This window comes from Bacteroidales bacterium MB20-C3-3, assembly GCA_035609245.1.
Taxonomy (GTDB): Bacteria; Bacteroidota; Bacteroidia; order Bacteroidales; family UBA932; genus Bact-08.
On record CP141202.1, the window covers coordinates 1,730,146 to 1,787,816 of the forward strand.

Annotated in this window: 53 protein-coding genes and 1 tRNA gene (2 of these 54 only partly in view); 42 read left to right on the plus strand and 12 right to left on the minus strand. The window is 37.4% G+C overall.

The annotated features are described in order from the left end of the window. From U5907_07865 to U5907_07880, 4 genes are all read right to left on the minus strand, one after another. Window positions 1-208, minus strand: partial view of an outer membrane protein transport protein gene (locus U5907_07865; protein WRQ32490.1) — the beginning only. Its footprint begins 1,133 nt before the window's first position; only the first 208 of its 1,341 coding nucleotides appear in the window; it begins with the start codon at window positions 206-208; its stop codon lies off the left edge, out of view. 189 nt (window positions 209-397) lie between these two features. Beyond that, complete coding sequence (locus U5907_07870) at window positions 398-2,836, minus strand: DPP IV N-terminal domain-containing protein (protein WRQ32491.1); 2,439 nt, start codon at window positions 2,834-2,836, stop codon at window positions 398-400. 50 nt (window positions 2,837-2,886) lie between these two features. Beyond that, window positions 2,887-3,402, minus strand: a complete 516-nt coding sequence (locus U5907_07875; GenBank protein WRQ32492.1) for a metallophosphoesterase family protein — start codon at window positions 3,400-3,402, stop codon at window positions 2,887-2,889. Further along, window positions 3,402-4,589: a heparan-alpha-glucosaminide N-acetyltransferase domain-containing protein gene (locus tag U5907_07880; GenBank protein WRQ32493.1), complete on the minus strand. Its 1,188-nt coding sequence runs from the start codon at window positions 4,587-4,589 to the stop codon at window positions 3,402-3,404. Before U5907_07880 ends, U5907_07875 begins: the two co-directional genes overlap by 1 nt. 39 nt (window positions 4,590-4,628) lie before the next feature. On the opposite strand from U5907_07880, the gene U5907_07885 reads away from it, so the two are divergent. Next, window positions 4,629-5,366 (plus strand): RsmE family RNA methyltransferase, encoded by a 738-nt coding sequence (locus U5907_07885; GenBank protein WRQ32494.1) that lies wholly within the window; start codon window positions 4,629-4,631, stop codon window positions 5,364-5,366. On the opposite strand, the gene U5907_07890 is transcribed toward U5907_07885, so the two are convergent. From U5907_07890 to U5907_07915, 6 genes are read right to left on the minus strand one after another with little or no spacing between them, the layout of a single operon-like run. Next, window positions 5,349-6,317, minus strand: a complete 969-nt coding sequence (locus U5907_07890; GenBank protein ID WRQ32495.1) for a calcium/sodium antiporter — start codon at window positions 6,315-6,317, stop codon at window positions 5,349-5,351. The two genes, U5907_07885 and U5907_07890, sit on opposite strands and share 18 nt — an antisense overlap. 9 nt (window positions 6,318-6,326) lie before the next feature. Beyond that, window positions 6,327-6,911, minus strand: a complete 585-nt coding sequence (locus U5907_07895) for an L-threonylcarbamoyladenylate synthase (GenBank protein WRQ32496.1) — start codon at window positions 6,909-6,911, stop codon at window positions 6,327-6,329. 3 nt (window positions 6,912-6,914) lie between these two features. Next, window positions 6,915-8,018 carry an endonuclease/exonuclease/phosphatase family protein gene (locus tag U5907_07900; GenBank protein WRQ32497.1) on the minus strand — a complete coding sequence of 368 codons (1,104 nt, stop codon included), beginning with the start codon at window positions 8,016-8,018 and terminating at the stop codon, window positions 6,915-6,917. After that, entirely contained in the window at window positions 8,018-8,698 is a 681-nt protein-coding gene (locus U5907_07905) for a rhomboid family intramembrane serine protease (GenBank protein ID WRQ32498.1), read from the minus strand. Before U5907_07905 ends, U5907_07900 begins: the two co-directional genes overlap by 1 nt. 23 nt (window positions 8,699-8,721) lie before the next feature. Continuing rightward, window positions 8,722-10,476: a DNA mismatch repair endonuclease MutL gene (mutL, locus tag U5907_07910; protein ID WRQ32499.1), complete on the minus strand. Its 1,755-nt coding sequence runs from the start codon at window positions 10,474-10,476 to the stop codon at window positions 8,722-8,724. Window positions 10,477-10,499: 23 nt separating this feature from the next. Further along, window positions 10,500-10,793: a hypothetical protein gene (locus U5907_07915; protein ID WRQ32500.1), complete on the minus strand. Its 294-nt coding sequence runs from the start codon at window positions 10,791-10,793 to the stop codon at window positions 10,500-10,502. Window positions 10,794-10,876: 83 nt separating this feature from the next. Here U5907_07915 and ispF point away from each other — a divergent pair, with 83 nt between their 5' ends. The 38 genes from ispF (at window position 10,877) to U5907_08105 (ending at window position 55,124) form a co-directional block, all read left to right on the plus strand. After that, a complete protein-coding gene (gene ispF, locus U5907_07920; protein ID WRQ34093.1) occupies window positions 10,877-11,365 on the plus strand; it encodes a 2-C-methyl-D-erythritol 2,4-cyclodiphosphate synthase in 489 nt (162 codons plus the stop codon). 1,016 nt (window positions 11,366-12,381) lie between these two features. Further along, window positions 12,382-12,455, plus strand: a tRNA-Met gene (locus tag U5907_07925). 316 nt (window positions 12,456-12,771) lie between these two features. After that, window positions 12,772-13,623 carry a tyrosine-type recombinase/integrase gene (locus U5907_07930; GenBank protein ID WRQ32501.1) on the plus strand — a complete coding sequence of 284 codons (852 nt, stop codon included), beginning with the start codon at window positions 12,772-12,774 and terminating at the stop codon, window positions 13,621-13,623. Between the two features lie 272 nt (window positions 13,624-13,895). Then, on the plus strand, window positions 13,896-15,482 hold the full coding sequence (locus U5907_07935; protein ID WRQ32502.1) for an ABC-F family ATP-binding cassette domain-containing protein: 1,587 nt from the start codon (window positions 13,896-13,898) through the stop codon (window positions 15,480-15,482). Between the two features lie 286 nt (window positions 15,483-15,768). After that, window positions 15,769-16,539, plus strand: a complete 771-nt coding sequence (locus U5907_07940) for an aminoglycoside 6-adenylyltransferase (protein ID WRQ32503.1) — start codon at window positions 15,769-15,771, stop codon at window positions 16,537-16,539. A gap of 181 nt (window positions 16,540-16,720) precedes the next feature. Continuing rightward, the gene (locus U5907_07945; GenBank protein WRQ32504.1) at window positions 16,721-18,763 is read left to right on the plus strand and encodes a DUF262 domain-containing protein; all 2,043 of its coding nucleotides are present in this window, start codon (window positions 16,721-16,723) and stop codon (window positions 18,761-18,763) included. Window positions 18,764-19,063: 300 nt separating this feature from the next. After that, window positions 19,064-19,627, plus strand: coding sequence for a hypothetical protein (locus U5907_07950; GenBank protein WRQ32505.1), 564 nt, complete (start codon window positions 19,064-19,066; stop codon window positions 19,625-19,627). A gap of 172 nt (window positions 19,628-19,799) precedes the next feature. Next, window positions 19,800-20,477 (plus strand): hypothetical protein, encoded by a 678-nt coding sequence (locus tag U5907_07955; protein ID WRQ32506.1) that lies wholly within the window; start codon window positions 19,800-19,802, stop codon window positions 20,475-20,477. Between the two features lie 279 nt (window positions 20,478-20,756). Further along, window positions 20,757-21,854 (plus strand): TlpA disulfide reductase family protein, encoded by a 1,098-nt coding sequence (locus tag U5907_07960; protein ID WRQ32507.1) that lies wholly within the window; start codon window positions 20,757-20,759, stop codon window positions 21,852-21,854. Between the two features lie 331 nt (window positions 21,855-22,185). Continuing rightward, a complete protein-coding gene (locus tag U5907_07965) occupies window positions 22,186-22,401 on the plus strand; it encodes a helix-turn-helix transcriptional regulator (protein WRQ32508.1) in 216 nt (71 codons plus the stop codon). A gap of 1 nt (window position 22,402) precedes the next feature. Next, window positions 22,403-23,635 carry a DNA (cytosine-5-)-methyltransferase gene (gene dcm, locus U5907_07970; protein ID WRQ32509.1) on the plus strand — a complete coding sequence of 411 codons (1,233 nt, stop codon included), beginning with the start codon at window positions 22,403-22,405 and terminating at the stop codon, window positions 23,633-23,635. Continuing rightward, complete coding sequence (locus U5907_07975) at window positions 23,620-25,779, plus strand: ATP-binding protein (protein ID WRQ32510.1); 2,160 nt, start codon at window positions 23,620-23,622, stop codon at window positions 25,777-25,779. Before dcm ends, U5907_07975 begins: the two co-directional genes overlap by 16 nt. Before the next feature lie 3 nt (window positions 25,780-25,782). Next, window positions 25,783-27,153: a hypothetical protein gene (locus U5907_07980; protein WRQ32511.1), complete on the plus strand. Its 1,371-nt coding sequence runs from the start codon at window positions 25,783-25,785 to the stop codon at window positions 27,151-27,153. Window positions 27,154-27,562: 409 nt separating this feature from the next. Further along, the gene (locus U5907_07985) at window positions 27,563-27,865 is read left to right on the plus strand and encodes a helix-turn-helix transcriptional regulator (protein WRQ32512.1); all 303 of its coding nucleotides are present in this window, start codon (window positions 27,563-27,565) and stop codon (window positions 27,863-27,865) included. Continuing rightward, a complete protein-coding gene (locus U5907_07990; protein ID WRQ32513.1) occupies window positions 27,855-29,084 on the plus strand; it encodes a DNA cytosine methyltransferase in 1,230 nt (409 codons plus the stop codon). The genes U5907_07985 and U5907_07990 overlap by 11 nt, the downstream gene beginning before the upstream one ends. Then, window positions 29,084-30,316, plus strand: coding sequence for a hypothetical protein (locus tag U5907_07995; protein ID WRQ32514.1), 1,233 nt, complete (start codon window positions 29,084-29,086; stop codon window positions 30,314-30,316). The genes U5907_07990 and U5907_07995 overlap by 1 nt, the downstream gene beginning before the upstream one ends. A 2-nt stretch (window positions 30,317-30,318) precedes the next feature. After that, the gene (locus tag U5907_08000) at window positions 30,319-30,774 is read left to right on the plus strand and encodes a hypothetical protein (GenBank protein ID WRQ32515.1); all 456 of its coding nucleotides are present in this window, start codon (window positions 30,319-30,321) and stop codon (window positions 30,772-30,774) included. Between the two features lie 524 nt (window positions 30,775-31,298). Then, on the plus strand, window positions 31,299-32,414 hold the full coding sequence (locus U5907_08005; protein ID WRQ32516.1) for a Fic/DOC family N-terminal domain-containing protein: 1,116 nt from the start codon (window positions 31,299-31,301) through the stop codon (window positions 32,412-32,414). A gap of 414 nt (window positions 32,415-32,828) precedes the next feature. Next, window positions 32,829-33,131 (plus strand): hypothetical protein, encoded by a 303-nt coding sequence (locus U5907_08010; GenBank protein ID WRQ32517.1) that lies wholly within the window; start codon window positions 32,829-32,831, stop codon window positions 33,129-33,131. Beyond that, on the plus strand, window positions 33,103-33,342 hold the full coding sequence (locus U5907_08015; protein ID WRQ32518.1) for an integrase core domain-containing protein: 240 nt from the start codon (window positions 33,103-33,105) through the stop codon (window positions 33,340-33,342). The genes U5907_08010 and U5907_08015 overlap by 29 nt, the downstream gene beginning before the upstream one ends. Before the next feature lie 116 nt (window positions 33,343-33,458). Further along, complete coding sequence (locus U5907_08020; GenBank protein ID WRQ32519.1) at window positions 33,459-34,244, plus strand: class III extradiol ring-cleavage dioxygenase; 786 nt, start codon at window positions 33,459-33,461, stop codon at window positions 34,242-34,244. A 3-nt stretch (window positions 34,245-34,247) separates the two neighbouring features. Continuing rightward, window positions 34,248-35,021, plus strand: a complete 774-nt coding sequence (locus U5907_08025; GenBank protein WRQ32520.1) for a class I SAM-dependent methyltransferase — start codon at window positions 34,248-34,250, stop codon at window positions 35,019-35,021. A 2-nt stretch (window positions 35,022-35,023) separates the two neighbouring features. Beyond that, window positions 35,024-36,064 carry a hypothetical protein gene (locus tag U5907_08030; protein ID WRQ32521.1) on the plus strand — a complete coding sequence of 347 codons (1,041 nt, stop codon included), beginning with the start codon at window positions 35,024-35,026 and terminating at the stop codon, window positions 36,062-36,064. A 25-nt stretch (window positions 36,065-36,089) separates the two neighbouring features. Then, window positions 36,090-36,560 carry a CYTH domain-containing protein gene (locus U5907_08035; GenBank protein WRQ32522.1) on the plus strand — a complete coding sequence of 157 codons (471 nt, stop codon included), beginning with the start codon at window positions 36,090-36,092 and terminating at the stop codon, window positions 36,558-36,560. A 318-nt stretch (window positions 36,561-36,878) separates the two neighbouring features. After that, window positions 36,879-37,601: a nitroreductase family protein gene (locus U5907_08040; protein ID WRQ32523.1), complete on the plus strand. Its 723-nt coding sequence runs from the start codon at window positions 36,879-36,881 to the stop codon at window positions 37,599-37,601. Window positions 37,602-37,610: 9 nt separating this feature from the next. After that, window positions 37,611-38,255 carry an acetyltransferase gene (locus tag U5907_08045; protein WRQ32524.1) on the plus strand — a complete coding sequence of 215 codons (645 nt, stop codon included), beginning with the start codon at window positions 37,611-37,613 and terminating at the stop codon, window positions 38,253-38,255. Window positions 38,256-38,281: 26 nt separating this feature from the next. After that, on the plus strand, window positions 38,282-39,367 hold the full coding sequence (locus tag U5907_08050; GenBank protein WRQ32525.1) for a WbqC family protein: 1,086 nt from the start codon (window positions 38,282-38,284) through the stop codon (window positions 39,365-39,367). Between the two features lie 11 nt (window positions 39,368-39,378). Then, window positions 39,379-40,452, plus strand: coding sequence for a class I SAM-dependent methyltransferase (locus U5907_08055; protein WRQ32526.1), 1,074 nt, complete (start codon window positions 39,379-39,381; stop codon window positions 40,450-40,452). A gap of 53 nt (window positions 40,453-40,505) precedes the next feature. Further along, on the plus strand, window positions 40,506-40,922 hold the full coding sequence (locus U5907_08060; GenBank protein WRQ32527.1) for a MarR family transcriptional regulator: 417 nt from the start codon (window positions 40,506-40,508) through the stop codon (window positions 40,920-40,922). Between the two features lie 41 nt (window positions 40,923-40,963). Then, entirely contained in the window at window positions 40,964-43,519 is a 2,556-nt protein-coding gene (locus U5907_08065) for a cation-translocating P-type ATPase (protein WRQ32528.1), read from the plus strand. Between the two features lie 49 nt (window positions 43,520-43,568). Beyond that, the gene (locus U5907_08070; GenBank protein ID WRQ32529.1) at window positions 43,569-47,909 is read left to right on the plus strand and encodes a CusA/CzcA family heavy metal efflux RND transporter; all 4,341 of its coding nucleotides are present in this window, start codon (window positions 43,569-43,571) and stop codon (window positions 47,907-47,909) included. 1 nt (window position 47,910) lies between these two features. Next, on the plus strand, window positions 47,911-49,014 hold the full coding sequence (locus tag U5907_08075; GenBank protein ID WRQ32530.1) for an efflux RND transporter periplasmic adaptor subunit: 1,104 nt from the start codon (window positions 47,911-47,913) through the stop codon (window positions 49,012-49,014). 1 nt (window position 49,015) lies between these two features. After that, on the plus strand, window positions 49,016-50,200 hold the full coding sequence (locus U5907_08080) for a PAS domain-containing sensor histidine kinase (GenBank protein ID WRQ32531.1): 1,185 nt from the start codon (window positions 49,016-49,018) through the stop codon (window positions 50,198-50,200). Between the two features lie 2 nt (window positions 50,201-50,202). After that, entirely contained in the window at window positions 50,203-51,078 is an 876-nt protein-coding gene (locus U5907_08085) for an endonuclease/exonuclease/phosphatase family protein (protein ID WRQ32532.1), read from the plus strand. Between the two features lie 3 nt (window positions 51,079-51,081). Continuing rightward, window positions 51,082-51,420, plus strand: a complete 339-nt coding sequence (locus U5907_08090; GenBank protein WRQ32533.1) for a TfoX/Sxy family protein — start codon at window positions 51,082-51,084, stop codon at window positions 51,418-51,420. Further along, window positions 51,417-53,546 carry a glycoside hydrolase family 97 protein gene (locus U5907_08095; protein WRQ32534.1) on the plus strand — a complete coding sequence of 710 codons (2,130 nt, stop codon included), beginning with the start codon at window positions 51,417-51,419 and terminating at the stop codon, window positions 53,544-53,546. Before U5907_08090 ends, U5907_08095 begins: the two co-directional genes overlap by 4 nt. A 52-nt stretch (window positions 53,547-53,598) precedes the next feature. After that, window positions 53,599-54,045, plus strand: a complete 447-nt coding sequence (locus U5907_08100; protein ID WRQ32535.1) for a GNAT family N-acetyltransferase — start codon at window positions 53,599-53,601, stop codon at window positions 54,043-54,045. Next, a complete protein-coding gene (locus tag U5907_08105; GenBank protein ID WRQ32536.1) occupies window positions 54,045-55,124 on the plus strand; it encodes an alanine racemase in 1,080 nt (359 codons plus the stop codon). The genes U5907_08100 and U5907_08105 overlap by 1 nt, the downstream gene beginning before the upstream one ends. Here U5907_08105 and U5907_08110 read toward each other — a convergent pair. After that, on the minus strand, window positions 55,117-56,067 hold the full coding sequence (locus U5907_08110; GenBank protein ID WRQ32537.1) for a polysaccharide biosynthesis protein: 951 nt from the start codon (window positions 56,065-56,067) through the stop codon (window positions 55,117-55,119). The genes U5907_08105 and U5907_08110 overlap by 8 nt on opposite strands. A gap of 32 nt (window positions 56,068-56,099) precedes the next feature. Here U5907_08110 and U5907_08115 point away from each other — a divergent pair, with 32 nt between their 5' ends. Together U5907_08115 and U5907_08120 are read left to right on the plus strand one after the other, a co-directional pair. Continuing rightward, a complete protein-coding gene (locus tag U5907_08115; GenBank protein ID WRQ32538.1) occupies window positions 56,100-56,330 on the plus strand; it encodes a hypothetical protein in 231 nt (76 codons plus the stop codon). A 19-nt stretch (window positions 56,331-56,349) separates the two neighbouring features. Beyond that, complete coding sequence (locus U5907_08120; protein WRQ32539.1) at window positions 56,350-56,637, plus strand: DUF4491 family protein; 288 nt, start codon at window positions 56,350-56,352, stop codon at window positions 56,635-56,637. Here the strand turns inward: U5907_08120 and U5907_08125 are convergent. Next, window positions 56,634-56,816, minus strand: a complete 183-nt coding sequence (locus U5907_08125) for a hypothetical protein (GenBank protein ID WRQ32540.1) — start codon at window positions 56,814-56,816, stop codon at window positions 56,634-56,636. The two genes, U5907_08120 and U5907_08125, sit on opposite strands and share 4 nt — an antisense overlap. Before the next feature lie 81 nt (window positions 56,817-56,897). On the opposite strand from U5907_08125, the gene U5907_08130 reads away from it, so the two are divergent. Further along, window positions 56,898-57,671, plus strand: partial view of an anaerobic nitric oxide reductase flavorubredoxin gene (locus U5907_08130; protein WRQ32541.1) — the 5' portion only. 420 nt of this gene lie beyond the right edge of the window; the window shows 774 of its 1,194 coding nt (coding positions 1-774); the start codon lies at window positions 56,898-56,900; its stop codon lies beyond the right edge, outside the window.

Genomic DNA, 57,671 nt, shown 5'->3' on the forward strand with positions numbered 1-57,671 from the left:
CTCCTAAAGACAAATCTACCTTACCCTCCATATATGATAACCCTGCAGGGTTAAACAGCATACTCTCTCCACCCAGCTTTAAAGCTGTTCCCAGATGCCCCATTCCAAGCTGGCGTGCACTCTGAGTGTTTAGCTGGTAGCCTTCAGCCATCAGCGACAGGCCAATCAGATTGGCCATAATAAACATTGAAATTTTCTTCAGTTTCATTTTATTAATATTTTGAACGGTTGCAAAACTAGAATAAAAATTACTTTGCTATACTCGCTTTTGAGCAAAAGCCTGTAAAGAATTGATTATGAGAAATAAGAAAAGTATACTATTTTTGACATTAGGTGTATAAAAAAGGCTAACCAAATATTTTTTGGTCAGCCTCAGTAAATTTTAGTCGTATATGATCTAATTATTATTCATTTCAGGGATCTCAACTTCATTTTTATAATCACCAATCAGATACCTTGAGAAGTAGTCACCCATTCTCCAGAAGAAGTACTCTGTCATATCACCAAATCCGTGGCGCTGGCCGGGAAGCATCATCATATCAAATCTTTTGTTTGCGCGGATGAGTGCGTTAACCATTCTGAGAGTGTTACCGGGGTGTACATTATTGTCAATATCTCCGGTAAAGAGAAGCAGTCTGCCCTTTAGATTTTTTGCAATCTCGGAGTTTTTATCAATACTGTATTTAAATGTGGTATCGCCCTTTTCAGTAATGCTTTCAAGTACTCCATGGTGCTGCTCGCTCCACCAGCGATTGTAAATATTGTTTTCGTGATTACCTGCAGATGAGACAGCAACTTTAAAGAAATCCGGGTAAACCAGCATAGCTGCCGTTGACATGAATCCTCCGCCAGAGTGTCCGTGAATACCTACCTTTGATCCGTCAATAAACGGATGTTTTGCAGCTAATCTCTCTACAACTACCTTTTTGTCCTCAAGTCCATAATCTCTGAGATTTCCGTAACCAAAGTTATGATACCACTTAGAACGGGAAGGGTGACCACCTCTGTTACCAACAGTAATTACCACAAAACCAAACTGGGCAAGCCTGTCAACTCTGTCCATTGATTTTGTCCAGGAAGCATTTACAGCCTCTGTCTGAGGGCCAGGATAAACATACTCGATAATTGGATATTTTTTAGTTGAATCAAAATCAAATGGTTTATACATTACTCCGTAAAGATCTGTAACACCATCACCGGCTTTAACTTTAAAGAGTTCAGGAAACTTGTACCCTGCAGCAAACAGAGGTGAGAGGTCCGTCTCTTCCAAATCCAGAATTTTTTTGCCTGTATTGTCATAAAGAGCACTCTTTGGAGCGGTGTTAACCCTTGAGTAGTTGCTGATAAAGTACTTGCCATTATCAGATGTATTTGACTCAAAATTGTAATCCCCGGAATTAAGAATCTTCAATCCTGAGCCATCAAAATTAACCCTGTACTGATGTGTATAATATGGATTTTCTCCCTTTTCTCTTGCATTTGCAGTAAAGTATATTACTCTTTGAACAGGGTCAACTGCAGTCACCTCCTCAACATGAAAATCTCCGGATGTAACAGGATTCTTCAATTTCCCATTTTCATCAAAGAGATAAAGATGAGCCCATCCTGACCTTTCGCTCCACCAGATAAACTCTTTGCCATTATTCACCAGGTTAAGCTGACGAGTCTCAACATATGTATTTAATCTCTCTTCAACCAAAGTTGTCAGAGTATCAGATGTAACAAATGCAGCACACAGATCTACCCTTTTTAAATCACGGCTTGTTCGGGTAACATAAAATTTATCAGTAGTACCCATCCATACACTGTGCATAATGGAGTCTCCATAATTCTTCTGCAGTACAGGCTGATTAAGGATTCTAATCTCTTGATCTTTAAAAGCGGCGCTCTTAATCTCTCTATATGATTTATTCTCCATGTCAAATAGATAGAGATGACGAACCGGAGCTTCACTCTCTCCCGGCATATGATATTTGTATGTTTCCAGCTTTGGTCTTGGGTTGGCAAGGACATCAATAACCCACAGATCTTTAACTTTTGAAGTATTGCTTCTTACGAAAGCAAAGCTTTTTGAATCAGGAGACCATAAAATATAGGCTCCGCTTCTCTTCTTTTTATCTTTGTCTGTAGCGTAGGGATCACTGTTGCCACCTCCAAATCCAAAATCTTTAGTGCCCTCAGTTGTTAACTGGTGCTCAACAATAGTTGAGTCCTCCTCATCTTTCCGGGCCTTCTCAAAATTTTCCATATCCATCCAGTAAAGGTTGAAATCTCTTGAGAAAACAACGTACTTTTTATCCGGAGAGATACTACCCCATCTGGGATACGGTTTTGGAGTTTTATAATCTTTTATTTCAGTAAGTTTGCCTGATGCAATATCGTAATCAAACCCGTGGACTTTTTTAACCTTCTTTGATTTTCCTGTCTTCTCGTCCTTTTCATCAACATCTGCAGTACTCTTAATCTCAAATCTGAATTTAACATCATCAATTAGACGGATGTTTTGAATTGGGATATTTTGAGCGTCAAAAGGATCTTTTACAATTTCTGTAAGTTGAGCGGCAAGTTTAACATTGTCAAATACCTGTTTCTTAGATCCTGTTACGGGATCTGCAATGTAATAGAAAGTGCCTTCTGTAGTTTGCCAGTTATACCAGAACTTATCAGAGTTCTTAAACCACCTAGGATTTACAGCGGTTGAAAATACCATCTTTCCAACCTTTTTTGGAGAGAATCTGGCTGCCAGTTCATAATTTGCTTTTGTCACAGGGGTATTCTGGGCAAACACAAACGAAACTGAAAAAATAACAGCCAGCAGGATGAGTGTTTTTTTCATAAGTTTATAGTTAGATTATTTATAATTTGACTTTTAAAAATGTACTTAGTTTAAATCTCAGGACTCAGATTTGTGCTTTTCTTCCATTCTCCAACCTCCATGTCAGAAATGGTCCCGTTTTCAATTCGAAATCTCAATGCAGTTCTAACATTATGAAACCCCTGTATTCCGGCAGCTCCCGGGTTGATTGTGAGCATATTGTACTTTTTATCATTTATGACTTTTAATATGTGAGAATGTCCGCAGATAAAAATATCCGGCCTGTGTGCTTCAATTAGTTGAAGAGCTTTGTAATCATATCTCCCGGGATAACCACCAATATGTATCATAAGAACTTTCATCCCCTCAACACTCATTAACTGAATAAATGGATGAACTACTCTCACGGATGTGCCATCACAATTTCCGTAAACACCTTTAAGTGGTTTAAATGACGATATTCTGTCTGATACATCCAGATTGCCAAAGTCTCCGGCATGCCAGATTTCGTCAACATCTTTGAAGAACTCCTGAAGTTTTTCGTCAAAAAATGAATGGGTGTCTGAAAGGAGACCGATATATGCCATCAGAGTTTAATTATGATATTCTTTCTGTAAAGCCAGATAGCCATCAGGAGAAATAGTGCCACATACATAAGGGCATACATAAGAGACCCAAATTCGTTATGGCCCAGAAGTTCAACGCAGCAGTTTCTGTATATCCATGATGAGGCTGATATTGTGCTCTCTTTTATGGTTAAGTCATCGGTTACAATCACCTCTGTCCATTTTATTACCCTGCCAAGTGTCTTTGCAAGAACGCCGGCCATAACAAATGCAAACAGAGGATTAAGGCCCATTGCTCTGAAAGGGAAGAAGATTTTGTCCTTTCCCTTTATGTCAATAAAGTATATAAACAAAGCAAGCATCACGATTGACCATCCGCCTGCGTAAAATACATATGAGGGTGTCCACAAAGGCTTGTTTATTGGAATAAATATACTCATTACTACGCCTGCACCAAGTGAGAGGAGTCCCAATGTATAAAGTTTTGCGACTGCATCACTTTTATTTGAACTTTTTCTGATTATACCCCCTATTGTATAACCTAACAAAACTGTAGCAGCTCCCGAAAGGACCCCAAGCAGACCTTCCGGATCAAAGGCTTTGCCGAATCCATGGTATACATGACTCTCACCCAGTACAGCAACATCAATTGCGCCGGATATGTTTCCCTCAAGAGAGAAGGGCTCTACTCCTCCGTAAATAACAAGAATTGAAGTGTGAAGTATCATCAGAACTCCCATTCCTAAAGCAATTTTTCCCGGCTTTTTGAGCCAGAGAGCAAGAGCACCTCCTACCAGGTAGCAAAGAGCAATTCTTTGCAATACCCCCATTATTCTGATGTTTCCCAAATAGTTCATATAATTCTCAGCAAATGAGAGAGCTGTATCCGGAGATGTGGGGTAAAATGGATATGCATTTAACAGGAGGCCGGTTAAAAAGATCAGAGCAGACCGTTTTATTAGTTTAATAAATGATTTTGCATCAAGTCCGTCTCCATATTTTGCAAAAGAGAACGAAAGGGCCGCACCAACAATAAAAAGGAAGAAGGGAAAAACCAGATCAGTTGGGGTACAACCATGCCAGGAAGCGTGACGCAGAGGTGCAAAAATTTTTGACCAGCTGCCGGGATTATTGACAAGAATCATTCCTGCCACAGTCATCCCTCTAAGCACATCAAGTGCTGCATATCTTTGTGAAGGGGTATTCATAAGGCAAAAATAACCTTTTTTCCTATATTTGCCCCCGGAATGGAACTCTTTTTCACCAATACAATTACAGGCTCAACTGCTATGCTTGACGAGCAGGAGAGCACACATTGTCTTAAAGTCCTAAGACATAAGAGAGGGGACAAAATCACATTTACTGACGGTGCAGGAAAGCTTTATTCTGCAGAGATATCAAATGTCCAGGGCAAAATATGTCATCTTAATATACTCTCCTCGCTGGATAGCGGAGAGGTGAGACCATACTATCTTCATATTGCTGTTGCACCCACAAAAAGCCTTGACAGATATGAGTGGTTCCTTGAGAAGGCTGTTGAATTTGGTGTAGACAGGATAACTCCAGTAGTTGGAGATCATTCTGAAAGAAGAATATTCAAGAAAGAGAGGGGGGAGAGGGTGATTTTATCTGCTCTTAAACAATCGCTTAAGACTACATTGCCCATGCTTGATGAAACTATTGATTTGAGTGATTTCATCAAATCTGAAGCAGTGGAAAGGTTCACCGGAGCAAAACTTATTGGTCATTGCAATACCGGAGAGAGAACAGAACTTACAACAATAATCGATTCACTCACCCCGACAGATGGGAAGAGGAGAGCCCTGATTTTAATCGGCCCGGAAGGAGACTTCTCTCTTAGTGAGGTTAATCTTGCTATAAGTAAGGGGTTTAGGGATTTTACAATGGGTGAATCCCGGTTCAGGGTAGAGACAGCAGCTGTGGCTGCCATTTCAGCAATGTACTTTCTAAGCAGGAGAGGCTGACAACAACCAGACTACATAACCAACATAAAGAGTAAAGAGCAGAGCCCCCTCTTTTTTGTCTATTCTTATGCCTTTTCCGCGGAATGCAAGAACGAGCACTAGTATTGTTGCCATTGCAGAGATAACAAGGTCTGCCATATTATTCCTGGCAAAAGGGAGCGGTGTGATAGATGCAGAAACTCCAAGTATCAGAAATATGTTGAATATGTTACTTCCAACGACATTTCCAATAGCTATTTCACTATTACCCCGATAGGCTGCCATAACGCTTGTGGCCAGCTCCGGTAGAGATGTTCCGGCGGCAACAATAGTAAGGCCGATAACAGTTTCGCTCATCCCCCATCCACGGGCCAGCTCTGTGGCATTATCAACTATCAGGTCCCCTCCGAATATCAAAGCAGCAAGCCCTCCGGCCACAAAAAAAAGAGATAGCATAACAGGGTATACCTTCTCCTCTTTAGGTGTGTCTTCCTCTTTGATCTGTCCGTTTTTTGCAGACAGGAATATATAATAAATAAAAATAGCAAAGAAGAGGAGCAGAGTGATTCCGTCTGACCTTGATATCATCCCTGACCCCTCTCCCATAAACTGGTCACCCGCAACAGCTATCAATACAAAAGCAGCAAGAATTGCATAAGGAATCTCAATTTTTACAAGGGACCTCTGAAGTCCAATCGGCCGTATCATGGCTGCAATACCAACAATAACAAGGAGATTAAAGATATTGCTTCCTACCACATTTCCAATGGCCATACCGGGAGAACCGCCGGTTGAGGCCATAATGTTTACGGCAAGTTCAGGAGCAGAAGTTCCAAAGGATACTACAGTCAAACCAATTATAAGATCTGATATCTTTAATTTTTTTGCAATTGATGAAGCACCCTTGACAAGATAGTCTGCTCCAAAAATCAGCACAACAAAACCTAATATGAGTAATAAATAGGGTAACATATTATTTTTTTATTCTTTTATAATTTTAACCTCTCCGGAGAGTCCCAGCATCATAATAGATGAGGGTTTTCCTGTGGATCCTGACTCAAATGAATTATCGGCAACCCAATCAGCAGCTTCAATAATGTCAATTGAGACAGATTCAAAGAAGTCTGGGGCATTGGATCCTGAAATATTCGCAGATGTTGAGGCCAAAGGTTTGCCGAAACGCCTTATAAGAGACCGGCAAAATTGATGATCCGGGATTCTGAACGCAGCATATTTATCCTCGGAGATTGCATTGGTTGCCAGCCTCTCTGCTCCGGGATAAATTATTGTCAGAGGTTTGTCATTAATTTCCAGGATTTGCCATGCTATCTCCGGCACCTCTCTTATGTAACGGGAAAGCATATCTGGACCATCAACAAGCATTACCAGGCTATTGCGGTCTTCTCGTCTCTTTATTGCATAAATTTTTTCAACCGCTTTTGGATTGGTAGCATCGCAGCCAAGTCCCCATACAGTATCTGTTGGGTAGAGGATAACTCCACCCTCTCTTAGAATCTTTAAGGCTTCATCAACAGCTTTTTTTAACTCTTTCTCCTTTGATATCATAACTTATGGTATTATCAGTTCTGTAATTACAGGATAGTGGTCTGACCATGGCTCTTTAGGAGTCCTGTGACTCATTGCCCACCACCCGGATGGGTAAAGAACATAGTCTATCCTCAAAAGAGGCCACAAACTTCCATATGTCGCACTCATTCCCTTTCCGGACTCTCTGAAGCTGTCTTCTTTTCCTCTTGAGAGAATATGGTAAGTGTAGGACATAGGAGTGTCATTAAAATCCCCGCAAATGATTGCAGGTATCTCAGAGGCAGAGGAGTGTGCAGCGATTGTGTCTACTTGTCTTGATCTTTTTTTAAATGTATTTGCCATTTTATCGTGAACATCAAGAAGCTCTTCACTCATCTTTTCGCTATTTGATATCCTTTTTACAAGAGATGTGAATGAGATGCTGTGTGATTCCAAATGGGTGTTGTAAATTCTTATAGCTCTACCATAGTGGTCAATATCGCTGTAGATACAAAGATTTGTACTCTTTTTAAAAGTAATCTCTCCCGATTCTTTTATTGGAAAGCGGCTCAAAGTCAAATTCCCGAATCTGCTTCCGCTTTTTAGTTTATAAAAGTGGCTGCTTCTGAATGGATACTCTTTGAAAAGTGTTTTTATCATCCCTGTATCCCTTATGTAAAACTCCTGAAAGCATATTATATCCGGGTTATTTTCCCCGCAGAATCTGGCAATACTTCCAAGTGCAGATTCCCGCCCCACATCTCTCTTATGGGCAAACATCCCCACATTGTAAGTCATGACTTTTAAAGAGATGCCCTCCTCTCCCCTGTTGGGCTCTCCCCAGTTAACAAACATATCGGCAAAAAGCAGAGAGGGGAGTATAGTAAAAAAGGTAATCCATGTAGCACCGCTTCTGCGTAGCATCCCTGCAATCAGTAAAGCGATGTTTACAAGTAGTATAGGAATAAAATAGAGACCAAAAAAGAGAGGGAATGATACAAATGACGGATTTATGAATACTGACAGATATGATAGTACCAGGGCCACCCCTGCAACAATAATCATCAGCCTGAAGAGCAATGCAAAAGGCCAGGGAGATCTCCCATGTTTTACCTTTTTGTTTTTTGATCTTCTTCTTCCGGCCATCAGAAGTACATTTTATTATTCTTTTTCCAGTATCTTATAAGGAAGAAACCAAACAGCATACCGCCCAGGTGGGCAAAGTGAGCAATGTTACCTCCTGTATTAGAAACACCCAGTAATAGTTCAATACCGCCAAATATTAGCACAAACCATTTTGCCTTAAGAGCAACAGGAGGGAAAATTAACTGCAGTACATTATTAGGGAAGAGCATTCCGTATGCAAGCAGAACTCCGTATACTGCTCCTGAAGCACCTACAGTAGGGGTCATAAGCAAGTTCTGAATATTTTGAAGAGCATATTGATTCCCTGCTTCAAAAGCAGCTACTTGTGAAGTGTAGTCAAAATAAAGAACAAGAGAGTGGAGAGCGGCTGCACCCAGCCCGGTCACCATATAGTAAAGAAAGAATTTCTGGCTTCCCCACACATGTTCAAGTACTACACCAAAGATAATCAGTGAGTACATATTGAAAAAGAGGTGAATGAAATTCCCGTGCATAAACATATGTGTGACAAACTGATATGGGCGGAAAAACTCAGATTCAAAATAGAACAGTGAAAACTTCTCGTACATGAAATTCCCCGTGAAAAAGGTGATCAGTAACATAAGTGCGTTGATGATCACAAGGTTTTTAATAACCGGCGGTAGTGATGTAAAAAATCCGCCTCCTCTGTATGGTATCATATTGTAAAATTTTATCAATTAAATTATACGGACATTCGTCCCTCTATCTCTTCAACGGATAGAAGCGAGAAAACCGGGTACCCGGATGGTGAGTTTGCTGGTTCTGTACATGCAAAGAGTGCATCAACAAGTCCCCTCGCCTCAAGATGGCTTAGAGTTCCGCTCTTCTGTCTTGCTCCTGCCGAGGCAAGAGTTGAGGCGATTCTTTCGCGTACCTCACCCCCAATATCCCCTCTGCCTTCCGGCAGAATGTTAATTAGAGTATCTGCAAGTTTGTCTACTCTCTCTATCTCTCCTGAAAAGCTGTCCGGAATACCTGTCAGCAAATACTCTCCATTCTCACTCCTCTTTATGTCAAAACCAAACTGCAAAATGCGTGCACTCTTTTCTTCAACAACAGATTTCTGTGCTTCACTAAGATTTAACTGAGCGGGGAAGAGTACCTTCTGGATATCTGCAGATTCCATTGTAAGAGATTTTATATATCGCTCAAATAGAATTCTTTCCCAGGCACGGATTATATCAATAATAATAAGTCCGGATTTAATAGTAGTGGCTATATATCTGCTCCCAACCTGAAGTACAGGTTTTTGAACAATATGCTCCTCCTGGAAAATAGCTCCGCTATCTTTAACAGGCTCCCAGCTTCTATCTGCCTCTCGATTAAATTTTCCCTCTTCAAAAAATGGGTTAAATAGTGGATCATAATCTATTTTAGGAGGCGGTACCCAGTACCCACTTTTAACTTTGGGAATCTCCGGGGCTCCCTCCTGGTCAAAATCAATACTCGGCATAAAAGAGTTTCTTCCAAGAGATTCTCTTACGGCACTATGCAGAATATCAAAAATTGCGTAATCATCTTCAAACTTGACTTCCGTTTTTGCAGGATGAATATTTACATCAATTCTGGACTGTTCAGCTTCAAAAAAAACAAAGAAGGATGGTAGATGACCCTCCTGGATAAGATTTTCGTATGCTTTAAGGAGTGCCTTCTGAAAATAGGGGCTTCTGAAGAACCTTCCGTTTGCAAAGAAGTACTGGTTGCCCGGAGTTTTTCTGGCATCCTCAGGCTTGCCGATGTATCCCTTTATTTTGACAATAGTTGTATCAACCGAAATCTCTACAAGCTCTTTCCCCAACTCCCGCCCGAGTATAGACTGAATTCTGAGACGGAGATTGGCCGGAGGCAGGTTGTAAACCTCAACTCCGTTATTGGTGAAATGGAAATGGAGATCCGGGCGGGTAATGGCAATCCTTGTAAATTCAGCAAGAATTTGTCTGTACTCGGCAGCATCGGATTTAAGAAATTTTCTTCTGGCCGGGATATTGTAGAATATGTTTCTAACAGAGAAGATTGAACCTTGTGGTGTTGCAATTTGATTTACGGAGTTAACTTTTGACTCGGATATTTTAACTTCTGTTCCGGTCTCATCTTCAGCTCTTCTTGTCCGGAGAGTAACCTCAGAAACAGAGGCTATTGATGCCAGAGCCTCTCCGCGGAATCCAAATGTGCCCAGCTGCTCCAGATCCTCAATTTCATTGATTTTTGATGTGGCATGTCTCTCAAATGCAAGCACGGCGTCTTCACGGGACATCCCACATCCGTTATCGGAAACCTGAATAAGAGTTCTGCCGGAATCCTTTATGGAAACGCTAATTTCCGCAGCTCCCGCATCAACAGCATTTTCCATTAGCTCCTTGACCACAGAGGCCGGTCTTTGAACCACCTCCCCCGCAGCGATCAGATTTGAAACATGTCCCGGAAGTATCTTGAGCATAAGTATTGGTAATCTAACGCAGACTATTTAAAAAAGTTGCCAAGTGCGTCAGCAAAAAAGTAAACCACTGCCATCATAGCAAGGATGGAGACAAGAATAATAATTCTTGATATCATAGGAGACATGGAGCTCTTTCTCCCCTCATAAACCGCCTTTTGAATTTTACCGCGGATATGGCTCCCAATGATATGGACATCATTGTGACTCTCGGCTGCCTTTATCCTCCCCTCCAGCTCCTCTCTCTTAGGATCATAGTAGCGTGGCTGATAGTTAAAGGAGCGATGCTTGGGTACATTAAAGAAATTAAATAAAGCCATTTGCCTCTCTTTTGTTTATATTTACACAAAGATAACAATATTTAATTTTTTATTTTTGTCCTGACATGAAAACTGCAGAAACAATATACCCGCCATTTAGAATCGGCAATGGTTATGATGTTCACCGTCTCGCTCCCAGACTCCCTTTCTGGGTTTGTGGTATTCAGGTTCCTCATGAAAAGGGGTGTATTGCCCATTCAGACGGCGACACTCCTGTTCATGCTCTCAGTGATGCAATCCTAGGTGCACTCGCCCTTGGGGATATTGGAAAACATTTTCCCGACTCTTCAGCCGAATACAGTGGAATAGACAGTAAAATTCTTTTAAAAAGGGTGATTCAGTTAGCTGCCGAGCAGGGATGGAGAATTGGGAACTGCGACATTACAATTGCGCTTCAGCGCCCCAAGATAGGCCCCTATATTCCGCAAATGAGACAAACACTTGCAGAGATACTTGAGTGCGACCTAAGCTGTGTATCTGTCAAAGCCACAACAACTGAGAAACTAGGTTTTGTAGGCAGGGAAGAGGGTATTGAGTGCTGGGCGAGTGTGCTTATGGTTCGTAAAGATTAGAGACTCTCTCCTGATATATGCCCCCGCAGAGGCGGTATCGGCCACCATATGCCCCGGACCAAACTTGTCCTGAAAGAAGTTCTTATACAAATCAATAAGCCTTGACTGCGGATACAACTCCAACTGCCTTTTGACCACACTCTCAACCTCTTGTCTCTGCTGCCCTAACATCATCCCTCCGCCTCCGGTCACCAGTCCGTAAATCAGCACGTAGCGCACGGCTAATCTCATAAACTTTACTCTTGCCTTACTCTTTTTCATACTGCTTATATCTGTTTGCTAATATAGTATAAAGATCCCACTTCTATATTTTGATCTGAATTGTTTAATAAAATCTGACAAATGATACATCTCCTCAAAAGGCTATTTATAGATAAACAGAGAGATACAGAGGTGCAGGTATGGCAAATATCCGGCCGGAAAGCGGTGAGTTGGATGCTTGAGCTAAAGTTTCCCACGTCAAAGACCAGAAGTAAACTATAGTATGCCCTACCCGCACCGCTGTAACACGCTGATTAGCTAAACATAAGCAATCCACCTGTCAGGTCACCTGACAGGTGGATTGTCTATAAATTGATAATCTGAGACTTAGAGCCGCACGGGTTTCGCAAAAATCATCTGCCGAATGGCCAACTCAGGCCGGGCGGGTATCCTCCAAGCCTCACGCCCGGCACCATATAAATGCATCTGCGGGTTGACAGGGATATTTGTATATATGCATAAAAAATAAATAGTTGCAAATTGTTTTTTTGAAAAGTTTTCAAATAAGTAATTTTTAAGTATCTAACTACCTGCTAGATAAGCGAATATCCCTGTCAAACCCTCGCCCGCCTTCTGGCAATTCACCGCCGCCCGGCTTTAGTTACCCTTTTTGCAGAAAATTCCGACATACATCTGCATGGGTATATAGTGTACATAAGGCTGGAGTATATTATTCACAACAAAAATTAATAATTAACCCGGGAAATTTGTCACATCATAAAAAAGTATTACTTTTGCCCTCCCAAACCAAACGCGGCGCGATAGCTCAGCTGGTTAGAGCGCATGATTCATAATCATGAGGTCCCCAGTTCAATCCTGGGTCGCGCTACAAGAGAGCCCCACTTTTGCAAAAGCAAAAGTGGGGCTTTGTTTTTTCCACCCGGCCAAGAGCTAGCTCTTGCCGGAGCGAAAAAACAAAGCAACCTGTATGGCATTGCCATACAGGGGCTCTCCACTCTTGGGCTGTATTGCCGACCGTTGCAGGATCACCGACCGCAGGGAGGTACTCCTGGCTTTGGGCTGTTTTGCCGACTATTCCAGGATCACGGAGCAAAGCGACGTAATCCGGCAAACAAAACTGCAGATAACTCAAAATCATCACATTTTTTTGTAATTTTATACAAACAAAATTGGAGGATAGAGATATGGAGAGAGAGAACCGAAAAGACGTAGCCTTTTTCGAGGCGTGGCTCAAGAGTAGCAGATACAGTACCCGGACAATCGAGGTCTATTTGAATGCCATCAATGTATTTCTTAATTACTTCGCAGATAAAGATCCCGGGGATATTACAAATTCAGATTTAGTGCTTTTCAACAGGAACTACATCCTTAAGCGCGGATATTCAGCCTCATACCAAAATCAAGTGATAAATGCCATCAAACTCTACTATCAGAAGATTGAGAAAAGGCAACTCTCAATTGAAGAGATAGAGAGACCCAGAAAATACCGCCCGCTCCCGAAGGTCATCTCAAAGCAAGTCGTAGAGCAAATGCTTGTGTCAATTCCCAACTTCAAACACAAAACGACACTCACTCTTGTTTATGCCTGCGGTTTGCGCAGAAGTGAAATCCTGAATCTAAAACTCATGGATTTGGATTCCAAGCGTAAGACATTGACTGTCATAAATGGAAAAGGGCAGAAGGATAGGGTGCTGCCATTAAGTGATAAACTTATGGATATGATTATCAGATATTACAAAATGTACAGACCGAAAAAATATCTGATAGAGGGACAATCACCCGGAGAGCAATACAGCGAAACAAGCATAGAGAATATCTTTCACAAATATTTGGGAAAAATTATTAAAAATCATAGCTTTACACTACATTGTCTGCGACACAGTTATGCCACACATCTATTAGAGGCGGGAGTAAGTTTGAGATACATTCAGGAGTTGTTAGGACATAAAAGCAGCAAGACAACTGAGATATACACATGGGTAAGTATGACCGGCCTCCAGAAGATCAAAAACCCTACAGATGACTTTGACTTATGAGTAAAACATTAACTGCATCCAATTGCTTAATTTATATTATTCAATAAACCTGTTTCAAGCCCCATTACTTCAACTCCTTGATTCAACTTTATTGTATACATAAACAAGTTAGCGGCTATATTACAACCGACCGTGCTAAACAGAAAGTTCATATATTTGCAGACACAAAAAATTAAGTAAAGACAGAATGTAAAAAATAATTTCTTTCAGACATATCAGAACAACAACCGCAAAGCGGTTGCTGTATTGTTTCATCTTTAACGAAAGAAATTATGTTGATTTTACAAAACATTTCATATACACACCCAAGCAAAGATTTACTGTTTAGCGACATCAATCTGACAGTAAACAATCACGAAAAGACAGCTTTAATAGGCAACAACGGAGTAGGGAAATCTACCTTGCTCAAAATTATTGCAAGCGAACTTCAACCTTCAAGCGGACAAATAAACATTGACGCAGAGCCGTATTATGTTCCGCAAATTTTCGGACAATTCAATCATTTGACAATAGCACAAGCGTTGCGAATTGAAGGCAAATTGAACGCTTTGAAAGACATCTTGAACGGAAACACAAGCGAGGAAAATTTCAATTTGCTGAATGACGATTGGACAATAGAAGACCGTTGCAAAGAGGCACTGAACTTTTGGCAATTGGACGGCTTAGACTTATCGCAAAAAATGGAAACGTTAAGCGGAGGACAAAAAACAAAAGTTTTTTTGGCGGGAATTTCCATTCATCAACCCGAATTGGTTTTGTTGGACGAGCCAAGCAATCATTTAGACGTTTCGGGCAGACAACTTTTGTATAGCTTCATTAAGTCCACAAAAAGCACATTGATTGTTGTAAGCCACGACAGAAAATTACTAAACTTGTTGGACACAATTTGCGAATTAAGTAAACACGGAGTTAAAGTTTATGGCGGTAATTACGACTTTTACAAAGAGCAAAAACAAATTGAAAACAACGCTTTAAGTCAAGACATTCAAAGCAAAGAAAAAGAACTGCGAAAAGCCAAAGAAAAAGAACGGGAAACATTGGAACGACAGCAAAAATTAGACAGTCGTGGAAGAGGCAAACAAGAAAAAGCGGGCGTTGCCCGAATAATGTTGAACACTTTGCGAAACAATGCAGAAAACAGCACATCAAAAATGAAAAGTGTTCACGCAGAAAAAATCGGGGGCATTTCGCAAGACTTACAAGAACTTCGTTCTTCGTTGCCTGACATTGACAAAATGAAGTTTGGTTTTGACAATTCAGCATTACACAAAGGAAAAGTTTTGTTTACGGCAACAAATATCAATTATGCTTACCACAAACAACCGCTTTGGAAAGACAATCTGAACTTTCAAATTACAAGTGGCGAACGAATCGCATTGAAAGGTACAAATGGTTCGGGAAAAACTACTTTGATAAAACTCATCTTGGGCGACATTAAACCGCAAGCAGGAACAATTTACCGAGCAGACAACAAAGCGGTTTACATTGACCAAGACTATTCTTTGCTTGACAACAAACTAAAAGTTTACGAACAAGCCGAACAATTCAATGTTTCTGCATTACAAGAACACGAAATCAAAATCCGGCTCAACCGCTTTTTGTTTACAAAAAATGATTGGGACAAATCTTGTAGTGCTTTGAGTGGTGGCGAAAGAATGCGTTTGTTACTTTGTTGCTTGACGATTAACAGTAAGTCACCAGATATTATTATTTTTGACGAGCCAACAAATAATTTAGACATACAGAATGTTGAAATACTGACAGCAGCAATAAATGAATACCAAGGGACAATCATTGTTGTGTCGCACGATGAAACATTTTTAGAACAAATAAACATAGAACGGACAATTGAACTTTGATAAAAATACAGCCGCTAACAAGGTATTGCCGCAATGGGGGGTAAAGTGCTTCTATGAAACTTTTGTGCTTAAACAAACGGTAGTACATCTATTGAACTTTGGTGCTGAAAATCCCCCACTGCGGCAATACCCGAACCGTTAGCGGTAATTTTACGAAAACGACATAAATACTAAAAAACAATCCGATGAAGCTATAAGTAACTGTTTAAAAATAAAAACAGAAATAAATCATTACTCTCAAAAGTTATGATGATTTGTATTTATCAACAATTTAAAATTTACAACAATGACACAGTTACAAATGATTAACAAAACCAAATCAATAGCTCAACAAGACGAAAATGTTTCCGCAGTTTTTATGTACGGTTCATTTACTAAAAATGAAGGTGACAAATATTCTGACATCGAATTTTACATCTTTCTAAAAACCAAAGAAAACTTTTCGGCTGAAGAATGGGTAAACCAAGTTTATCCTGTCGCTTTATATTTCATTAATGAATACGGAAGTGAAGTCGCTATTTTTGAGAATATGATTAGAGGCGAATTTCATTTTTTAAAAACAGACGAAATAAAAATCATTAAATCGTGGGAAGGAATTGTTGCGTTCAGTGATTTTGACCAAATGAATTTAATTGACAAAGACGGACTTTTAACGGAAACGCTAAATCAAATCAAAGTAAAATTCCCTGATAGAACCACAGACGAAAATATTTTGTGGCTAAGCCAATCATTACTGAATGTTTTGCTGACAACGAACAATTTAATCAAAAGAGAAGAATTTGCCCACGCCCACCAAAGCTTGACGACTGTTCAAAAATACTTACTTTGGCTCATCAGAACAGTAACAAATAAAACTCAACATTGGGAAAGCCCGACGAAAAGTTTGGAAAAAGATATTGACCAAGATTGGTATTCAGAATTTATACTTACAACATCTGATTTAAACCCTAAAAACATAAATACAGCCTTTCAAAATTCATTGAAAATATCTGAAAAGCTGTTTGACAAACTAAATGTTGGACTAAAACTCAAAGAAATATTAAAAAGAATTGAATAAAAAACTACCGCTAACATCGCATATAGCCAATGGCGGGGGAAGTGGGTATTTGAAGCTTTGTAGCCCGCATCAGCTTCTGTGCTGGCGGACAGGTATGCAGCCCGCAAACCGCCACTGGCCATATGCGTAACCGTTATGCGGCACTCTATGATGACAGAACCGAATTGATAATACAAAATAAATGAAAGACTTTTTTACTCTTCAAGAGATAGCGGACTGGCAACTACATAATGACAAGTCTCAAGTTGAATTACCTTCTATTCAAAGAGGTTTTGTTTGGAAATCGAAGCAGGTTGAAGATTTGTGGGACTCCATTTTAAGAGGATATCCCATCGGTTCATTTCTTTTTTCCAAAAGTGCTGAAAAATTATACCTAATGGATGGACAACAACGGTCTACATCCATCTTTTTAGGTCATTTCAATCCGTACAACCCAATTGATGCGACAAAAGCGTGGGCAATTAAAGGAGAACTTCCAGTATTGTGGATTGACATTAAACCCGATACAAAACCAAATTCGAGTAAATATCTATTTCGGTTGACAACACGTTCTCATCCTTGGGGCTATCAGGCAACAAATAACGAATCCAAACTCAATGTATCCGACAGACGAAAAGCTTTAGAATTTTTTCAAGAACACCCAAACAACAATGGTGGATATACGTCATTTAAAAACTCAACAGTATTTCCATTTGATTGTAATTATCCAATACCCGTTTGTTTTTTCATTGAATCGGAAAATGTTGAAGAAGTAATATCAAAATGTGAATCATTTCTTCCTGAATATCTCTCTACCAAGAGAGGTGGTTTTAAAGACAGGTCTGAGTTTATAATCTCATTAAAAACAGACTTAACAATTGAAATAAAAAATGTATTCAATGACATTGAACGTGTAAAAAATACCGTTATAAAGTCAAACATAATTGAAGACCGTGTTTTAAATGAGGAAAATGAATCAGATAATCCTACACTTTTTGTTAGAATTAATTCAGCCGGTACAACTCTTACTGGCGATGACTTAATTTATTCAATTTATAAAGCATCGTTTCCCGATGCAAAAAACCTAATTGAAAATATTGGGCTAAACTTTATTTCTCCAACGCAAGTTCTTTCTCTAGTTTCAAGGATAGTTTCCTCCGAATTAGACAATAATATCTACACTAAAAAACTGAATGTTAGAGATTTTCAAAGAAAAATCAAAAACGATGACTTCAAAAATCGACTTAAGGATTTAATCCAATCAAGAGAAATCGAAAAATTATTTGAACAATCTATTTCAATACTTTCTTGCAAAGACAACCAATTATTCGAAGGTGAAATACCGCCAATCATAATCAAGCAGTTTATTAAAAGGAATCAAGAATTGTATCTTTTTTTCCTGTATTGGCTCCATATTGGTAAAGTTCAGCAATTAGATGATAATCTAAAATTGAAAATTGTTTCAAAACTAATTTGCTTTTCTTGGTTTGGCTTTGACAATTTGACTAGGTTATGGTCAGAGAATATTACAAACAAAGATTTTTGGCGTGAACCACTTAACAAATTGATATGGTGGGAAGGGGCTGATGGTATTCATTTTTTACTTCCGCCTAGTTTGTTGAGAAAATATTACGAACAGGAGGAAGTTGTAAATATGTTCAGAACCAACAATGAGCATAAATGGGGTTTATACCCAAATGGCGTTGGTGAAGAAATCATCTCTTTTTACAAATCAGTTAAAAAAGAAGAATTTGACCTTAATAAGTCAAATGAGTTCTTTTGGAAGTTCATTGGAAAAATTCAATATAACAAGCAAATGATTCTATTTGCTCAACGTCATTACATAAACTCGACATTTAAAGACTTCAATCAACTAGACGAGATTGAAGACACCAATGTCCCTTGGGATTGGGATCATATCTACCCAAGTGAATGGGTGTATAGAAAGGTGTATTGTAGTCAAAGTATAAAAGATTGGAACAATACAAACGGTAATTTTAGAGCAATTTCATTAGAACATAATAGAAGCAGAAGTAATCAACAATCACCAAAAGACATATCTAATGCAGAAGAACGAGAATATTCATTTATTAAAGATAATGACTGGACATATTGGACAAACATTGACAACAGAATCTGGGACGATAAAATTGAAAATCATTTTAAAGCAATAATAACAAGGACAATAAATATTTATGAGTGCTTTTGGAATGAGTTAAAAATAAATGAACTTATTGAGCAATGACGAGAACAAAAGAAGAGCGACCGCATAACATCACCTATACGCAAGCAGGGGTTTCGTGCTTCGTAGGACAGGAAAGTGATATATTTGAAGTTCGGTTCTTCGTAGGAAATTTCAGTAGTGAAAATCCCTGCCTGCGTATAGCTGCAAAACGTTGTGCACTATACAAAGAGACGATTACAGGAGAATAACGGAGATATGATTTTAAAGAAAGAAGATAACCTGACAATTAAGAATTATTGTATGCATATGTGGAATGGTAAATTTATATTGAAATATTCAAGAAACTAAAACGATAGAAACATGACTTTTTTATTGATTGTAATTTTCGCATTTCTAATTCTAATAGGACTAATCTTATTGACTTTAAAAGTCTCAAAAAGACTTGGATACAAGAAAACAGGAATAGTTATTTCAATTTTAATAGTTTTGGTAACATTGGCTATTCCATTAGGTTTCTTGGTTGAAGACATTTTTTTTACAAAAAATGATGCGATTGAGTGTTTGCAAGAACATGATATAGTTTTGAATGATGACTTTCAATTTATTAATAAAGAGGTTTCGGGAGTTATGGATTATGTTCTTCAATTTGAATTGAAAATTTCCGATACCGACAAAAACCAAATATTAAAAAATTTTAGACAGTCAAACCATCTGATAATAGTAGACCAAGATATTATGTACGATATACGTCCAAAAGACTATAAAACAAGAGAAACTGATACAATAATGTACGCTATATACGAAGAAAACAATTATTGGAATTTGCAGTATTGCAAAGTTTTGACAAATGGATATGTACAAACTTGGGATTTGATACAAATTTCAAAAAATGACAACATGATTAATTATGTTAGAAATCAATAATGTACAGTGCACAACAAAGTGTAAATGCCATAAGGGTTTCAGAGTTATGCGAAGGTCAGTAGTCCGCTCTAACTTTTCGTGTAATTTAATAGGAAATCACCCGCAATCCCTTACGGCACTTACACTCGACCGTTAGCGGTAATAGTATCACGACAAACGAACAACAAGAAAAATGACAAGAATTATTCAAAAATCTGACGGACGAGGAAGTTTAAAAGACATTCAAGTTTTGGTTAACAAAAACCAAGACCTCATTGATAATTTGATAAAATCGTCTTTTAATGAATTGGCAAACCAACAAATCATTTGGACTTCTCCAATAGAACAGGACGACTTTGCCGAGTATCGGGACAATGACTTTTTAGTAAAAGTTGGGCTTGACCCGACAGAGATTAAACTGGACGACTTTTGGCCTGCAAAAGGTCCGCAATGGGATGCATTAGCTAAAACGACAGGCGGACACGTAATTCTTGTTGAGGCAAAAGCAAATATTCCAGAAATTGTCAGCCCTGGGACAAGTGCTAGTAAAAACTCAAGAACAATTATTGACAAATCTTTAAAGGAGACAAAGACCTTTTTAAATTTAACCAACGACATTGACTGGTCAGGTAAATATTATCAATACACTAACCGACTTGCACATTTATTTTTTCTGAGAGTTAAATGTAACAAACCGACATTTCTCGTAAATGTTTATTTCATAGGAGATGACACAGTTTCTGGACCAAAAACAAAACAAGAATGGGAAGCAGCTTTAAAAGTTTTACATACATACTTAGGACTTACTCGACACAGATTAAGTGAGTATATGACAGACATATTTATTGACGTTAAAGACCTTAAACAATAGAGTAATGACACTTCACCTCAACAAAGGACGAAGAACTACTACCGCTAACAGCCGTTTTGCGTCAGGCGGGCTGACGTGCAAACGTGAAGGTTTGTGCTTCTATTCAGCTTTTGTGCAAGGTGAAAGTTTAGTGCTTCTATTCCCGCCCGACCGCAAAGCGGCAAAACGTTATAATCAATCCACCAAACTGGTTTTGAAAGTCTGAATACTCATGCTAACGGGTAAAAATTGACAGAGTGAAAAGCAAAAGAAATGAAACAATTTAACAATCTATATACTATGAGAAACATACTGATTTGTGCATTCATTTTAATCCATTCTCTATGTTCAGGTGATGGCATTATAAAAGGGGAAATTAATATTTCCGGAACGGCCTTAAATTATTCAGATAGTTCAATGTTAATTCTGACCAATGTAGATACTCATAAGCACATTGACACTGCCTATATTATAAACAACAGTTTCAATTTTAATGCTCCTAAATCTGAACCTACTGGTTATGGAATTTTTTTCAGAATGGAAAACCAGCCTCGAGATGAGTTCTTATTTTTCTGGAAAGAAAATGTTGACATTTCAATTAATGGAATTAAAGGCGAGATGAAATATGCAAATGTTGAGGGTGGAATAGTACAGAGTCAACAAAATAGCTATAACAAAATCATAAAACCATTAAGTCTGCATTTCGATAGTATAAATGCAATCATTAATTCCGGTGATGTAAAAGATGCAGAAAAAATAAACTCTCTGAATTTACTATTAGATACTATAATAGATGAAAGAGTTGTCTTGGGAGCTAAATATATAATGGAAAATCCCAACGCTTTTTTAAGTGCATCCCTACTAGCCGATTTTACACCTTTACTTCTAAAGGACGAAATAAAATCACTTTACGAAAATTTGTCTCCAAAAATCAAAGAGTCTGCTAATGCAATAGCTGTTTCTAATTTTTTAAAAATTAGTAAAGATGTAAAAATAGGTGACATTGCCGACGATTTTGAACTACCAGACTTAAATGGCAACAATGTTGGGTTGAAAGACTTTAAAGGTAAGTTTGTTTTACTAGAATTCTGGGCATCAGGTTGTGGTCCTTGTAGAATGGAAAATAAAAACTTATTGGCAAACTATAAACTTTATAATAGTAAGGGATTTGAAATAATTAGTATTTCCAACGAAAAAAATAAAAAAGATTGGGCTAATGCAACAAAGAAAGATTCCATAATTTGGGCATCTGTGCTTGGGGATACGGAGGTAGCAGCCAAATACAATGTTAAATTTATCCCGTCAAATTTTCTAATAGATCCAACTGGAAAAATTATAGCAATAAATATACAGGGAGACCAATTAGGAGAAAAACTAAAGGACATATTCGGTGAATAAGGAATGATTATAACAAAGGCTATAAATAATGGCGGGTGAAGTACATAATTGAAAGCTCGTAACCCGCACCAGCATTGGTGTTGGTTGATAGCGGACAACCACGCAAACCGCCACTATTTATAGCCTCAACCGTTACAAGCAAGTGTGAAACCCAACGCACGGTCAAGCACACTTGGTTTTTCCCAACACAAAAGCCAACGCCAAAAACCAAAAGAGCTTGCCCTTTCCACACGCAGTAGAGAATAGACACGAAAGTAACTAAATTAAATACATTTGTTTGCTAATTCGAAACTTATGTTTACATTTGCGAAACATCACTAAGTAAATAAGTATGACTTTTCTTGGTAAGTATCTTACAGACAAATCAATAAATAAAGCTGAGGTTTCTAGAAAGACTGGTATTAGAAAGTCTAGACTTAGTCAACTAAGCACTAAGGAAAATACTAATCTAAAAGCAGAAGAATTATACCTTATTGCCAAAGCAATTGATGCAGACGCGAACGAAATTCTAGAGCGAATTTACGGACATTTAAAATTGAATAAATAATATGGAAAAACTTAACTTCATAGATTTATTTGCGGGTGCGTCTGGAATGTCAGAAGGCTTTATTAAAGCTGGATTTAATCCTATTTCACATATCGAAATGGGCAAAGATGCTTGTGATTCAATTAAAACAAGAGCAGTATATCATTATCTGACAAAGGAAGGAAATGAAAAAAATTACATTGACTATCTAAAAGGTAATATTTCACGGGAAGAATTATATGGACAAGTGCCAAAAGAAGTATTAGATTCAGTATTGAATATAGAAATTACAGATGATTCAATAAAAGGCATTTTTTCGAAGATAGATACACTTCTAAAAGGCGAAAAAGTGGATTTAATTATTGGCGGGCCTCCTTGCCAAGCCTATTCATTACTTGGTCGTCATCAAGAGAATATCGAAAATGACCCTAGGAATAAATTATATATTCAATATGGAAGGTTTCTAAAACAGTATGACCCTAAAGCATTTGTTTTTGAGAATGTACCTGGTTTATTAAGTGCTAATAAAGGGCAGCATTTTAAAAATCTTAAAGCATATTTTAGAAAATTGGGCTATGAGGTTTATCACGACACTTTGGACGCATCAGATTATGGTGTTTTGCAAGCGAGAAAGAGAATAATAATTGTTGGGTGGAAGAAGGATATAGACTTCGGTTTTCCAGAAATTGAAAAAACTAATAAAGCATTTGTTGTAAACGACATTTTCAGAGATTTACCTAAGTTAAAACCTGGAGAAGCAAGACAGATTGCTAACTATACAGTTGAAAAAAATGAGTATCTAGAAAAATTTGAACTAAGAAAAGGTGTTGACTTTGTAACACAGCACATTTCTCGACCTCACAACGAAAGAGATTTGGAAATATATAAAACAGCAATCAATAAATGGAATAAAAACAACGAACGTTTAAAATATCCTGATTTACCTACTGAATTAAAATCACATAAAAATGAAACATCCTTTATTGATAGGTATAAAGTAGTAAATGGAAATGGTGTTTCTCATACTGTCGTTGCACATATAGCGAAAGATGGTCATTACTATATTCATCCTGACGTGAAGCAATGTCGTTCAATTTCAGTTCGAGAAGCGGCTAGACTACAGTCATTTCCAGACGACTTCTACTTCGAAGGTTCACGTTCGGCTGCATTTAAGCAAATAGGTAATGCAGTTCCGCCACTAATGGCTTATGCTATTGCAAAATCAATAAATGAATTACTATGTCAGAAGAAGTAACGGAAATAAATCAAGACAAAGAAATTCCAGTTAGGTTTAAGCCTAGAGCTAGGCTACTTATTCAGTTGGGAGATCAATTGATTAAAAATGAGAGCATTGCCTTAGTTGAGTTAGTCAAAAATTCATATGATGCTGATGCTAATATCGTAAACATCTATATGGAGAATGTAGATGACCCTGACAACGGAGTAATCATCATTGAGGATGATGGTTATGGTATGAGTCCTGAAATTGTTGAGAATGTTTGGTTAGAGCCAGGAAGTGATTTTAAAACACAAAAAATCAAAAATTTAGAGGTTTCCCCTAAATATGAAAGATTACCAATTGGTGAAAAGGGAATTGGTAGGTTTGGAGTTCATAAATTGGGTAACATCATTGAAATGACGACCAAGTCAAAAAATGACAAAGAGGTATTTGTCAGAATTGATTGGACGGATTTTGAAAATTATAAATATCTGGAAGATGTTCCGATTACAATAATCACAAGAGAGAAACCAACTTTATTCAAAGATGGAAAAACAGGAACAAACATTTTAATTTCTAAACTCAGAAAAAAATGGGAAAGAGGAATCGCAAGAGAAGTGAAACGCTCAATAACTGCTCTTGCTTCACCTTTTGAACAAAACGATTCTTTTAAACCATCTTTTGGTATTTTAGACAAACCCGGTTGGTTTGAAGGGTTATTGAATTGGCAAGATGTAAAAGAATATTCTTTATACAGATTTAAAGTAACACTTGATGGTAGCGAAATAACAAAATTCGAGTACGAGTTTACTCCTTGGTCATCAATGACAAAACTATTTCCCCGAACAATTTCCGAGAGCGATTCAATTGTAGAAACATTCAGGACAATCAAATACATCCAAGGTGAAAAGGAAGGACAAAAGTTGGATTTATCAGCTCACAAAATTGGAGAAATCATTTTTGAAGGTTATGTATTTGATAGAGATTCATTCGTGATGAAACTTGGTGTTTCTGATAAATCAGGCTTTAAAAAATATCTTGACAAAAATTGTGGCGTTAAGGTTTTTCGAGACAAACTAAGGGTTTATGATTATGGAGAACCAGAAAATGATTGGTTAGGTTTAGATTTGAGACGAGTTAATCAACCTGCTAAAAAATTAAGTAATAATATATTGCTTGGTTCTGTTTCAATCAATAGAAAGGATAGTTCAGACTTGATTGAAAAAACTAACCGAGAAGGATTTATTGAAAACGAGGCGTATGAAGCATTTCGAAATTCAATTTTACATACTATTGAGATTATAGAAACACTAAGATATCAGGACAAATTAAAACTTAGAGAAAAATATGGTCCTACTCCCAAATCTGCTCCTGTTATGTCCACATTGGCAGAAGCAAAAAGATATGTAGAAGACAAAGTAAAAGAAACACCTGTTCAACAACAAATAATTAAATATTTCAATAAAATAGAATCTGATTATAAAACTATTAGTGAAAACCTGTTAAAAGCGGCAGGTGCTGGACTTAGTATGTCCGTTGTAGTTCACGAGGTTGAAAAAATCATTTATGAAGTTGAAAAAGTATTGGAGTCAGAAAAAGCATCTGAAAGAGTTTTAAGCCTTGTCAAACACCTCTCATCTTTAATAGATGGTTATGCTGAAATAATTCGTAAGTCTAGCCAAACTTCTGAAAACATAGTTGCGATAATTGACCAATCTTTATTTAATACCGAGTATAGACTTAAATCACATAGGGTTGAAATAATAAAAGACTACAAGAATTATAGAGGCCAACAAAAAATAAAAATTGCACGAAACCTTTTAATTGGTAGCATTATGAATATAATTGATAATGCAATTTATTGGTTAGACCAAAAGGAATTTAATGCTTTAGAAAAGAAGGAAGATTTTCAAAAAAAGATTTATATCAACATTATTGAGGAAGAAAATTTCATCAATTTACTCATAGCCGACAATGGCACTGGGTTCATAATCCCGACTGATAATATTGTTGAACCATTTGTTTCTGCTAAGCCTGGTGGAATGGGATTAGGTTTACATATAGCCAATGAAATTTTAGAAGCTCAAAAAGGCAGATTGATATTTCCTGAAATAGGTGATTTTGAAATTCCAGAAGAATTTAAGAACGGAGCAACAATTGTTTTTGCATTTAAAAAGTAAGTTATGAATATTCCAATAAATGGTAGAATTGCTATTATAGATGACCAAATAAAGCAAGCTGAGCCAATAATTAATATCTTGTCAAAAAGACAAATGCCGTTAACTTACTTTTCCGGGAATCCTGCTTTCTTACCCGAGATTGGTAACAATCTTAACGATATTAGAGTATTATTTTTAGACATCAACTTAATAGACGATAGTGAACATCCAAATAAAGTTTTGAAGGCGCGTTTAATCCCTGTATTAGAAAGAGTAATATCCGAAGAAAATTATCCCTATGTATTGATTTATTGGACTAGACACAATGGATCTGAACATAAAGATTTAATTGAAAAAGAAATATTCAATAATGATTTGGCAAATAGAAAACCAATAGCATTTTTATCGGCAATAAAAGGTGATTATTTCAATTTTGACGGTTCGCTTACTGATGATTTTAATGAAAAGTTAGATGGACTTTTTGATAAAATTGACAACCTAATTTCACAACATCCTGCATACAGCCATTTAATAAATTGGGAGAATCAAGTTCATTTATCTGCTGATTCAACTTTACAAAGCATTTTTAGTTCTTACAATGATTCAGAATGGGATAATAATGCCAACTACACACTGAATAAGTTAGGGGAAGCTTATCTAGGAAAGCATTATAAAACTGCGGAAATTGAAGAGAAAATTAAAGGAAGCTTTATCTCGTTAAGTACTGTATTTAAAGATATTCTTGAACATAATATTCAAAATCAAACTATTGAAAACAAAGACTCTCTTGAATATACTGAAGATGCCGTTATAAAAAGCATAAACTCTTTAAACCTTAGTTTAAACACAACCAATTATGTGAAAGAAATTGCCGAGTCAGGAAATGTCTTAGAACTTCAAGATAAAGATTCTGTTTTCAAAAAATTACTTTTTAACGTCCTTTCATTTTTTAATGTTATTCATTCAATTAAAAATGAGAATCCTGATATTTCTCAAGATATTTTAAAGAAAACAGCTGATAAGCAATTTAAAGAAATTCGAAAAGAAATTGAAAAAGTATGGAGAAAAATTTATGTAGTAGTTACTCCTGTTTGTGATTTTGCTCAGAAAAAAAGTGCATACGATCGAGTGGTAAAAGGAGTACTTATCCCAAAAAAGTACAAAGAATTTATTGAGGATAAATCTGAGGCAGTATTTATCATACCATTTGTAATTGAAATAGATGGAATTGAATATTTTTTAGTTTTAGATTTCAGGTATTTTATCACAACAGATTTAACACAAGAGAATGTTTCAGGTTTATTTAGAATCCGTCAAGAGCTTCTTTCAGAAATTCAATCGAAGCTATCAAGACACATAAATAGACAAGGTATTCTACTGATTGATGAGAGATAATATTAACAAAGTTCAAGCACATTGCAATCCTCGTGCCTGCGGTTGCAAAGAGCTTTCACGCCAACGCTATGACAATTATGACAGAGAGAACCGTGACGAAAAGAAGAACACCAGCTTGTAACAGCGTGTATGTGGCAATAGCGGGTTTAGTGGTAAATCGAAGGTTTGTGCTTTTAAAAAACTTTGTGCTTAACGGATAGGAAAGTGCTTCTAATCCGCTACTGCACATACACGCAAAACGTTGTGCGTCAGTGTATAAAGCCAACCGCACAAATGGCACATTTGGTTTTTGCCGACACACAAGCCAACGCTCAAAAAACCAAAAGAGCCATTTTTTTCCAACGCTCGACAACCAATTGAAAATAATTTATTACTTTTGACCAAAATTAGACAAGTACAAAATAAGACAATGACACTTGGGCAAAAAATAAGAGAATTAAGGGAGCAAGCTGGACTCAAGCAGAGAGAATTAGCTTATCAACTCGGTATTGGAGAAGGCTTTCTAAGTAAAGTCGAGAATGACCAGAAACCCTTAAAAAGAGAAGATTTAACTAAGTTAAATGAACTTTTTAAAACACCAATTGAAGAATTGGAATCATTGTGGCTAGCTAACAAAGTTTATTCTATTGTTCGAGACGAAGAAACCGCATTATCAGCATTAAAAGTTGCTGAAGAACAAATAACTTACAACACTTTAAAGAATGGAAAATAAAATAATTGATACAATGCCGACAGAAATTTTAGTTGTTGAAGAGCCTCAAATCAACATTTACGGAGAAATTGAACCAGACGTGTTAGAAAAAAGTGTTTGGGACAAATCTGTAAAAGTTGAAGAGAATGGCTACTATTGGAAAAAAGACCCAGTATTCACTAAAGGTGGAGAAATTCCAAACGACAAACCTATTATTGTTGAATTGTTTTGCGGGTGCGGAGGAACTTCAATGGGATTTGAAATGGCTGGTTTTGAAGTTGTTTTAGGTTGTGATATACACACCCCATCTATTCAAACATTTAAAGCAAATCATCCAAATTGCTCTACAATTTTAGGTGATGTAAAAAAAGTTGACCCAAATACAATTAAAGAACTTCTAAATGGAAGGCAATTAGATGTAATAATCGCTGGTGTACCTTGTCAAGGTTTTTCCCTGAATAACAGAAAGAGACATCAAGAAGATGATAGAAATTTGATGTATAAAGAATTTGTTAAATTTATAGAAGTCCTTCAGCCTAAAGTGGTAGTCTTAGAGAATGTTTCTGGTATGAAAAGTACAGGCAATTTTGTAGAAGAAATTGAAAAAGACTTATCAAGAGCAGGTAGAATGAAAGTCAAAAGTAAACTTCTATATGCTCCTGATTATGGCGTTCCTCAAAAAAGAAGCAGATTAATTTTTGTTGGAGTAAGAGGCGAAGAATTTGATTTTAATAATATTGAGAAAACCCACGGACCAGAAACAGGCAAGCCTTATGTAACTATCAAAGATGCTATAGGCGATTTACCTTCTTTAAATCCTAAAGAGACAAAGAAGAAATATAAGTCAGAGCCTTTTTCAGAATACCAAAAATTAATGAGGATGAATACAAATGGAACTGTTCAATGTCATACTGCACCTAATCATCCTAAAGACACAATTGAGAAAATTAAAAACACGAAACCTGGAGAGCCAATGTATCCAAAGTTCAAACAGAGAATAAGGTTAGCTTGGGATATTTTGAGTCCAACACAAGTTTCTGGAGGAATAAGACCACAATTCCAATTTGGTCATCCAGAAGATTCTAGAGGCTTGACGATAAGAGAAAGATGTAGAATTCAAAGTTTTCCAGATGATTTTATTGTAAAAGGAGGAATTGTTCAAGGTAGAGTTCAGACAGGAAATGCTGTACCTCCTTTATTAGCGAAAGCTGTAGCACTTGCAATTAAAAAGTACTTATAATGAATTATAGAATTTGGTATAGTACTGAGCCGTTTGCCGATTTTGTTATTGACAATACAGAACTCAGAAATAAAACATACGTCAAGAAAAAAATGTATGAAAGCGATGCAAACAATGCAAAAAACTTTCATACAATGCCTGATCATATAAAGAAAATTCTCTACTTAGACGCCCCCGATTTAATTGTAGAAATTGACCACGAACCAATATTCTCTGTAGAAGTTTCAACAGAGGCAGGAACAGGTCATAATGCATTTCAAAGATTTGCTAGACTAGCAGCATCAGTCGAAAATAATGTTCCAGCTTTCTACATTTATCCTGAAGCTGCAATTATTACACGTCAAGATACACCACCAAAATGGGATAAAATAAACCCATTAGTTTTTAAAGCTTTGGATGATGTAATGTCTATTTACAATATTCCTGCACTTCTGTATTATTATCCAAGTGATTATAGAACTCACCCAGATGCTTCTACCTCTACAAATCAATTAAGTAAAGGAATTTTACACGACCCAAACAGGAATTATTCAGGCAGCCCATTAGGAACTGATACCGAGATGTTAAATATGTTCAACGCAATGAACGAAATAATTGCGGTATTTGAAAGACACGGAATAGTTAAAGGTAGAGAAAAACTCCTTAGCAATAGAACAGTAATTGCAAGAAGGACTTATATGAATCAGGAATTTACGAATAAAGGAGGTCATTTAAATATGTCTCCCTTATCCGCAACAATTAAAATTCCTACTCAATACTTGTTAAACTACCTTTCTCAATTTGAAAACGCCAATTACTCAATTGGTGAATTATTAAGAAGTCGTGATGAAACTATCATTTACAAAGTAAATGCAGCTTTTAGAGGTGACCCTTACCCAGGTGCCTTAGCCGCAATTGACTACTTACTTTGTAGAGAAGGAAAGACATTTGAAGAAAGACGATTTAACCTTGTTCTTGCTTGGTCTGATATTAATATTGATGATGCGAATCAAACAATTGAACTTCCCGGAACTAAGGGAAAAGTAGATGATTTTGTAAAAGCAGTTCAAGCTAGCGAGAACAAAAATATTCTTTCAAAAGATTATGCTGACATAGCTAATCACGAAATTCCAAGATATTATATGCAAGTTCGATATGGTTCAACCTATTCGAAAGTTAAACATATCCGTGTGTTCTCATATTTTGCAGATGCAATTTTGTTTCCAGACGGTGCTTTATGGAGAGACGCCTAACTATGAGAGAAGAAAGAGTTACAATTAACATATTGAATTGGCTGGAATGTAATGGCTGGAAAATTGTTTGCTATGACTTTCCACAAAGCGGCACAGGGGTTTTACTACACCCAAATTCAGATGAAAGTAGGACTACAAAGAACAAAGGCAGCATAATTCCTGATATTTTGGCAACTAGAAATTCTGTTGCTTTATTCTTTGAAAACAAAGACAGATTTGTGCTGTCTGACTTTGAAAAATTAAAGGAAATAAAAACCATTGGTAACTTCTCAAATTCTTTGAATACAATATTATCAGATTTTAATGTAACATCAATTTACTTCGGTGTTGGAATACCAGCAATCGAGAAACATATTAAAAAATCGCTGGAAAATATTGACGGTATAGACTTTTTAATAAGCACCCTTGAAAACGGAGAAGTACAAATAAACTTTGACAAAAATGAAATCCTACCCTAACAGCCACACACATTGCCAAGTCGCATCAGCCCAAGCTCAAGCCAAAACTTGGCAAAGAGTGTGGCTGTTCCAACGCACAATCGACAGACATTCAATACGAAATATGAACACCGAACGCACAACAGCGGTTTGGCGTAATGGCGGGTGTAGTGCTTCGTATGACAGTTTTGTGGTAGGTTCAAGTGCAGTTCTTCGTTTGAACTTTTGTGCTAAAAATCCGCCACTACGCCAAGCCGCAAAACGTTATTTTATAAAATGGCCCGGTATCCGCCAGAATGGTGGCCCAGTATGGACCAGAATAGCTAAAATGAGCAGAAATGATAGTCAAGTGTTTTTGACTATCATTTATTTATATCAAATATCTTTGTTTATCAATTTTCGGCAGAAATGATTAACAAGCAGTTTTGATATTCATTTATGTACTTCAAATTAGTTTGACGATCATATTAATCAATATTTGACAAACTATATCGTTTGATATTTAAATAATTTAGTATATTTACATCAAATATAATTGAAAAATTATGAATTTTGATAGTGCTGTACAATATCATTATGATAAATTTCCTCCTTTAAAGCTTGATTACAGTCAAATTATAAATCCGCTTTTAGAAGCCACAGATGCTTTAGCTAGGTATGACCAGATGCTAAAGAATATGCATAATAGCGAGATTTTGCTCGCTCCATTAAGAAATCAGGAGGCAGTAATTTCATCCCGAATGGAAGGTACTATTAGTACAATGGATGAAATATTGAAGTTTGAGGCAGATAATGAAACTGACACTGAGGAAGCTAAGAATGTGAGATCTGATGTATTTGAAACGATATTATATCAAAGAGCTCTAAGAAATGCTCAGAAAGCAATAATTGATGGGTACCCACTGTCACAACATTTAGTAAAAACTATACATCAGCAATTACTTTCATTTGGAAGAGGTGCTCAAAAATCCCCTGGTCAATTTAAAATTGAACAAAATTACCTGGCCGATAAGATTAAACAGAAAGTCTTATTCGTTCCAATCAGTCCTGAAAAACTGACTGATGGATTAGAGAGACTATTTGACTATATCAATAATAGTAACGATCCAATATTAGTCAAGACAGCTTTGATGCATTTGGAATTTGAAGCACTCCATCCTTTTCAAGATGGTAATGGGAGGATAGGAAGAATGTTAATAACTCTACTCCTTTGGTCTACAAAAACAATCTCAGAACCTCACTTTTATATAAGTGGATACATGGAAGAAAATAAGGATGAATATATAGATTTAATGAGAACTGTTTCAGAAACTAATGATTGGGAAAAATGGTGTGTTTTCTTTTTTAATGCAATTGAAAAGCAGGCGGTTAGGAATCTGGAGATAGCCGAAAATATTAAAAGTTTATATGAAGAAATGAAACATATATTTTCTGACACATTATCATCAAAATGGAGTGTAAATGCATTAGACTATATTTTTACAAACCCAATATTTAGAAATAATAGATTTACATCAAATAGTGGAATCCCCGGACCAACAGCGTCAAGATTTACTCGGATGTTACTAGAAAAAGAACTCATAAGGACAATAGAAGAGGCATCAGGGAGAAGACCGGCTCTATACGCTTTTGAACCATTATTAAAATTAGTAAGAGTATAAGATAAGGAAAGAAATTATTGCAAAAACGTCATAGGCTACATTGTAAAATCAAACATTGCCTCTATTGACAAAATAGAAATTGAATATGCACCAAAACCGAATGAACAAAAGATTAATTGCTAAAGTTTCAACACTTCAACCCTATAATACTCCCGCAAATTCAGACCACTTGGTAAATTTAATAAAATGATTAATTTTACTCGTATGAACACAAGCAGGAAAAAAACACAGTGCCTCTTTTAAGGCGTAAGTAGCCATTGAGGCTATTAAGGAACAGGAGACTCTTAGTGATCTGTCTAAACGCTTTGGGATCCACCCGCAAATGATTTCAAACTGGAAGAGAGGGTTTCTCTCTCGCAGTCCTGAGATCCAGATTGTAAACTTAGTGTCTGCAGACAATGCGAACTGCTTGGCTTGAACAGGAGTTCTGTTTATTATAAACCTGTTGAAGAGAGTTCCGAAGAGCTTGATCTGATGCTCAAGATGGATAAGGAGTATCATGAGCATCCTACTTATGGGAGTTATGACCATTTATCCAGGGAAAATCTCAGCAATTTGGGGATGGCAAAATACATTCATTCATACAAACTCAGAGGGTTAGACATAACACATTCAAACCAGGTTTGGGGCATTGATATTACACACATTCCAATGGAGCGCGGGTCTCTTTATCTTACAGCAATTATTGATGTTTACAGCCGAAGGAATCACAATTAGCATGGATGGCAGAGGCAGGGCTCTTGATAACATTTATATAGAAAGATTTTGGAGAACAATTAAACAAGAGTACATTTACATTTGGCCGGCTGAGGATGGAAGCACACTTGTAAAGGGCATAAAGGAGTACATGAACTACTACAATAATCAAAGAACTCACCAAAGTCTTGATAGAAAAACACCTTATGACTGGTATGAATTTGCAGCATAGGATTTAAACATAAAAAACATCCCCGGTGGTTAAAATGTGGGGAGTATTTTAGGGAAGTGCCCTAATTTGGCTTCTTTATATTGTTTTTCACAAAAAAAATTAAAAACTAACAAAATATGTCAAACATCATATACTTTTCACACGGAGGGGGACCATTACCCGTATTGGGAGAACCAAGCCACAAAGAGATGGTCTCATTTATGAAGAGGCTTCCGGATGTGATTAACAAACCTGAAGCGATAATTGTTATCAGCGCACACTGGGAAGAGCAGGTTCCTGCAATAATTGAAAGTGAAAAGCCAACACTTCTATACGACTACTACGGATTCCCAAAAGAGGCATACGAATTAAACTATAACTTCCCCGGGAACATAGAATTAGCAAGCCTAATTAAAAAATTATTTGAAAATGCAGGAGCTCCACTGAAAATTGACAACAGGCGGGGACTGGATCATGGCGTATTTATACCAATGCTTATGATGTACCCTCAGGCGGATATACCTGTTGTGCAAATGTCATTATTGTCGGACCTGGATCCGGAAAATCATATAAAATTGGGAACGGTTCTTGGTCAGTTAGCCGATAGAAATGTATTAATAATAGGTTCAGGATTCTCTTTCCATAATATGAGAGCCTTTGACTGGAGTGGTGCAAATAAAAAAGATGAAAGAAATGATTGTTTTCAGGATTGGCTGATAGATGTTTGCACCGGAGATTATTCTAAGAGTCAAATTGAGAGTAAATTAATAGATTGGGAAAATGCTCCATATGCCAGATATTGTCATCCCAGAGAGGAGCATCTTCTTCCTCTTCATGTATGTTATGGTGCAGCAACCAAAAAAGGGGAACTTATTTTTGATAACTATATTCTAGGTAAAAGAGCAATTGCAATAAAATGGTAATATATGAATTATAATTTACGGGAAGCTATGTTCAGGCTTTGGTATTGGTATGTTAATAGAGCAGACAAAAATGCAGAGGTGCTATTCATGAACTTTGGGTATAGTGACAAACAATACAGAGTTGAGATAGATGAACAATGCGAACCTAACAGGTACCCTATACAGTTATATCACCATTTAACTAATGAGGTAGAGATAAAAAACAGAGACATAATAGAGATTGGTTGTGGCCGAGGCGGTGGTCTGCATTATATCACCAGAAACTTTTTACCAAATTCAGCCAAAGGGATAGATATTAATAAGCAGGCAGTCTCATTTTGTAACCGATTTTATAATCATAAAGGGTTAACATTTGCTCAAGGAGATGCTCAGAAGCTCCCTCTTTCTGATAATTCTTGCGATGTACTAATTAATGTGGAATCATCTCACCGTTATCCTCGTGTTAATGAATTTCTTAAAGAGGTTACCCGCATATTGCGTCCCGGAGGTCACTTTTTGTATACCGATTTCAGATACGACCATGAGATGGAAGAGATGAAGAGGCTTATTAAGACAAGTGGAATGACTATCATTAAAGAAAAGATGATTAATAAAGAGGTGATTACCGCTCTGGAGTTAGATGATTTGCGCAAACGAAAACTTATAATAAAACTGGCACCCGGATTTCTCCACAAGATAGCCTTTAATTTTGCCGGAGTTATTGACTCTGTTACATACAATCAATTTGTCTCAAATAAGTATGTTTATTTTAGTTATGTGTTAAAAAAGGAACAATAGATATGACGAATTTTTTTAAACTATTATTTACAGCATTTTGTATACTGGCTTTAACTAACCTTCATGCTCAGAAAAAGGTCACTTACGGAAAAAGTACTTTTACAGTTTATAAACCACTCACGGATCTGGCGCCTACTGAGCCTTCCGGGTTTGTACCGGATATCCCGGGATATACCCGTAAAAGCACAAACTATGGCCCCGGAACATACTATGTATACGCACCAGGGAATGTTCCCAAGACAAGCTACAAATGTATACTCACTGAAATACGCGACTGGATTGCATACAGACCGGAGGAGGTAAAAGAGTTTGCTGCAAAAAGGGGATTAGAGCAGGTTCCCGATAAAGAGATGAAAAAGCTTTTTAAAAACACAAGACTTCCAAACAGCGGATTGATGTATAAATTGACTGAGGATTCATGGATTTGGTTCTATGTAAAAGGGCTGCAGAACTGCGGTCCTAAAGCATGGGCATCCAATGAAGAGTATGTTCTGGGTGTATCATATATTGTTAAAGTCCCTCAGGAAACAGAGGCTATTCTTGATAGGATATATCGCTTCTGGAATGATGGTGTTCGTTTTTCTGATTTTGCGACAGTAAGTCAGTCAAACTTCAAGACAAGACCCACAGCCCCGACGGATCAAAATCCCAATAACTTTACCATAGGAGATGTTTTAAACAGGGAGAAGGGCTTCTACAGGTTGTCATTTGAGGGGGGACCTCCCACCTATGTATGGCATAGTTATGCTAAGGTTGTTGAGACAAATATGAAGAAGCCGGATTTTGATATCTCCGGATCTGCCGGATATGAAGACCTTTTCACTGCTTTTGACTACTCACTGGATGCTGTGAAAGTAGGGCAAAACATCTACTTTAGTTATAGTGTGAACTCAAACTTCCTGCAAGATATTGTACCGGGAGTTACCTGGCAGAAAGAGATGGCCGGCAGAAAGGAGAGTGAGGCGCAAAGAAAGATTGAAATGCAAAAGCTGAATAAACAGAACGCAGCCGCCCTTGAAAAATATTACAAAGAGATTCTTTAACCGGGGCTGGTTGCAAACGAATAATATGGCACAAGAGATTGAAAGGAAATTTCTGGTTAAGTCTGAGGACTTTAAGAGAGAGGCCTCCAAAGAGACTCGTATTATACAGGGCTACTTATCATCTGTTCCGGAGCGCACTGTTAGGGTAAGAGTTAAAGGAAAAAAAGGCTACATAACAGTAAAAGGTGTCGGAAGTGAAAGCGGTGCTTCCAGATTTGAATGGGAGATGGAGATTCCTGTCAAAGATGTTGAGGATCTGTTGAAAATTTGTGAACCGGGTGTTATTGATAAAACACGATATGAAATAAAAGCCGGGAAGCACACTTTTGAAGTAGATGAATTCTATGGAGACAACAACGGTTTGGTTGTTGCTGAAATTGAACTTGAATCAGAGAGCGAGGTATTTGCTAAGCCGGACTGGCTGGGAGAAGAGGTAACCGGTGATGCCAGATATTACAACTCTATGCTGATGAAGAATCCTTATACTAAGTGGTAATTATGAAACCGGGTCCACCCTCTGAGGGTTAACAGGGGGTGGACTTTTTTCTAAAATTAAACAGCTATATGAATACTGCAAACGATAATGTGCACGATGTTCTTGATATGATCAACTATCGTGTGGAAAAACTTAAGAAGAATAAAAAAGAGATCAAGATACTATCTGATCGTTCAAAAACGAAATGAAAATCAGAATGATCTGAAGAAATACAGAATAGTACTCAACAAAGATGGTATTCAGAAGATTGAAACTATTTCTGATGGTCAAACAGCTTAAAAATCTAATATTCCCTATATTTACCGTAAAATCTTCTATATGACATTTCAGGAAATAATCCACTACAGACGCTCTGTTAGATATTACAAAGATTTACAAATAGATGCAGAGAGGGTTAGGAATTGTCTTGAGCTGGCTTCACTCTCCCCAAATAGTTCAAATATGCAGCTTTGGGAGTTTTATCATATTACAAATGCTGATACACTGGAGAAGTTGGCATTTGCCTGTCTTAATCAGCAGGCAGCAACAACTGCTAAGCAAATGGTGGTTTTTGTTACAAGACAAGACCTCTACAGGAAGAGAGCAAAACAAATGATTGAACTTGAGTCCCGGAATGTGTTGAAAAACAGCCCAAAAGAGAAGCAGCCAAAGAGAGTTAAAACATGGGAACTTTATTATGGTAAAGTAATTCCGATTCTTTATTCGCGATTCTTTGGAATTCTGGGAATAATCAGGAAAGTAGTGGTGTCAATTGTAGGCCTTTTCAGACCGGTTACTTACCAGGTATCAGAGTGTGATGTGAGGGTTGTAGTCCATAAGACTTGTGCATTGGCTGCCCAGACATTTATGCTGGCTATGGCAAATGAGGGATACGACACTTGCCCCATGGAGGGTTTGGATAGCAGGAGAATTAAGAAAATTCTAAAATTACCATATGGAGCAGAGATTAATATGGTTATATCCTGCGGAATAAGAGAGGAGAGAGGTGTGTGGGGAGATAGAGTGCGAGTTCCGTTTGAAGAGATTTACAAAAGAGATTGAGAATTAGTTATGTTTGAAAACGGGGAAAAGATTTGCATTTATGGAATAGGTGGTTTTGGCAGAGAGGTGCTTTGCTGCTTAATAGATATAATTGCACAAACTTCTGTAAAAATAGAAGAAACCGTCTGTTTTATGGTAAGTGACAACTATTATAAGGAAGATAAAGTAATGGGTGTTAATGTTATTCCTCAATCTAAATTTGAGCCGGAAAAATTTAAAGTTGTTGTTGCCGTTGGTGATCCTGTTTTAAGACAAGGAGTCGTTAATACATTGCCTCCAGAGACCAGATATACTAAGATTATCCATCCAGGTGCGGTAATTTCACGATGGGTTGAGATAGGCGAGGGAAGTATAATTACTTCAGGTGTAATTTTAACATGCAATATCAGAATCGGGAAACATGCTCATTTGAATTTGCATTCAACCATAGGGCACGACTGCACTATAGGTGATTATTTCACTGCGGCGCCGGCAGCTAACATTAGTGGAAAATGCCAGATTGGTGATTGTGTCTATTTTGGTACAAACTCCTCTGTCAGAGAACGAGTTAAAATTTGCAGTAATGTTACTATAGGAATGGGTGCGGTTGTTGTGAAAGATATAGCTGAGGAGGGAGTATACATCGGTAACCCTCTTAAAAAACTCACTAAATAATTATAATCAAAACGGATAATTTTTATATGGATGCAATTACTAAAGATGAAATAGTTAAATCAATTGCTCCAGTTAATGGCAAATACTTCAGGATTGATAATCCTGATGATTACGCCCAAAAGATTATTACTCTTGGGAAGGCTCTTACTATAAGAGATTCAGATAAAAAATTGATGTCATATATTCTCTATTATGATAATATGCCGGATATATTTATTTCAATGATCTGGACAAGAGAAGATTACAGGGGAAGAGGATATGCCCGGTCACTTATTAAAGAATTAATAGCTAAAACTTCAAAAGATATCACCCTGGAGGTGTCACCTGACAATCCTGCAAAAAACTTATACTCAGATTTTAAGTTTAATACAGAGGGGGTTAGCCAAGGGAAGCTAATTATGAGATACCCACGAAGGCTGGCTATAATGCAGCCATATATTTTCCCTTATGTTGGATATTTTAATCTGATAGAGGCGTCAGATAAATTCATATTCTATGATGATACTAATTATATAAACAAGGGATGGATCAACAGAAACAGAATACTAATGAATAATTCTGATCTTCTTTTTACTATTCCTCTGGAAAAGGCAAGTCAGAATAGGCAGATTAATGATATAAAGCCAATAATTGAATCTGGTTATACAAAGAAATTCTTCTCCCGGATTGAGCATTCCTATAAGAAGGCTCCATATTACTCAGATACTCTGGAGGTATTAAACAGTGTTTTTGCCTCCAAATGTGATTCTATTGCAGATCTTGCAATAAACTCTGTCGTTTCTGTCTTTTCTTATTTGGGTAAAGATATACGGTATACAAAATCATCGCTTTTATCTCCACCAACCATAGGAATGGAGAAGTCAGACAGATTAATACAAATCACAAAGAATTTAAACTACGATAAATATATAAATTCAATTGGCGGACAGGATTTATATGACAAAGTGTATTTTAATGATCGAAATATTAAGCTCGACTTTATTCGCCCTGAATTAGTAGAATATAAACAGTTTGGTGACACCTTTGTTCCGTGGCTATCTGTAATTGATATACTAATGTTTAATGATAAACAGTCTGTGAAGAAGATGTTTAATTCATACAGCATTATTTAAAACTAAAGATTATGAAAATAATTAACAGACTTTATACATTTTCTCCTAAGCAGAATGTTGATGAAATTTCAAAAAGATTAAAAAAATTCTTTAATAAGAATATATCAGAAAACGCATTGGGGGTTAACTTTCTTGAAGAGATAACTATCTCTCCCGGTGAATGGAAAAACACGAAACAGACTAATTATACCGGGATTGATTTTTCTGATATTGAATTCTTTGAAGAAGAAATATTAAGAAAGGTTGAAGAGAGCCTTCAAGGAAAGATTGAGGGGACAGATGATTTAAAAAGCGAGATGTCTTATAAGGACAGAGCCTTCCTAAATGGGATAATCAGAAGAGCAAAACCTAAAACCATTGTGGAAATAGGCCTTAGCGCCGGTGGAAGCACTTCAGTAATCCTGAATGCAATCAGAGATATAGAGGACTCAAAGCTATATTCATTTGATTATAACACAAATTGGTACAGAGATCAAAATTCCGGTCAGGACAAGGGAAGGAAATCTGGCTTTCTTGTTCATCAGATAGTTCCTGAGTTAACTTCTAAATGGAAGCTCTGCACAGGTGGAGTTCCATGCAAGTATTTTGATGTACTGCCTGCAGATGGAGTGGATGTTTGCTTTATAGATACGGCGCATATTAGCCCCGGTGAACATCTTAATATTCTTGAGATACTCCCTCTTATGAAAAAGAATGGCATAATTATTTATCACGATACTTCATATCACACACTTCGTTTTGAGATTGGAACAACAAACTGCGTGTCAATTAATACACTCAGCGGAGAAAGGATTATTCTTAAATCAGAGAATACAGCAGGGTTACCAAATATTGGTGCAATAATACTGGATGAAAATGTTGATAATGTGCTTTATCCTCTGTTTTCCAACATAAGTCTCCCCTGGTATTATAAAATTTCAACAGAAGATTTTCATGAGATGTATAAACATTTCTCAAAATATTATTCAAATGAGTTAGTTAGGATTTATGTTTATTATACTCTTTTTTATATGAATGGAGGTTTAAAAAATAAAGAGAGTGCATCCTTAATAGCAGAATCGGCAATTAAAAAGCTTTCTGTCTGAAATTTTTCTAATAAAAGTTGCAATAGTTAGTACGTACTAACTATATTTGCAATATGAAAAAATTAATTAATGTCATATCTGATATCTCTTCATTTATCGGGAATATTGAGGAAGAGGCAAAAGAGCAGTTTAACCTGCTTCATCTTACCTCCAATCAGATGAACTATCTGGAGGTCATTCATCAGCTGGATAATCCAAATATTACAGAGCTGGCTCAGCAGTTAAAACTGTCAAAGCCAACAGTAAAAGTCGCAGTTGACAAATTGATAGATAGGGAATACATATATAAGATCAGATCAGACCTGGACAGAAGGAGTGCTCATCTTCATCTTACCGAAAAAGGCAAATTGATTAATCAGATGCACGACTACGCTCACAAAAAGATAGCCGAAATATTTCTTAGAAAATTAAACGAAGAGGAAATTAAAGTGCTGGAGGATTTATTGTTGAAAGTTTTAAGAGAGAGATAATTTTTTTAAATAAATAGTTAGTATATACTAACAATATATCAATGAAAACAACATTTAAAATCGAAGATCTTAAAGGCCTTACTCAAAAGGAGGTTAATCAAAAACTTACAAGCGAGGGTTACAATGAATTGCCTTCATCAAAACCAAAAAACCTATTCCAGATTGCTTTGGGAGTAGTAAAAGAGCCAATGTTTCTACTATTGGTAACATGTGGAACGCTATATCTTTTTCTTGGGGATATTCAGGAGGGGCTAATGCTGCTGGGCTTTGTAATTGTAATTATGGGAATAGAGTTTTTTCAGGAGAGAAAAACGGAAAAAGCACTTGATGCACTGAAGGATTTGGCAAGTCCGAGGGCTTTAGTAATAAGAGATGGAGAAACCTTTCGTATTGCCGGAAGAGATGTTGTTACAGATGATATAGTTATTCTGAAAGAGGGCGATAGAGTACCTGCTGATGCAATGGTTCTTAGCTGCCTCAATTTATGCGCAGATGAGTCCCTCTTAACCGGAGAGCCGGTTCCGGTGAGGAAAAGAGAGTGGAGATCAGGAGACCGGGAATTTTTCCCGGGCGGCGATGAACTACCTGTTGTGTATTCAGGATCAATGATTGTTCAGGGTAGTGGAATCGTAAAGGTCGTTGCTACCGCACTTAATACAGAAATCGGTAAAATCGGGAAAGCTTTGCAATCTGTAAAAGATGAACCTACAAGATTGAAAAAGGAGATTAGTAAACTGGTAAAAAGGCTTGCAATACTTGGGTTATTATTGTGTATTCTTGTCATTGTTATATACACTATCACCAGAGGAGATCTCCTTAATGGTTTTCTTGCAGGGATAACTCTTGCAATGGCTATGCTACCGGAAGAGTTTCCTGTTGTATTAACAATCTTTTTAGCACTTGGAGCCTGGAGAATGTCAAAAAAGAGTGTTCTTACCCGTCATCCTGCAGCGGTAGAGACTTTGGGGTCAGCAACAGTTCTGTGCACTGATAAAACAGGAACACTAACCCAAAATAAGATGACAGTAACCTCTCTTTTCAATGGCATTGAATTTTTTGGGGATAACACAGGGGAAAATTTATCTGAGCCGTTTCATGAAATAATTGAGTATGGGATTTTATCCAGTCAGGCTAATCCTTTTGATCCCATGGAAAAAGCTATTCTTAATGCCGGGGAAAGATATTTGCAAAACTCAGAGCACATTCACATTGACTGGGTAATGGAGAAGGAGTATCCTTTGTCAAAAGAGCTGCTTGCAATGTCAAGGGTCTTTTCAAGCAGTGATATCAACAGAAAAGTTATTGCAGCAAAGGGGGCGCCGGAAGCAATTTTTGACCTTTGCCATTTGGATAATAACTCAGTTAAGAGATATTCAGAAGCCGTCGGGAATATGGCATCCAAAGGGTTAAGAGTTCTTGGGGTTGCAAAAGCAAATGTTCTGGATAAAAATCTTCCGACAGAACAACACGATTTTGATTTTGAATTTATTGGTTTAATTGGGCTCTCTGATCCGATAAGGGATAATGTAGCAGGAGCTGTTGCCGAATGCTATAAAGCCGGCGTCAGAGTGATTATGATTACCGGCGATTATCCCGTAACAGCATCCAATATAGGAAAAGAAATAGGAATTAGTAATTACAGAGATATTATTACAGGTAGCGAACTGGAACAGATGTCAGAAGATGAACTTCGCAGACGGATAAAAGAGGTAAACATTTTTGCCAGGGTTGTTCCGGAGCAGAAACTCAAAATAGTAAATGCCTTGAAAGCCAATAATGAAATTGTAGCTATGACAGGTGACGGAGTGAATGATGCACCTGCTCTTAAAGCTGCAAATATTGGTATTGCAATGGGTGAAAAAGGGACAGATGTTGCCCGCGAAGCATCTTCGTTAGTTCTTATGGATGATAACTTTTTGTCTATAGTTGGAGCAATAAGAATGGGCAGAAAAATATTTGATAATCTTCAAAAAGCATTAGCCTATATATTTGCTATACACGTACCAATTGCGGGGCTATCTTTAATTCCTGTTTTTTTTGCAGAGTTGCCGCTAATATTGTGGCCGGTTCATATTGTATTCCTTGAATTGATTATTGATCCGGCCTGTTCAATAATTTTTGAAGCTGAACCGGAAGAAAAGAATGTTATGTCCCGGCCACCAAGGAAAATAAATGAACCTTTTTTTGGGATTAAAAAGATTATTCTGAGTTGTTGTCAGGGATTGGGTATTTTACTTGTCAGCTTAGCAGTTTACTTCACGGGGATAAAAATGGGATACTCATCAAATGGTGTCAGGACCCTAACTTTTGTAACCCTGATTGTTTCAAATATTGCCGTTATCCTATCAAACAGATCATGGACAACAAACATCTTTAAAATAATGATAACGCCAAATAAAGCTGTGAAGTGGGTAACAGGCGGAGCTATTTTTTTTCTTTTCTTAATCATGGAAGTCCCTTTTTTGCTAACTTTATTCCAGTTTGAAAAAATAACAATCCCTGAATTAATAGTTTGCATTGCTGCAGGTATGTCATCTGTGGTATGGTTTGAAATTTACAAGCAGATTAAGAGTTCAAAAGAGGTTATTTGTACATGAAAAACTGAATTAATGTACTAATTGATTTATAAATCATTATTTTACAATTATGCTTGGAAAGATAGTTGATTTCAGCATAAAGAATAAACTTATTGTTATTCTTTTCACTTTATCTGTAGCTGCATTTGGGCTCTATTCGGTATTCAGGATATCAGTGGGAGCAGTCCCGGATATAACAAATAATCAGGTTCAGGTAATTACTACCTCTTCAAACTTGTCCACTCAGGAGATAGAGCAATACATCACTGCTCCTGTAGAGATGGAGATGGCAAATCTTCCCGGAGTGAAGGAGATCAGATCAGTATCAAAATTTGGAATATCACTTGTTACAATCGTTTTCAGCGATAAAACAGGGACATATCTCCCAAGGCAGCTGATTGCCGAGAAAATTAAAGTTGCGTCGGAAAAAATTCCACAGGGATTTGGTGAGCCGGAGATGGGGCCTATTACAACGGGATTGGGGGAGATTTATCAATACACACTGGATACAAGGGAGGGATATGAAGACAAATACTCTCCAACCGATTTGAGAACGATTCAGGACTGGATTGTAAAAAGGAGACTATCCGGCATAAACGGAGTTGTGGAGATAAACAGCTGGGGAGGGTATCTTAAGCAGTATGAGGTTGCAGTGGATCCTGTAAGACTTGCCTCAATGAATATCTCTCTTATGGAGATTTTCAACTCCCTCGAAAACAATAACAGCATTTCAGGAGGAGCATACATTGAAAAGACAAATCAAAGCTATTTTATCAGGGGTGATGGTCAGGTTAAATCCGTAGAGGATATTGAAAATATTGTTGTAAGGAGTATTGACGGGAATCCCGTTATTGTAAAAGATGTTGCTAAAGTAGGATTCGGCCATGCAAACAGATTTGGTGCAATCACTGCTAATGGAAAAGGGGAGACTATTCTGGGGCAGGTTATGATGCTGAAGAATGCCGATTCTAAGGAGGTAATTAAGGAGGTTAAGACAAGGGTCGCAGAAATACAGGAGAACCTGCCGGAGGGGATTTTTATAAACCCCATTGTAGACAGAAGTGAACTGGTGGCAAAAACAACATTTACTGTAGTTGAAAATCTGATACTTGGGGCATTGATAGTGATGCTGACAGTACTGCTGCTTCTTGGAAACATAAGGTCAGCGCTGGTAATAACCTCCATGATACCTCTCTCTCTCTTGTTTACTATATCAATGATGTTCATTTTTGGTGTAGATGCAAATCTGATGAGTCTTGGTGCTCTGGACTTTGGGATTATAATTGACGGAGCAGTTATAATTGTTGAATATATTGCACTTAGAATGCTTATAAGGAGAAGTGATTTTGAGTTTCTCAACAGTGAAAAAAGGCTGGACTTAATGGACTCAATATCTTTTGAGGGGGCAACCAAAATGATGAAGTCTGCAATTTTCGGACAAATTATTATACTTATTGTTTTTATACCAATTCTCTCTCTTACAGGGGTAGAGGGTAAGATGTTCAGGCCAATGGCTCTCTCGTTCTGCTTTGCAATACTCGGTGCTATGATTATGGGACTGACATGGCTCCCTGTAGCAACCTCTCTGTTCCTCAGGCCATCCCTGAAAAACAGGAAAACAACATCAGACTGGGTAATGAATATTGCCTTGAAATCATACACCCCGGTTATTAAATGGGCCTGTTGTAATAAGAGAAAAGTTTTGCTCGCAGCCCTGCTCTCTTTAGTTTTAACATTTTTTCTCTTTACCAAAATCGGCGGGGAGTTTGTTCCAACACTGGACGAGGGTGATTTTGTCATTCAGCCGGTATTAAAAACCGGAACATCTCTGACTAAGACTATCGAGACCACTACAAAAATGGAGCAGATATTAAAGAGTAATTTTCCCGAAGTTGATAAAATTGTGAGCAGAATAGGTGCGGCAGAAGTTCCGACAGATCCAATGTCTATGGAGGAGATTGATATGATTATCAAGCTTAAACCAAGAAAAAAATGGGTAAGTGCAGATACTAAGGAGGAACTTGCTGACAAATTCAAAGAGGCACTCTCAGTAATCCCGGGTATAGAATATGAATTTACTCAGCCTATTGAGATGCGTTTTAATGAACTAATTACCGGTGTGAGATCAGACATTGCCATTAAGATATTTGGGGACGATCTGGAATATATTAACATGAAAGCCAGTGAGATTAAAAATCTTATTTCAGGTATTCCGGGGGCAAGTGACATAATAATGGAGAAAACGGCAGGACTTCCTCAAATTAAAGTGGAATATGACCGTGATAAAATAGCATATTATGGTCTTGATATAAAAACACTTAACAGATATCTCTCTACTGCATTTGGAGGAGAGGCAACCGGAGTCGTTTTTGAAGGGGAGAAAAGGTTTGATATGGTTGTAAGATTTGACAAAAACAGCCGAACAGATATATCAGATATCAGACAAATGAGAGTATCCCTCCCGCAGGGGTATCAAATTCCATTGTCAGAGCTTGCTGATATTCAATATACAGAAAGCCCGGCCAAAATCTCCCGGGAGAATGCTCACAGAAGGGTTGTGGTGAGTGTAAATGTACGCAACCGGGATCTGCAGTCTGTTGTGGATGATATAAGGTCTTCAATTGATGAAAACATTATACTTAAACCCGGGACTTATGTAAAATTCGGAGGACAATTTGAAAACTTGCAAAATGCTACAAACAGGCTGCTTATAGCTGTTCCGGTAGCTCTGCTGTTAATATTTATTTTCCTCCATTTTGCATTCAAATCATTTAAAGACGCAATTATGATTTTTACTGCAATTCCCCTTGCAACAGTAGGTGGTGTTTTGTTGCTGTGGATCAGAGGTATGCCATTCAGCGTATCTGCCGGTGTGGGCTTTATTGCTTTGTTTGGAATAGCAGTACTTAACGGAATTGTGCTAATTGAGCATCTAAAAGATTTAAATGAGAGAAAAAGTATGTCTATCAGGGAGGTAATACTTAATGGAACAAAAGACAGGCTAAGGCCTGTGATGCTTACTGCAGGAGCTGCTGCAATGGGTTTCCTGCCGATGGCTATCTCAACAGGAGCCGGAGCAGAGGTGCAACGGCCCCTTGCCACAGTTGTAATTGGTGGGCTCTTTACATCTACCATGCTTACTATGATAGCTTTACCTCTGTTATTTGAGATATTCTATAATGTTATTGGAATAAAATTTTTCCCTCTAAGATTTATCAGAGCTAAACATATTATGATGTTTCTGTTAATAGCCACTCCTTCTTCAGCAATATTTGCTCAGCCGGGAGAGCTGAAAATTAATGAAGCAGTTGATATTGCTCTTAGGAATAATAAAGAGCTAAAGGCATATGCACTAAGAACAGAGGCAAAGGAGGCTCTGAAATCCTCTGCGCTTTTATTTGATAAGACAACTATCACTTACGGAACAGATCAAAATAATATTGCTGAAAACAATCACCCTCTGAGAGTTTGGGGTATTACCCAGAATTTCACCTCCCCTGCACAATATTTTGCTGAAAAAAACATAAAGGGGGCTGAATACGAGATATCAGCTGCCGAATATAAATTGCAGGTAATAGAACTGATAAAAAATGTCTCTTTAAAATATATTGAACTGCAGGTTGAACAGGAGAAGCTGACAAACTTTAAAGATATAGAGAGTCTCTATACAAAAATTTTAAACGGAGCAGAATCTAGGCGCAAAAACGGTGATATCAGTCAGCTTGAGCTGCTTACAATCAAAGCAAAACATCAGAGTGTAAAGAACCAGGTCAATGAGTTAAAATTCAATATAAACGATATATTTAACAATTTAAAGATTCTCATGGGTTATCAGGATACATTCTACCTGTCAGAAGATTTAAAAATTATAGAATATGTGGATAAAGATATTGAACTGTCAACCTTCTTTATATTACAGAAAAAGCGGGAGGCATTTGACAGAGCAAATATTGCAATGGAAAAAAGCAGATTACTTCCCGATATTTCAATTAATTATTTCCGGGGTACAAATACTTATGAAAACTCAAAGATATATCACGGATTTGAGGCAGGTGTAGCAATACCTCTCTTCTTTAATGCCCAGAGATCAAAAATAAGGGCCTCTAAAATTGCCCTGGAGGCGACAAGAGAGTTAGCGGATTATGAGAGAGATCTCTTCATGTCAAAGAAAAAAGAGTTGCAAAATTCATATTTTAAATATAAAGAGCTGCTGGATCAGTATAACAGCAGTGGAAAATCACTTTGCGATGAATTAAAAAGAACGTCACAGTTAAGCTATGAAAAGGGTGAAATTGATTTTCAAAAATTTGCAATTAATATTGAAAATGCAATGCAAATAAAAAAGGAGTATCTTGATAATCTTTTGCACTATACAAGAATTACACTCAATCTAAATTATCTCTCTGAATGATATGAAAATAATACAAACTATCAGTACCCTGCTGATTGCAGGTCTTATAACAGCCTGTTCCGGCAGCCAGGCAGAAAATGAATTAAGTTCTGATCTGCTTGAGATAACCAATGATCAGTTTCAGTTTAACCAAATGGAGCTGGGGGCGGTAGATACACATACATTTGAGTCTGTTGTGAAGTGCAAAGGATTAATTATCCCGCTTAAAGAGGGACTTGCACAAGTGAGTGCACCTGTTGGAGGTACAATAAAGAGACTATATCAAAGCAACGGCGATTATGTAAATAAGGGGGCCCCACTGATTGAGATTGGAGGAAATGACATAGTTGATTTGCAAAAGGAGTATGCCGAGGCCTCTGCCGTCTTTAAAAGAGTTGAAAGCGAATATTTGAGGGTTAAGAATCTATATGATGAAGATGTGATATCACAAAAGGATTACAATCTTATTAAATCTGAATATTTGTCTTCTCAGGCAAGATTCAAAGGTTTACAACTAAAGATTGATGCTCTGGAACTCTCCTCTGCAAAAATTGAAAGTGGGGAGCTATATTCCTATTATATAATTAAATCACCAATCCAGGGGCAGGTAATAAATCTGAAAAACTACACCGGAAGTAATATAGAAAATAAAGATTTGATAATGGAGATAGTAAATCCGGATTTAATTCAGATTGAGTTATATATTTTCCCGGATAATGTTTCAGAAATAAAAGTTGGCCAGAGGGTAAAAATTCAATCATCAGACTCAGGGATAAGCAGTGAAGCCCTGATAAAATCAATTGGGAGGGTAGTAGATAAAGAGCGGAGATCAATTAATTGCTATGCAAGTTTAAGAGGATCCGGCCCCAGGTATTTTATATTAAATCAACTGGTAGATTCAGAAGTTATTACCGGAACAGAAAATTTTCCGGCATTACCAAAAGAGGCAATATTGAACAGCGACTCCGGAACTTTTGTGTTATTATTGATAAAAAAAGAGGATAACAAGTATATATTTACAAAAAAAGAGGTTATGACCGGTATTGAGCAAAATGGTTTTGTGCAGGTTGTTGGAGATGGAATTGACGGACCGATATTAACAAAGGGTGGGTATAATCTGTTTTAATATGAATTTAAATGATTTAAACAAGGCTTTAGATGAATTAAACCACGAACGGGAATTATACACAGACCTTTCCAATGCATTGCCGGCGGGTATATACCGATTGCGAGTTTTTAAGGATGTATCTCTTATTGATAAGAAATGGGAAACTTCAACAGATACGCCATATAAGCTGGAATTTGCAAACAACCGATTTTATGAGATTTTGCATATAGATAAAGAGCTCTTTATAAAGAATCCCGGTATCATAAGTGATTTCATTCTTGAAGAGGATAAAGAATCTTTTGTAAGGTTAAATGTAGAAGCGAATTTAAATAAGACCCCCTTTGCATGGGAAGGCAGGTTTAAAATTAATGAGAATCAAATTTGGATACATTTCGAATCAGTTCCTCGTTGTTTGGAAAATGGTGATATAATATGGACCGGAACATTAAATGATGTTAGCAAACGTAAAGCGGCGGAGTTGGAGATTGCTTCAAAAAACATAGAATTAGAAAAACTAAATGCAGAAAAAAATAAGTTTTTTTCAATAATTGCTCACGATCTGAGAAGCCCGTTTAATGCAATAATTGGTTTAAGCGAGCTTCTGGTTGAAGAGATAGATGAAAAGAACTATGAGAATGCTCAGGAATACTCTTCAATTATATTGCAATCGGCCCACAGGGCTATGGCATTGCTTAAAAATCTTATGGAGTGGGCTCAGTTAAAGACCGGCAAAATTGAATACAACCCTGAATATTTTAACATTGTAGCTTTAATAAAAGAGGCAGCCCTTTTGTATAATGAGATTGCAAAGAAAAAAACAATAACTATTGAAGAGAATCTGCCATATTTTTTGTCACTTTATGCAGATAAAGCTATGATAAGTTCTATCCTGAGAAATTTTATTTCAAATGCTATAAAATTCACAATGCCGGGCGGCAAAGTTGTAGTAACAGTTGAAGAAAAACCCAGAGAGATTATTTTTTCTGTTAAAGATACAGGTGTAGGTATTCCAAAAGAGAGAGTTGATGATATTTTTAAGATAGACCATATGTACTCAACTATAGGCACCGATAACGAAAAAGGTACCGGAATGGGTCTGACTCTATGTAAAGATTTTGTCGAAATGCACTCTGGTAAAATATGGGTTGAAAGTGAAGAGGGCATTGGATCATGTTTTTGTTTTTCATTGAATAAAAGCATCTAATTATGAAATTATTAAGCTTTACTATTGTGTTGTTATTATTTATAATAACAGAAAAAACTTCTGCTCAGAAGCTTAGTATTGCCACCTATAACCTGCGCTACGAAAACAGGAGCGACTCTCTAAACGGTAACGGATGGGGGGAGAGATTGCCGCAAATAACTAATCTTATCCGCTTTCACGATTTTGATATATTCGGTTCACAGGAGGTCTTCTACAGCCAACTGACAGATATGCTCGCTATTATGCCGGAGTATAACTACATAGGGGTAGGGAGGAGTGACGGAGATAAATCCGGGGAGTGTTCGCCCATCTTCTATAAAAGAGAGAAATTCAGACTTATTCAAACAGGTAATTTCTGGCTTTCAGAGGCCGATAGTATCCCGGGTAAAGGTTGGGATGCTGCCCTTCCGAGAATTTGTACATGGGGAAAGTTCCAGATAATTGGAAATGGAAAGATACTCTGGTTTTTCAATCTCCATATGGATCATATAGGTAAGATCGCCAGAGAAGAGGGGACCAAACTGGTTCTGGAGAAAATAAAAGCTATGGCTTCAGGCGAACCGGTTATCCTTACAGGAGACTTTAACTATGATCAGAGAGCAAAAGGATACGGAATTATCTATGAATCAGAATTATTAAAAGATACATATGAAACTGCAGAATTGAGATATGCACCTAACGGAACATTCAATAACTTTAACTTACAATACAAAAGCGACAGCAGGATTGACCATATTTTCACGACTAAAGAGTTTAAAGTTGTCAAGTATGGAATACTTACAGATATCTATTGGAGTAAAGCCGATAGTTCCGCACAGGTTGTCAGGATCCCGTCTGACCACTATCCGGTTAAAGCAGAGGTAATCCTTAATTGGTAGAATATGGCAACCGACAAAAACTTTGTAGACTTCATAACAGACCAGCTTGAGAATGTAGGTGAGGTCTCTGTTATTAAGATGTTTGGAGAATATGGAATCTATGCAGATGGCAAAATATTCGGCCTAATATGCGACAATAAACTCTTTATTAAGCCGACACAATCCGGCAGGGAGTTTATTGGAAACCCCGTAGAGGCTCCGCCATATCCCGGTGCTAAGAACAGCTTTCTTATTGAGGATAAATTAGAGGACAGAGAGTGGCTTAGCGAGCTTGTCAGGAGGTCTGTGAAGGAGCTTCCCTTCCCAAAGCCAAAGAAAAAACTAAAACCTATAAAGCAATGAAAAACAAAATAATGGTGATATCTGTTTTGTCAGCACTTATTTTCACCTCTTGCCTAAGTGGAAAAGGAGATTTATCTCTCTCCTCTCCGGATTTGAAAAACAAGATTGAAGTCAATATTCTTAATAACGGAGAACTCTCCTATTTAGTTTTTCATAATGAAATAAAGTTAATTGACACATCCGGGATAAGTTTTGAACTTCAGGGCGGGGATCCCGAACTCCGATACTTTGAGGTACTGAATACTGTTAATTCCTCTTTCAGCGAGACATGGGAGATGCCCTGGGGAGAACAGAGAGAGGTTGTAAATAATTATAATCAACTTCTGATTGAACTTCGGGAGACAATAACTCCTAAAAGGAGGTTAAATATTTATCTCAGAGCATACGATGATGGTGTGGCCTTCCGGTACGAATTTCTGCCTCAAAGAGGTGTGGACAGCCTTATTATAATGGAGGAGAATACTGAGTTCCGTTTTACGGGAGACCATACAGCCTGGTGGATTCCCGGCGACTGGGACAGTTATGAGCACCTCTACAACACAACCAGGATATCAGCCATTGATGCCATGAAGCATAACAATGCACCCGGTCTGGGCTTCACAAATATAATGGATAATGCTGTTCATACTCCCGTCACGATGAGGAGCGATGATGGTATTCATATCAGTATCCATGAGGCTGCGCTAATAGACTACGCAAGTATGACTCTTAAAGTTGATACAGCTGCACTTAAGTTTACAAGTCAGTTGGTGGGTTCAGAGAGGCTGGGTTACAAAGTTAAGAGAGCTCTTCCTTTTAAAACTCCATGGCGATATATTCAAATTGCAGAGAAGGCATCAGAGCTTATTGAATCCAGACTCATCCTTAATCTTAATGAGCCAAATAAACTGGGAGATGTCAGCTGGGTTAAACCTATGAAATATATGGGTATCTGGTGGGAGATGCACATTGACAAAGGGAGTTGGGACTATGGTATGACGCTGAATGAGAAAACGGGGAAATGGATTGATACCGGAAAGGCTCACGGAAAACATGCTGCCACAACAGAGAATGCCAAGCATTACATTGACTTTGCCTCTAAAAATGGTATAAAAGGGCTTCTTATTGAGGGGTGGAATACCGGATGGGAGCGATGGACAGGTTTTGAGGAGAGGGAGGGAATATTTGATTTTATGACACCCTATCCCGATTATGATATTGATGAGGTGGTCAGATATGCTAAAGAGCGAGGAGTTGAGATAATAATGCATCATGAGACCTCTTCCGCACCAAGAACATATGAGCAGCAGATGGATACAGCATATGCACTTATGCAGCGATTAGGCATCGGCTCAGTAAAGTCTGGCTATGTAGGCAGGATAATACCAAATGGGGAGCACCATCACAGCCAGTGGATGGTAAACCACTATCAGAGGGCTCTTGAAAAGGCTGCAGAGTATAAAATAGCGGTAAATGCACACGAACCAATAAAAGCCACCGGACTGAGGAGAACTTATCCAAATGCAATTGCAAGAGAGGGGCTGAGAGGGCAGGAGTTTAATGCATGGTCTCCGGACGGAGGAAACCCTCCGGAGCATATCTCAATAGTTGCATTTACAAGGATGCTGGCAGGGCCAATAGATTTTACACCGGGAGTCTTTGATATATCACTTCCCACAAAGCCAGACAATCAGATTAACACAACCCTTGCACATCAGCTTGCACTATATGTGGTAATTTACAGCCCAATTCAGATGGCCTGCGACCTGCCTGAGAACTATGAAAATCAACCCGCATTTCAGTTCATAAGAGATGTTGGTGTAGACTGGGAACAGACCAGGGTTATTGATGGAGAGGTGGGAGATTATGTAGTGATTGCACGTGAGGAGCGAGGGACAAATAATTGGTTTGTGGGAGGGGTTACGGATGAGAATGCAAGAGAGGTAAAGATTACCTTTGATTTTCTGGAAGAGGGTAAAACATATAATGCAACTATTTACAGAGACAGCGAAAAGAGCCACTATAAATTAAATCCAACCTCTATTGAGATAGAGAAGATTGAGTTAACCAAAACTTCGGTTCTTAACCTTAAGATGAAAGAGGGTGGGGGATTTGCAATCTCTATCAAAGAATTGATTCTCTTATAACTGAACACTTACTGGTTTTATGTGTTATAAAAATAAAAACTAACAAAAGGATATGAGTGAAATAGAGGTATTTGATGAAAACAACAAGCCAACATCAGAGCAAAAGAGAGCGGTAATTGATTTTCTTTACGAACATCTTGAGAGGTTTGGGGATAAGAGAGATGACATAGAAAAGGCTATAGATTACGCAGTAAAAAACTCTAACTCTTTTGGGGGATATCTCTTGCTCTCATATGAGGGTCATGATATATCGGCCGCTGTTGTCGTAAACAAAACCGGAATGAAGGGTTATATACCTGAAAATATTCTTGTATATATTGCAACTCATAAAAAATACAGAGGAAGAGGCATTGGAAAGAGATTGATGACTGAGGCTCTCAGGAGGGCTGATGGGAATGTAGCTCTTCATGTAGAACCGGACAACCCAGCTAAGTTTTTATATGAAAAGCTGGGCTTTACCAGCAAATATCTTGAAATGAGATATATAAAAACTAACTGATGGCATACATTACACTAGACTCAAAAAAACTTAAGGCAAACTTTGAATATCTTGATAATATATTTAAGAAAAAAGGTATTAAATGGGCAGTAGTTACCAAGATGTTGTGCGGTCACAGGGAGTTTATCCAGGAACTGCTTAAGTTAGATATATCTCAGGTATGTGACTCAAGGATTTCAAATCTTAAGATGATCAAACAGATAAATCCAAAGGTTGAAACTATTTACATAAAACCTCCGGCAAGAAGAGCTGTTAAGGGAGTTGTTCAGTATGCAGATATTAGCATGAATACTCAAATTGAGACAATTAAACTGCTTTCAGAGGAGGCTAAAAGACAAAATAAAATTCATAAGATTATCATAATGCTTGAGTTGGGAGAGTTGAGAGAGGGAATAATGAGAGATGACTTAATTGAATTTTATTCAAATGTTTTTAATCTGGATAATATCGAGGTGATAGGAATTGGTGCAAATCTATCATGCCTGTATGGAGTATTACCTAATCAGGATAAGTTAATCCAGCTTAGTTTGTACCAGCAGTTGATTGAGGCAAAATTTAACAAAAAGATAGAATTTGTATCAGGAGGATCTTCAGTTACAATTCCACTTATTTTTAAGAATCTGTTGCCAAGCGGAATAAATCACTTCAGGGTTGGAGAGACACTTTTTCTTGGCACAGATGTATATAATGACAGACCACTTAAGAGGATCTCTTCAGATGCATTTCTTCTCTATGCTGAGATAATTGAGTTGATGGAGAAGCCTCAGATTCCTGACGGCGAGATGGGTACAAACCTGGAAGGTGAAGTCGCGACATTTGACAATAAGCTGGCAGGAAAGACAAGCTGCAGAGCCATAATAGATATAGGCTTACTGGATGTTGATGATAAACACCTTACCCCGGCAGATTCAGATATCTCATTTGTAGGGGGCAGCTCAGATATGTTTGTTCTTGATCTTAAGGGAAATAAAAAAGGCTATAAAGTTGGTGATCTGCTGGAGTTTAGACTTAATTATATGTCAGTATTAAGAATTCTGAATTCAAAATACATTGACAAAAAGATTAGAAGAGTCAATTAATCTGAGGAATAGTCAATCTTTTAATAATGTCAGCCATCTCCTCAGTTGAGAACGATGGGGCGTTGTGTGAATTGTATTCAACGGCTTTGGTATTTATTACCTCTCCATATTGAGAGATTTTTAAAAATACTTTGCCATTTTGTGATAACTCTGTTGATTTAGAGATCTCCTCCGCGGTGGCCATCGTTTCGTAAAGTTTCTCTCCGGGACGGGCACCGGTTAACTTTATTCTTGATTTTCTCTCGTCTTCTGATATCACTCCTGAAAATAGAAGTGCACCTTGCGCAAGTGTTTCAATAGTCGCAGATTTCGCCTGTTCAACCATGATCTCCCCGTTATCTCCATATTCGAGTGCCATAAGGGTTAAGTCAACAGCATCTGCAATTGTCATCATAAAACGGGTCATCTCCGGATTAGTAACGGTGAGATCTGCCCCCTCTCTTGCCAGCCTTACAAACAGCGGAATCACTGTTCCGGCAGAGCCCATAAGGTTTCCAAACCGTACAATGGAGCATTTGGGTGAGTACGTTTTTTTGCATTCGGCCAGTACCATTTTCTCCATCAATGCCTTAGTGATTCCCATCGTACCCATGGGAAAGCAGGCTTTATCAGAGCTAATAAATACAATTCGTTCAATGCCGGTCTCTTTCGCTGCATTAAGGACATTTACAGAACCTGTGACATTAACTTCAACCGCCTCTCGCGGATTTGCCTCGCAGTAGTGTACATCCTTAAGGGCAGCAGCATGGATAACATAGTCGGCACCACTCATTACCCTTTTCAAGGCCGATGTGTCCCTTATGTCGCCCTCCCAATCGCTTCTGCAATTTCTTGAAAAAACCCTTACCTCTCTTGCGCCAAGTTCGTTAAGCCTTTTTACCAAAATGCTTCCAAACGAACCGGCTCCGCCGGTCACCACGAATATTTTATCTTTAGTTACCATACATCAAATCTATAAATAAAAAGATTAATTTTATGCCAAATAACTATGTAGTTGACAGGATTAATGAAGGTGTAAAAAAAATAAACGAGTTTAAGGGAGATTATAAAGAACTCGGCAAATTAATTCTAAAATTCTCCAGAGAGACCCTCACTTTTATGGGGATAGGTCTGCAAATTGGTCTTTCATTAGGCTTGGGTGTAGGTGCCTCTATGGATAAAAAAGCTCTTGGAGAGGGTAGACAATTAGATATTGATCTTAAATAAATTAATATTTAACTTAAAAATGAATTTTGAAGGAATAATTATTGGATTAGTAACATTTGTGATAATTGGAATATTTCACCCGCTGGTTATTAAAGCTGAGTACTTTTTTGGCAGGGTAAGTATGTGGATTTTCTTATTTTCCGGGATAGTTTGTGTAGCCTTTTCTCTGATTACTGATAGCTTTTCACTCTCTGCAATTTTAGGAGTACTGGGCTTTACCTGCCTTTGGAGTATAAAGGAGGTTCTTGATCAGGAGAAGAGAGTAAAGGAGGGCCGATATCCCAAAAATCCTAAAAGGAAGTATTAAGCACCTAGATACTTAAGAAGCTCGTAAACGAGAAATACAGGCCAGATAATAGCTTTTAGAAAACCAAGTACACCCATCCAAAAGGTTGTTGCTGTACCAATAAAGTAAATTGCAGCCCCAATAAGGCCAAGACCATAAACTGCACCGGAGGGGGCAGAGTGATAATTTTCATTTTTCATAGTGGGTTATAATTAAGTGATGCGATACAAATTTATAAATGATATTTAGATTATATTTACACTAAGTAAAAAACTTATGCTATGAAAAAGAGAATCGTCAATAATGTTTACTGGGTGGGTAAAAACGACTGGGAACTCAGACAGTTTCACGGGTATGAATATTCAACCCATAAGGGTTCCAGCTACAACTCTTATTTAATTCAAGAGGAGAAAACAGTTTTGATTGACACTGTTTTTCAGCCTTTTTCAAAAGAGTTTGTTGATAATCTGGCGAAAGAGATTGAATTAAAAAGCATTGATTATATCATAATGAATCATGCAGAACCGGACCATAGCGGTGCAATAGCTGAATTGCTGAGATTGATTCCGGGAACACCTGTCTATTGTACTGAGAATGGTGTTAAATCACTGAAGGGGCAGTTCCACGGAGAGTGGAATTTTAAAACTGTTAAAACCGGTGACAAATTAGATTTAGGTAACGGAAAAGAGCTTATTTTTATTCAGGCACCAATGTTACACTGGCCAGACAGTATGTTCTGCTACATGACTAAGGATAATATACTTTTCAGTAACGACGCTTTTGGTCAGCACTTTTGTACAGAACTGCTGTTTAACGACCTTGTAAACCAGTCTGAGCTTTATCAGGAGGCAATCAAATACTACGCAAATATTCTAACTCCGTTCAGCCCTTTGGTTTTGAAGAAGATTGACGAGGTTCTTAAATTTAACCTTCCTGTTGATTTCATCTGCCCAAGCCACGGAGTTGTATGGAGAGATAATCCGGCTCAGATAATACACAAATATGTGGAGTGGGCTTCTGCATATCAGGAGAACCAAATTACAATAGTCTATGAA

Excerpts from the sequence above, each read along its gene's own strand:
- U5907_07870 (WRQ32491.1), bottom strand. The coding sequence starts at position 2,836 with ATGAAAAAAACACTCATCCTGCTGGCTGTTATTTTTTCAGTTTCGTTT.
- U5907_07875 (WRQ32492.1), bottom strand. The coding sequence starts at position 3,402 with ATGGCATATATCGGTCTCCTTTCAGACACCCATTCATTTTTTGACGAA.
- U5907_07880 (WRQ32493.1), bottom strand. The coding sequence starts at position 4,589 with ATGAATACCCCTTCACAAAGATATGCAGCACTTGATGTGCTTAGAGGG.
- U5907_07885 (WRQ32494.1), top strand. The coding sequence starts at position 4,629 with ATGGAACTCTTTTTCACCAATACAATTACAGGCTCAACTGCTATGCTT.
- U5907_07890 (WRQ32495.1), bottom strand. The coding sequence starts at position 6,317 with ATGTTACCCTATTTATTACTCATATTAGGTTTTGTTGTGCTGATTTTT.
- U5907_07895 (WRQ32496.1), bottom strand. The coding sequence starts at position 6,911 with ATGATATCAAAGGAGAAAGAGTTAAAAAAAGCTGTTGATGAAGCCTTA.
- U5907_07900 (WRQ32497.1), bottom strand. The coding sequence starts at position 8,018 with ATGGCCGGAAGAAGAAGATCAAAAAACAAAAAGGTAAAACATGGGAGA.
- U5907_07905 (WRQ32498.1), bottom strand. The coding sequence starts at position 8,698 with ATGATACCATACAGAGGAGGCGGATTTTTTACATCACTACCGCCGGTT.
- mutL (WRQ32499.1), bottom strand. The coding sequence starts at position 10,476 with ATGCTCAAGATACTTCCGGGACATGTTTCAAATCTGATCGCTGCGGGG.
- U5907_07915 (WRQ32500.1), bottom strand. The coding sequence starts at position 10,793 with ATGGCTTTATTTAATTTCTTTAATGTACCCAAGCATCGCTCCTTTAAC.
- U5907_07930 (WRQ32501.1), top strand. The coding sequence starts at position 12,772 with ATGGAGAGAGAGAACCGAAAAGACGTAGCCTTTTTCGAGGCGTGGCTC.
- U5907_07935 (WRQ32502.1), top strand. The coding sequence starts at position 13,896 with ATGTTGATTTTACAAAACATTTCATATACACACCCAAGCAAAGATTTA.
- U5907_07940 (WRQ32503.1), top strand. The coding sequence starts at position 15,769 with ATGACACAGTTACAAATGATTAACAAAACCAAATCAATAGCTCAACAA.
- U5907_07945 (WRQ32504.1), top strand. The coding sequence starts at position 16,721 with ATGAAAGACTTTTTTACTCTTCAAGAGATAGCGGACTGGCAACTACAT.
- U5907_07950 (WRQ32505.1), top strand. The coding sequence starts at position 19,064 with ATGACTTTTTTATTGATTGTAATTTTCGCATTTCTAATTCTAATAGGA.
- U5907_07955 (WRQ32506.1), top strand. The coding sequence starts at position 19,800 with ATGACAAGAATTATTCAAAAATCTGACGGACGAGGAAGTTTAAAAGAC.
- U5907_07960 (WRQ32507.1), top strand. The coding sequence starts at position 20,757 with ATGAGAAACATACTGATTTGTGCATTCATTTTAATCCATTCTCTATGT.
- U5907_07965 (WRQ32508.1), top strand. The coding sequence starts at position 22,186 with ATGACTTTTCTTGGTAAGTATCTTACAGACAAATCAATAAATAAAGCT.
- dcm (WRQ32509.1), top strand. The coding sequence starts at position 22,403 with ATGGAAAAACTTAACTTCATAGATTTATTTGCGGGTGCGTCTGGAATG.
- U5907_07975 (WRQ32510.1), top strand. The coding sequence starts at position 23,620 with ATGTCAGAAGAAGTAACGGAAATAAATCAAGACAAAGAAATTCCAGTT.
- U5907_07980 (WRQ32511.1), top strand. The coding sequence starts at position 25,783 with ATGAATATTCCAATAAATGGTAGAATTGCTATTATAGATGACCAAATA.
- U5907_07985 (WRQ32512.1), top strand. The coding sequence starts at position 27,563 with ATGACACTTGGGCAAAAAATAAGAGAATTAAGGGAGCAAGCTGGACTC.
- U5907_07990 (WRQ32513.1), top strand. The coding sequence starts at position 27,855 with ATGGAAAATAAAATAATTGATACAATGCCGACAGAAATTTTAGTTGTT.
- U5907_07995 (WRQ32514.1), top strand. The coding sequence starts at position 29,084 with ATGAATTATAGAATTTGGTATAGTACTGAGCCGTTTGCCGATTTTGTT.
- U5907_08000 (WRQ32515.1), top strand. The coding sequence starts at position 30,319 with ATGAGAGAAGAAAGAGTTACAATTAACATATTGAATTGGCTGGAATGT.
- U5907_08005 (WRQ32516.1), top strand. The coding sequence starts at position 31,299 with ATGAATTTTGATAGTGCTGTACAATATCATTATGATAAATTTCCTCCT.
- U5907_08015 (WRQ32518.1), top strand. The coding sequence starts at position 33,103 with ATGTTTACAGCCGAAGGAATCACAATTAGCATGGATGGCAGAGGCAGG.
- U5907_08020 (WRQ32519.1), top strand. The coding sequence starts at position 33,459 with ATGTCAAACATCATATACTTTTCACACGGAGGGGGACCATTACCCGTA.
- U5907_08025 (WRQ32520.1), top strand. The coding sequence starts at position 34,248 with ATGAATTATAATTTACGGGAAGCTATGTTCAGGCTTTGGTATTGGTAT.
- U5907_08030 (WRQ32521.1), top strand. The coding sequence starts at position 35,024 with ATGACGAATTTTTTTAAACTATTATTTACAGCATTTTGTATACTGGCT.
- U5907_08035 (WRQ32522.1), top strand. The coding sequence starts at position 36,090 with ATGGCACAAGAGATTGAAAGGAAATTTCTGGTTAAGTCTGAGGACTTT.
- U5907_08040 (WRQ32523.1), top strand. The coding sequence starts at position 36,879 with ATGACATTTCAGGAAATAATCCACTACAGACGCTCTGTTAGATATTAC.
- U5907_08045 (WRQ32524.1), top strand. The coding sequence starts at position 37,611 with ATGTTTGAAAACGGGGAAAAGATTTGCATTTATGGAATAGGTGGTTTT.
- U5907_08050 (WRQ32525.1), top strand. The coding sequence starts at position 38,282 with ATGGATGCAATTACTAAAGATGAAATAGTTAAATCAATTGCTCCAGTT.
- U5907_08055 (WRQ32526.1), top strand. The coding sequence starts at position 39,379 with ATGAAAATAATTAACAGACTTTATACATTTTCTCCTAAGCAGAATGTT.
- U5907_08060 (WRQ32527.1), top strand. The coding sequence starts at position 40,506 with ATGAAAAAATTAATTAATGTCATATCTGATATCTCTTCATTTATCGGG.
- U5907_08065 (WRQ32528.1), top strand. The coding sequence starts at position 40,964 with ATGAAAACAACATTTAAAATCGAAGATCTTAAAGGCCTTACTCAAAAG.
- U5907_08070 (WRQ32529.1), top strand. The coding sequence starts at position 43,569 with ATGCTTGGAAAGATAGTTGATTTCAGCATAAAGAATAAACTTATTGTT.
- U5907_08075 (WRQ32530.1), top strand. The coding sequence starts at position 47,911 with ATGAAAATAATACAAACTATCAGTACCCTGCTGATTGCAGGTCTTATA.
- U5907_08080 (WRQ32531.1), top strand. The coding sequence starts at position 49,016 with ATGAATTTAAATGATTTAAACAAGGCTTTAGATGAATTAAACCACGAA.
- U5907_08085 (WRQ32532.1), top strand. The coding sequence starts at position 50,203 with ATGAAATTATTAAGCTTTACTATTGTGTTGTTATTATTTATAATAACA.
- U5907_08090 (WRQ32533.1), top strand. The coding sequence starts at position 51,082 with ATGGCAACCGACAAAAACTTTGTAGACTTCATAACAGACCAGCTTGAG.
- U5907_08095 (WRQ32534.1), top strand. The coding sequence starts at position 51,417 with ATGAAAAACAAAATAATGGTGATATCTGTTTTGTCAGCACTTATTTTC.
- U5907_08100 (WRQ32535.1), top strand. The coding sequence starts at position 53,599 with ATGAGTGAAATAGAGGTATTTGATGAAAACAACAAGCCAACATCAGAG.
- U5907_08105 (WRQ32536.1), top strand. The coding sequence starts at position 54,045 with ATGGCATACATTACACTAGACTCAAAAAAACTTAAGGCAAACTTTGAA.
- U5907_08110 (WRQ32537.1), bottom strand. The coding sequence starts at position 56,067 with ATGGTAACTAAAGATAAAATATTCGTGGTGACCGGCGGAGCCGGTTCG.
- U5907_08115 (WRQ32538.1), top strand. The coding sequence starts at position 56,100 with ATGCCAAATAACTATGTAGTTGACAGGATTAATGAAGGTGTAAAAAAA.
- U5907_08120 (WRQ32539.1), top strand. The coding sequence starts at position 56,350 with ATGAATTTTGAAGGAATAATTATTGGATTAGTAACATTTGTGATAATT.
- U5907_08125 (WRQ32540.1), bottom strand. The coding sequence starts at position 56,816 with ATGAAAAATGAAAATTATCACTCTGCCCCCTCCGGTGCAGTTTATGGT.